This is a genomic window from Aeromicrobium sp. REDSEA-S38_B2 (assembly GCF_001628525.1).
Lineage (GTDB): Bacteria > Actinomycetota > Actinomycetes > Propionibacteriales > Nocardioidaceae > Aeromicrobium > Aeromicrobium erythreum.
In genome coordinates, this window is record NZ_LUNH01000042.1 from 1 (window position 1) to 46,254 (window position 46,254).

At 72.1% G+C, this 46,254-nt stretch carries 43 protein-coding genes, 2 pseudogenes and 1 riboswitch; of the genes and pseudogenes, 27 read left to right on the plus strand and 18 right to left on the minus strand.

All coding sequences use genetic code 11. The annotated features are described in order from the left end of the window. Positions 1 to 36: 36 nt before the first annotated feature. From A6Q81_RS10040 to lpdA, 3 genes and pseudogenes are all read right to left on the minus strand, one after another. The gene (locus A6Q81_RS10040) at positions 37 to 927 is read right to left on the minus strand and encodes a TIGR01777 family oxidoreductase (RefSeq protein WP_286690355.1); all 891 of its coding nucleotides are present in this window, start codon (positions 925 to 927) and stop codon (positions 37 to 39) included. A 7-nt stretch (positions 928 to 934) separates the two neighbouring features. Next, positions 935 to 2,473: pseudogene (gene sucB, locus A6Q81_RS10045) on the minus strand (2-oxoglutarate dehydrogenase, E2 component, dihydrolipoamide succinyltransferase); the annotation flags it as partial. Continuing rightward, the gene (gene lpdA, locus A6Q81_RS10050; protein ID WP_067858418.1) at positions 2,406 to 3,818 is read right to left on the minus strand and encodes a dihydrolipoyl dehydrogenase; all 1,413 of its coding nucleotides are present in this window, start codon (positions 3,816 to 3,818) and stop codon (positions 2,406 to 2,408) included. The gene lpdA and the pseudogene sucB, both read right to left, overlap by 68 nt. Positions 3,819 to 4,020: 202 nt before the next feature. Here lpdA and A6Q81_RS10055 point away from each other — a divergent pair, with 202 nt between their 5' ends. Then, complete coding sequence (locus A6Q81_RS10055) at positions 4,021 to 4,623, plus strand: hypothetical protein (RefSeq protein WP_193786265.1); 603 nt, start codon at positions 4,021 to 4,023, stop codon at positions 4,621 to 4,623. A 9-nt stretch (positions 4,624 to 4,632) separates the two neighbouring features. Here the strand turns inward: A6Q81_RS10055 and A6Q81_RS17375 are convergent, their stop codons facing one another. Together A6Q81_RS17375 and A6Q81_RS10065 are read right to left on the minus strand one after the other, a co-directional pair. Next, positions 4,633 to 6,273 (minus strand): serine hydrolase domain-containing protein, encoded by a 1,641-nt coding sequence (locus A6Q81_RS17375; protein ID WP_286690357.1) that lies wholly within the window; start codon positions 6,271 to 6,273, stop codon positions 4,633 to 4,635. Beyond that, complete coding sequence (locus A6Q81_RS10065) at positions 6,266 to 7,717, minus strand: leucyl aminopeptidase (protein ID WP_286690358.1); 1,452 nt, start codon at positions 7,715 to 7,717, stop codon at positions 6,266 to 6,268. The genes A6Q81_RS17375 and A6Q81_RS10065 overlap by 8 nt, the downstream gene beginning before the upstream one ends. Before the next feature lie 78 nt (positions 7,718 to 7,795). On the opposite strand from A6Q81_RS10065, the gene gcvT reads away from it, so the two are divergent. Together gcvT and A6Q81_RS10075 are read left to right on the plus strand one after the other, a co-directional pair. After that, entirely contained in the window at positions 7,796 to 8,911 is a 1,116-nt protein-coding gene (gene gcvT / locus A6Q81_RS10070; RefSeq protein WP_286690359.1) for a glycine cleavage system aminomethyltransferase GcvT, read from the plus strand. Positions 8,912 to 8,998: 87 nt separating this feature from the next. Continuing rightward, entirely contained in the window at positions 8,999 to 9,193 is a 195-nt protein-coding gene (locus tag A6Q81_RS10075; protein ID WP_067858399.1) for a hypothetical protein, read from the plus strand. A gap of 49 nt (positions 9,194 to 9,242) precedes the next feature. Here A6Q81_RS10075 and A6Q81_RS10080 read toward each other — a convergent pair whose 3' ends face one another. After that, on the minus strand, positions 9,243 to 9,809 hold the full coding sequence (locus tag A6Q81_RS10080) for a DUF3043 domain-containing protein (protein WP_286690360.1): 567 nt from the start codon (positions 9,807 to 9,809) through the stop codon (positions 9,243 to 9,245). Positions 9,810 to 9,878: 69 nt separating this feature from the next. On the opposite strand from A6Q81_RS10080, the gene A6Q81_RS10085 reads away from it, so the two are divergent. The 11 genes from A6Q81_RS10085 (at position 9,879) to A6Q81_RS10135 (ending at position 20,654) form a co-directional block, all read left to right on the plus strand. Next, positions 9,879 to 10,589, plus strand: a complete 711-nt coding sequence (locus A6Q81_RS10085; protein ID WP_286690361.1) for a PspA/IM30 family protein — start codon at positions 9,879 to 9,881, stop codon at positions 10,587 to 10,589. A 19-nt stretch (positions 10,590 to 10,608) separates the two neighbouring features. Then, on the plus strand, positions 10,609 to 11,475 hold the full coding sequence (htpX, locus tag A6Q81_RS10090; protein ID WP_286690362.1) for a zinc metalloprotease HtpX: 867 nt from the start codon (positions 10,609 to 10,611) through the stop codon (positions 11,473 to 11,475). A 13-nt stretch (positions 11,476 to 11,488) separates the two neighbouring features. Then, the gene (pspAB, locus tag A6Q81_RS10095) at positions 11,489 to 12,061 is read left to right on the plus strand and encodes a PspA-associated protein PspAB (protein WP_286690363.1); all 573 of its coding nucleotides are present in this window, start codon (positions 11,489 to 11,491) and stop codon (positions 12,059 to 12,061) included. A gap of 37 nt (positions 12,062 to 12,098) precedes the next feature. Continuing rightward, positions 12,099 to 13,367: an aspartate aminotransferase type Ic gene (locus A6Q81_RS10100; RefSeq protein ID WP_286690364.1), complete on the plus strand. Its 1,269-nt coding sequence runs from the start codon at positions 12,099 to 12,101 to the stop codon at positions 13,365 to 13,367. Between the two features lie 4 nt (positions 13,368 to 13,371). Next, complete coding sequence (locus A6Q81_RS10105) at positions 13,372 to 14,472, plus strand: glycerate kinase family protein (protein WP_067858382.1); 1,101 nt, start codon at positions 13,372 to 13,374, stop codon at positions 14,470 to 14,472. 121 nt (positions 14,473 to 14,593) lie between these two features. Then, positions 14,594 to 14,971 (plus strand): HesB/IscA family protein, encoded by a 378-nt coding sequence (locus A6Q81_RS10110; RefSeq protein WP_067858379.1) that lies wholly within the window; start codon positions 14,594 to 14,596, stop codon positions 14,969 to 14,971. 353 nt (positions 14,972 to 15,324) lie between these two features. Continuing rightward, on the plus strand, positions 15,325 to 16,299 hold the full coding sequence (locus A6Q81_RS10115) for a carbohydrate kinase family protein (protein WP_067858377.1): 975 nt from the start codon (positions 15,325 to 15,327) through the stop codon (positions 16,297 to 16,299). Positions 16,300 to 16,419: 120 nt separating this feature from the next. Further along, positions 16,420 to 17,268 (plus strand): aa3-type cytochrome oxidase subunit II, encoded by an 849-nt coding sequence (ctaC, locus tag A6Q81_RS10120; RefSeq protein ID WP_067858374.1) that lies wholly within the window; start codon positions 16,420 to 16,422, stop codon positions 17,266 to 17,268. Further along, positions 17,268 to 19,025, plus strand: a complete 1,758-nt coding sequence (ctaD, locus tag A6Q81_RS10125; RefSeq protein ID WP_502692814.1) for an aa3-type cytochrome oxidase subunit I — start codon at positions 17,268 to 17,270, stop codon at positions 19,023 to 19,025. Before ctaC ends, ctaD begins: the two co-directional genes overlap by 1 nt. Positions 19,026 to 19,028: 3 nt before the next feature. Further along, on the plus strand, positions 19,029 to 19,433 hold the full coding sequence (locus A6Q81_RS10130; protein ID WP_317698907.1) for a cytochrome c oxidase subunit 4: 405 nt from the start codon (positions 19,029 to 19,031) through the stop codon (positions 19,431 to 19,433). Positions 19,434 to 19,472: 39 nt separating this feature from the next. Further along, on the plus strand, positions 19,473 to 20,654 hold the full coding sequence (locus A6Q81_RS10135; protein ID WP_236749720.1) for a L,D-transpeptidase: 1,182 nt from the start codon (positions 19,473 to 19,475) through the stop codon (positions 20,652 to 20,654). A 554-nt stretch (positions 20,655 to 21,208) separates the two neighbouring features. On the opposite strand, the gene qcrB is transcribed toward A6Q81_RS10135, so the two are convergent. The 4 genes from qcrB to ctaE all read right to left on the minus strand — a co-directional run bounded on the left by qcrB (position 21,209) and on the right by ctaE (position 25,547). Continuing rightward, a complete protein-coding gene (gene qcrB / locus A6Q81_RS10140) occupies positions 21,209 to 22,912 on the minus strand; it encodes a cytochrome bc1 complex cytochrome b subunit (protein ID WP_067858368.1) in 1,704 nt (567 codons plus the stop codon). Continuing rightward, the gene (gene qcrA / locus A6Q81_RS10145) at positions 22,909 to 23,976 is read right to left on the minus strand and encodes a cytochrome bc1 complex Rieske iron-sulfur subunit (protein WP_253025780.1); all 1,068 of its coding nucleotides are present in this window, start codon (positions 23,974 to 23,976) and stop codon (positions 22,909 to 22,911) included. Before qcrA ends, qcrB begins: the two co-directional genes overlap by 4 nt. Positions 23,977 to 23,981: 5 nt before the next feature. Beyond that, positions 23,982 to 24,812 (minus strand): cytochrome bc1 complex diheme cytochrome c subunit, encoded by an 831-nt coding sequence (qcrC, locus tag A6Q81_RS10150; RefSeq protein WP_286690365.1) that lies wholly within the window; start codon positions 24,810 to 24,812, stop codon positions 23,982 to 23,984. Positions 24,813 to 24,908: 96 nt separating this feature from the next. Further along, positions 24,909 to 25,547 (minus strand): aa3-type cytochrome oxidase subunit III, encoded by a 639-nt coding sequence (ctaE, locus tag A6Q81_RS10155; RefSeq protein WP_470207139.1) that lies wholly within the window; start codon positions 25,545 to 25,547, stop codon positions 24,909 to 24,911. Between the two features lie 24 nt (positions 25,548 to 25,571). Between ctaE and A6Q81_RS10160 the strand changes: the two genes are divergently transcribed. Both A6Q81_RS10160 and trpD read left to right on the plus strand, forming a co-directional pair. Further along, on the plus strand, positions 25,572 to 25,982 hold the full coding sequence (locus A6Q81_RS10160; protein WP_417863350.1) for a response regulator: 411 nt from the start codon (positions 25,572 to 25,574) through the stop codon (positions 25,980 to 25,982). Then, positions 25,979 to 27,025, plus strand: a complete 1,047-nt coding sequence (gene trpD, locus A6Q81_RS10165; RefSeq protein ID WP_067858360.1) for an anthranilate phosphoribosyltransferase — start codon at positions 25,979 to 25,981, stop codon at positions 27,023 to 27,025. Before A6Q81_RS10160 ends, trpD begins: the two co-directional genes overlap by 4 nt. Positions 27,026 to 27,037: 12 nt before the next feature. Here trpD and A6Q81_RS10170 read toward each other — a convergent pair whose 3' ends face one another. Beyond that, positions 27,038 to 27,313, minus strand: a complete 276-nt coding sequence (locus A6Q81_RS10170; RefSeq protein ID WP_067858357.1) for an Lrp/AsnC family transcriptional regulator — start codon at positions 27,311 to 27,313, stop codon at positions 27,038 to 27,040. Beyond that, positions 27,310 to 29,049 (minus strand): DEDD exonuclease domain-containing protein, encoded by a 1,740-nt coding sequence (locus A6Q81_RS10175; RefSeq protein ID WP_067858354.1) that lies wholly within the window; start codon positions 29,047 to 29,049, stop codon positions 27,310 to 27,312. Before A6Q81_RS10175 ends, A6Q81_RS10170 begins: the two co-directional genes overlap by 4 nt. Positions 29,050 to 29,853: 804 nt before the next feature. Between A6Q81_RS10175 and A6Q81_RS10180 the strand changes: the two genes are divergently transcribed. From A6Q81_RS10180 to A6Q81_RS10190, 3 genes are all read left to right on the plus strand, one after another. Next, positions 29,854 to 30,075, plus strand: a complete 222-nt coding sequence (locus A6Q81_RS10180) for a hypothetical protein (protein WP_067858351.1) — start codon at positions 29,854 to 29,856, stop codon at positions 30,073 to 30,075. A gap of 95 nt (positions 30,076 to 30,170) precedes the next feature. Next, a riboswitch (cyclic di-AMP (ydaO/yuaA leader) is annotated at positions 30,171 to 30,334 on the plus strand. A 24-nt stretch (positions 30,335 to 30,358) separates the two neighbouring features. Then, complete coding sequence (locus tag A6Q81_RS10185; RefSeq protein ID WP_067858348.1) at positions 30,359 to 31,324, plus strand: C40 family peptidase; 966 nt, start codon at positions 30,359 to 30,361, stop codon at positions 31,322 to 31,324. A 27-nt stretch (positions 31,325 to 31,351) separates the two neighbouring features. Then, positions 31,352 to 32,599 (plus strand): hypothetical protein, encoded by a 1,248-nt coding sequence (locus A6Q81_RS10190; protein ID WP_286690366.1) that lies wholly within the window; start codon positions 31,352 to 31,354, stop codon positions 32,597 to 32,599. Here A6Q81_RS10190 and A6Q81_RS10195 read toward each other — a convergent pair. Then, positions 32,566 to 34,353 carry an AMP-dependent synthetase/ligase gene (locus tag A6Q81_RS10195; RefSeq protein WP_286690367.1) on the minus strand — a complete coding sequence of 596 codons (1,788 nt, stop codon included), beginning with the start codon at positions 34,351 to 34,353 and terminating at the stop codon, positions 32,566 to 32,568. The two genes, A6Q81_RS10190 and A6Q81_RS10195, sit on opposite strands and share 34 nt — an antisense overlap. Positions 34,354 to 34,454: 101 nt before the next feature. Between A6Q81_RS10195 and A6Q81_RS10200 the strand changes: the two genes are divergently transcribed. The 4 genes and pseudogenes from A6Q81_RS10200 (at position 34,455) to A6Q81_RS10215 (ending at position 37,102) form a co-directional block, all read left to right on the plus strand. Next, a complete protein-coding gene (locus tag A6Q81_RS10200) occupies positions 34,455 to 34,892 on the plus strand; it encodes an SRPBCC family protein (RefSeq protein WP_067858342.1) in 438 nt (145 codons plus the stop codon). After that, positions 34,885 to 35,208: a hypothetical protein gene (locus tag A6Q81_RS10205; RefSeq protein ID WP_286690368.1), complete on the plus strand. Its 324-nt coding sequence runs from the start codon at positions 34,885 to 34,887 to the stop codon at positions 35,206 to 35,208. Before A6Q81_RS10200 ends, A6Q81_RS10205 begins: the two co-directional genes overlap by 8 nt. Continuing rightward, positions 35,205 to 35,981 (plus strand): annotated as a pseudogene (locus tag A6Q81_RS17245) (ROK family protein); the annotation flags it as partial. The gene A6Q81_RS10205 and the pseudogene A6Q81_RS17245, both read left to right, overlap by 4 nt. Before the next feature lie 86 nt (positions 35,982 to 36,067). Then, positions 36,068 to 37,102, plus strand: coding sequence for an ROK family glucokinase (locus A6Q81_RS10215; protein ID WP_067858333.1), 1,035 nt, complete (start codon positions 36,068 to 36,070; stop codon positions 37,100 to 37,102). On the opposite strand, the gene A6Q81_RS10220 is transcribed toward A6Q81_RS10215, so the two are convergent. Beyond that, on the minus strand, positions 37,008 to 37,451 hold the full coding sequence (locus A6Q81_RS10220) for a hypothetical protein (protein ID WP_067858330.1): 444 nt from the start codon (positions 37,449 to 37,451) through the stop codon (positions 37,008 to 37,010). The genes A6Q81_RS10215 and A6Q81_RS10220 overlap by 95 nt on opposite strands. Then, entirely contained in the window at positions 37,444 to 38,229 is a 786-nt protein-coding gene (locus A6Q81_RS10225) for an alpha/beta hydrolase (RefSeq protein WP_286690370.1), read from the minus strand. The genes A6Q81_RS10220 and A6Q81_RS10225 overlap by 8 nt, the downstream gene beginning before the upstream one ends. A gap of 80 nt (positions 38,230 to 38,309) precedes the next feature. Here A6Q81_RS10225 and A6Q81_RS10230 point away from each other — a divergent pair, with 80 nt between their 5' ends. The 3 genes from A6Q81_RS10230 (at position 38,310) to A6Q81_RS10240 (ending at position 41,110) form a co-directional block, all read left to right on the plus strand. Further along, entirely contained in the window at positions 38,310 to 39,062 is a 753-nt protein-coding gene (locus A6Q81_RS10230; RefSeq protein ID WP_067858325.1) for a lysophospholipid acyltransferase family protein, read from the plus strand. 121 nt (positions 39,063 to 39,183) lie between these two features. Continuing rightward, positions 39,184 to 39,699, plus strand: coding sequence for a DUF427 domain-containing protein (locus A6Q81_RS10235; protein ID WP_067858322.1), 516 nt, complete (start codon positions 39,184 to 39,186; stop codon positions 39,697 to 39,699). A 73-nt stretch (positions 39,700 to 39,772) separates the two neighbouring features. Beyond that, entirely contained in the window at positions 39,773 to 41,110 is a 1,338-nt protein-coding gene (locus A6Q81_RS10240) for a class II 3-deoxy-7-phosphoheptulonate synthase (RefSeq protein ID WP_353681415.1), read from the plus strand. Between the two features lie 57 nt (positions 41,111 to 41,167). Here the strand turns inward: A6Q81_RS10240 and pknB are convergent, their stop codons facing one another. Next, positions 41,168 to 43,123, minus strand: a complete 1,956-nt coding sequence (gene pknB, locus A6Q81_RS10245) for a Stk1 family PASTA domain-containing Ser/Thr kinase (RefSeq protein WP_286690371.1) — start codon at positions 43,121 to 43,123, stop codon at positions 41,168 to 41,170. Positions 43,124 to 43,267: 144 nt separating this feature from the next. Then, positions 43,268 to 44,311 (minus strand): polyprenyl synthetase family protein, encoded by a 1,044-nt coding sequence (locus A6Q81_RS10250; RefSeq protein WP_286690372.1) that lies wholly within the window; start codon positions 44,309 to 44,311, stop codon positions 43,268 to 43,270. Between the two features lie 23 nt (positions 44,312 to 44,334). Here A6Q81_RS10250 and metF point away from each other — a divergent pair, with 23 nt between their 5' ends. Continuing rightward, positions 44,335 to 45,243, plus strand: coding sequence for a methylenetetrahydrofolate reductase [NAD(P)H] (gene metF, locus A6Q81_RS10255; protein WP_236749718.1), 909 nt, complete (start codon positions 44,335 to 44,337; stop codon positions 45,241 to 45,243). A gap of 13 nt (positions 45,244 to 45,256) precedes the next feature. Here the strand turns inward: metF and A6Q81_RS10260 are convergent. Beyond that, the coding region (locus A6Q81_RS10260) for a phytoene desaturase family protein (RefSeq protein ID WP_286690373.1) at positions 45,257 to 46,254 on the minus strand (998 nt) is incomplete at its 5' end.

A 46,254-nucleotide genomic window follows, 5' to 3' on the forward strand; every position in this document is an offset into this window, starting at 1 on the left:
GCCGACGGGTGGCGCATCGGCGCGACCCGGTGAGCGTCAGGCGAGGGCCGAGCGGAGGGCCGACGCGAGGTCGGCGTCCTCGAAGACGAACCCGTTGTCGAGCAGGACCCGCGGCACCATGCGCAGCGAGCCGAGCAGGTCGTCCGAGAGCGCCCCCAGCGCCACGCGCAGCACCGGCGCGGGCGCCACGAGCACGGTCGGGCGGCCCAGCACGTCGCCGAGGGTGTTCGTGAACTCGGCGTTCGTCGGCGCCTCCGGCAGCGACAGGTTGACCGGGCCGCTGATGCTGTCGCGCTCGAGCAGGAAGGCCACGGCGCGCACCCAGTCGCGGCGCGACATCACCGACATGCGCTGGCGACCGTTGCCCAGGCGCGGACCGAGCCCGAGCTTGAACGGCAGCAGCATCGGACCCAGGAGCCCGCCCTCGTCGTCGAGGGGGAGTCCGGTGCGCAGGTGCACCACGCGCTGGCCGGCCTGCTCGGCCTCGACCGTGGCACCCTCCCACGCGACGCAGAGGTCGGCGAGGAACCCGTCGCCGCGACCGGCCGACTCGGTGAGCCGGTCCTGGCCGCGGTCGGCACCGTAGATGCCCATGGCCGAGCCCGACAGCAGCACGGTCGGGGAGCTCGACGCCGCCACCGCGCGCGCGATGGTGGTGGTCGAGTCGACCCGCGACGACCACAGCTGCTTCTTGTAGCTCTTCGTCCGGGGCCACCGGGCGATCGTCGCGCCCGAGAGGTTGACGACGGCGTCGGCGCGGTCGACGAGCCCCTGGTCGATCCGGCCGGCGGCGGGATCCCACAGGGAGGCGTCAGGACCGGGCGTGCCCGAGCGGACCAGGCGCGTCACCTGGTGGCCCTGGTCCCGCAGGTGCGAGACCAGGGCCGAGCCCAGGAAGCCGGACGCGCCGCCGACGACGACGTGCATCAGGGGGTCAGAGCTCGCCCTCGAAGGAGCCGCTCTGCAGCCGCTCCTTGACCGCCGTCAGGAACCGACCGGCGTCGGCACCGTCGATGAGGCGGTGGTCGTAGGTGAGCGCCAGGTACGCCATGCTGCGCACCGCGATGCTGTCGCTGCCGTGCGCGTCGGTGATGACCACCGGGCGCTTGACGACGGCACCGACACCGAGGATCGCGACCTGCGGCTGGTTGATGATCGGCGTGTCGAACAGCGCGCCGTTGCTGCCGAGGTTCGTGATCGAGAACGTGCCACCGGACAGCTCGTCGGGCTTGATCTTGTTCGTGCGGGTGCGCTCGGCCGCGTCGGCGATCTTGCGCGCCAGCCCGGCGATCGAGAGGTCGCCGGCGTCCTTGATCGTGGGCACGAGCAGACCGCGCTCGGTGTCGACGGCGATGCCGAGGTGCTCGCCGGCCGGGTACGTGACCGTGCCGGCCTCGAGGTCGAGCGCCGCGTTGAGCGTCGGGTACTGCTTGAGCGCCTCGACGGCCGCCTTCGCGAAGAACGGCAGGAACGTCAGCTTGACGCCCTCACGCTCGAGGAACGCGTCCTTGTGCTTGGTGCGCAGTCGGGCGATCTCGGTGACGTCGACCTCGTGCACCTGCGTGAGCTGGGCCGAGATCTGCAGCGACTCGGTGAGTCGCGACGCGACGACCTTGCGCAGCCGGCTGAGCTTCTCCGTCTTGCCGCGCAGCGGCGACGGCTCCGATGACGCGGCCGGCGCGGGGGCGGAGGGCGCCGACGCGGCCGGGGCGGGCGCTGCGGCCTCCTCGGCCTTCTTGGCTGCGTCGAGGACGTCCTGCTTGCGGATGCGACCGCCGACGCCGCTGCCGGTGACGGCCGCGAGGTCGACGCCGTGCTCCTTGGCGAGCTTGCGCACGATCGGCGTCACGTAGGTGTCGCCGCCGCTCTGCGTCGAGGCGCCCGACGTCTGCGGGGCCTCCTGCTTCGGCTCGGGACGCGCCTCGTTCTCCGGGTGCGCCTGCTTCTCGGGCTGGGCGGTCGGGGCGGGGGCGGACGGGGCGGGAGCCGACTCCTCCTTCGTGACCTCCTCGGCCTTCTCGGGCTGGCTCTTCTCGGCCTCGGCGGCCTCCTCGAGCTCCTCGGCCTGCGCCGGGTCCTCGGCGGGGTCGCTGTCGAGCGACGGGGCCTCGTCGGACGAGCCGCCCGAGGAGGAGCCCGCGGCGGACGGGTCGCCGACGACGGCCAGCACGGCGCCGACCTCGACGGTCTCGTCCTCCTCGACCTTGATCTCGAGGATGGTGCCCGCGACGGGGGAGGGGATCTCGGTGTCGACCTTGTCGGTGGAGATCTCGAGCAGCGGCTCGTCGACCTCGACGGTGTCGCCGACGTTCTTGAGCCAGGTGGTGACGGTGCCCTCGGTGACGCTCTCGCCGAGCTCGGGAAGGGTGACGGTCGTTGCCATGATGTCGTCCTCGTCGTTCGGGTCAGGCGTGCGAGTGGAGGGGCTTGCCGGCCAGGGCGAGGGCAGCCTCGCCGAGAGCCTCGTTCTGGGTGGGGTGCGCGTGGATCAGCTGCGCGACGTCCTCGGGGTAGGCCTCCCAGTTGACGATCAGGGAGGCCTCGCCGACCTGCTCGCCGTAGCGGGCGCCGATCATGTGCACGCCGACGATCGGCCCGTCCTTCTCGCGGACGAGCTTGATGACACCGGCCGTGCCGAGGATCTGGCTCTTGCCGTTGCCGCCGAGGTTGTACTCGACCGTCTCGACGTTCTCGTCGCCGTACTTCTCCTTGGCCTGCGGCTCGGTGATGCCGACCGACGCGAGCTCGGGGTCGCAGTAGGTGACGCGCGGGATGCCGGGGTCGAGGACGGGCTGCGGGGACAGGCCCGCGATCTCCTCGGCCACGAAGATGCCGTGCGCGAAGCCGCGGTGCGCGAGCTGCAGGCCGGGCACGAGGTCGCCGACGGCGAACACGCCGGGGACATTGGTGCGAAGCCGCTCGTCGGTGGGGACCCAGCCGCGGTCGACCGTGACACCGGCCTCCTCGAAGCCGTTGCCGTTGCCGTTCGGGCCGCGGCCCACCGCGACGAGGACGAGGTCGGTCTCGATGGTCGAGCCGTCCTCGAGGGAGACCGTGACGCCGCTGTCGGTCTGCTCGACGCCGGAGAACTTGGTGCCGGTCTTGAAGGCGATCTTGCGCTTGCGGAACGCGCGCTCGAGGTTCTTCGACAGCGTCGGGTCCTCCAGCGGGACCAGCGACGGGAGCGCCTCGATGATGGTGACCTCGGCGCCGAAGGAGCGCCAGACCGACGCGAACTCCACGCCGATGACGCTGCCGCCGATGATGACGACCTTCTCGGGGACCTCGCTCATCGTGAGGGCCTCCTCGCTCGTCACGACGCGGCCGCCGATCTCGAGGCCCGGCAGGCTGCGGGCGTAGGAGCCGGTGGCGAGCACGACGTTGCGGCCGGTGTACTGCTGGCCGTCGACCTCGACGACGCCGCCGCCGTTCGCGTCGGTGGAGACGAGGCGACCCTCGCCCTCCACGACCGTGATGCCGCCGGACTTGATGAGGCCCTGCAGACCCTTGTAGAGACGGTCGATGACGCCGGCCTTGTAGCTGTTGACCTGCGCCATGTCGATGCCCTCGAACGTCGCCTTGACGCCGTAGGTCTCGCTGTGGCGGGTCTCGTCGGCGACCTCGGCGGCGTGCAGCAGCGCCTTGGTCGGGATGCAGCCGTTGTGCAGGCAGGTGCCGCCGAGCTTGCCCTTCTCGACGAGCGCGACGCTGAGGCCGAGCTGCACCGCACGGAGGGCGCAGGCGTAACCGCCGCTGCCGCCGCCCAGGATGACGATGTCGAAGGTGTTCGTGCTCTGGTCGCCCGGGCTGTCCGCCACAGTGTCCTCCCGCGTGGAATGGTCGTTCGCCAGCCATCTTGTCACCCTCGGCCCACGCCGCACCACGGGGGGAGCGACCGGTGAGTAGGTTCTCTGGACTCGTCCGCGGGGGTCGTCCACAGGGGTCGTCGCGGGGGTCGTCCGGGGGAGCGGTCGCCTCGTACCGGGCCCGTCGCCACCAGGGGTCGGGCAGAATGTCGCCATGGCACTGTTCGGCCGCCGACGCGGCAGCTCCGACCGCCGCGCCGTGCGTGACGACATGGCGGCGCTGCGCGACTGGGCGACCATCCGTCACGGCGTCGAGGCGTACGTCGAGCCGCGCACGTCCTTCAACGAGCCCACGGTCGTGCTGGTCGCGTCCGACGGCGAGTCGATCCGCCGACGCGTGGAGTCCTACAAGGCGGCCGCCGAGCTGGCCCGCAAGCTCGGGATCCCGGTCTACGACGCGAACCGTGTGGGCTACCCGCAGCGCATGCGCGACTACGCGGTGCGCCAGCAGGGCCGCTCCAGCGGCCACACGGCGTCGTCCAGCAGCCGCGACCCGCGACGCTCCACCGCCGGCGGCGGACCGACGCGTCCGCCAGCCGGACCCCGCTCGCTGTCGCCGAGCGAGCGCGACGCCATCGCGACGCTGCAGGTCTCGGCCGACGTCGCGGGCGGCGACGTCACCGTCCGCCCCGACGACGAGGTGCTGCGCCGCTGGTGGAAGCAGGCCCGTGCGCGCTCGCACCCCGACCGTCGCGGCGGCGACCGCACGGAGTGGGACGAGGTCGAGCAGGCCGCCCAGACCCTCAACCTCTCCTGACCCCCAGCCTCAGGACGTCAGGGGCGGGGGTCGGCGTGCTCCGGGGGCCAGACCACGGCGAAGCGCTCGAACCGGGTCTCCATCGCGTCGACGTCGACGTCGTCCGCGAGGCCCAGCACCCGGCGGGCGAAGTCGCGGTGCGCCCGCAACCACCAGGCGCGGGTGAGGTCGCCCTCGCCCTCGTCGCGCGCGAACGCGTCGTCGACGGAGTCGAGGCGCCCGACGCGCACGTCGACGGTCCGCAGCACGACCTGGGACCGTCCGGAGCCGTCGAGCACGACCCAGTGGTCGCCGACGCGGACCGGGTGGTCGTCGGGGCACACCGTCCGGCGACGGGTCGTAGGGGGTACGGGTGAACACGAAGCTCGCCAGCGTCAGCTGCACCGGTCGGCCGTCGGCGTCACGACGGACCGCCAGGCGCTCGCCCTCGTGGTAGCCCTCCAGCCCGACCCAGATGCCGTCGGCGTCGGCGCGGAAGCGGGCCCCGCGGCCCGCGCCCGGCTCGCCCAGCACCAGGTACTCGTCCTCGAGACGTGCGGGGTATCGGGCGGTGCCCCAGAACCAGTCGCCCACCAGGTCGAGCCGGTCCGCGTGGCCGGGCCGGCGTGTCCAGGCCGGACCAGCCAGGGGCTCCAGCTCGCGCAGGAGGTCGAGCAGGTCGGTGGCCAGGGGGCCGAGGCCGGAGGTGGCGTTGGCAAGGACGACGACGCCATCCCCGGTGGCCGCGTCGACCCGCAGGCCCGCGAGGAAGCCGGGCATCGATCCGCCGTGCCCCACGAAGCGGCGACCGCCGACGTTCCAGACCTGCCAGCCGAGCGCGTGGGCCCCGGTCCAGGGCTGCCGCGGGACGTCGCTCACGGCGACGGGTCGCAGCATCTCCTCGAGCGTGCCCGACGGGAGCAGGTCGTCGGTACGGCCGGCGGCGAACGCGGCCCAGCGCGCGAGGTCCTCGGCGCTCGACCAGAGCTGCCCGGCGGGAGCGAGCGCCTCGGCGTCGTGCTCGGGCTCCACGTGGGCGACGTCGGCGAAGGGGTGCACGGCCAGGCCCGGTGCCGCGTCGGGGCCGGGTCGCAGCGTCGTTGCGGTCATGCCGAGCGGCTCGAGGAGGTCGGCGACGACGCTCTCGTGCCACGACGTGCCCCGCAGGCGGGCGACCAGCTCGCCCAGCACGGCGAAGCCGGTGTTGGAGTAGTGGAACCGCGTGCCGGGGACGTGGACGAGCCGCGGTGCGGCCGACGCGAGCAGGTCCGTCCACGTCAGCCCCGGCGAGCGCTCCCACCACGAGGCGTCGGTCTCGGCCTGCAGGCCGGCGGTGTGGCTCAGCAGCTGCGCGACGGTGACGTCGAGGTCGAGCTCCGGCAGGTGCCGACCGATCCGGTCGTTGAGGGCCAGGTGGCCCTCGTCGCGCAGCCGCAGCACCTGCACGGCGACGAACGTCTTCGTGATCGAGCCGATCCGGTACGCGGTCCGGGGCGTGGCCTCAGGCGACGCATCGATGCCGTCGACGTGGCCGGCCGCGCCCGACCACACCGTCCGACCCCCGCGCACGAGAGCGGCGGTGACCGACGGGAGGCGTCGGTCCCGCTGCTCCGCGGCGACGCGGGCGTCGAGCCGGCGGCGGGTCGCCTCGAGCAGGTCCGGCTCAGTCACCGGACGCGAGGTCCGACGCGAGACGCACGAGCGTGCGGACCGAGACGCCGGTGCCGCCGGACGGCGTGTAGCCGTGCTCGCCGCCGTCGTTGAACGACGGGCCGGCGATGTCGAGGTGCGCCCAGGGGGTGTCGCCGACGAACTCGCGCAGGAACGCGGCCGCGAACAGGGTGCCACCGTAGGGCTTGGGGTTGTGCTGGCGGATGTCGGCGATCTTCGACGACGTCACCGCCGACTTCATCTCCTCGACGATCGGCAGCGGCCACATGGACTCGCCCGTGGTGCGCGCGGCGTCGAGGATCGCGTCGCTGAGGGCGTCGTCGTTGCCGAGCACGCCCGTGGTGCGCTCGCCGAGCGCGACGACGCAGGCGCCCGTGAGGGTCGCGACGTCGACGATCCGGTCGGCGCCGGCCTCGACCGCCAGGGAGAGACCGTCGGCGAGGACGAGGCGGCCCTCGGCGTCGGTGTTGTGCACCTCGACCGTGGAGCCCGAGCGCATGGTGAGGACGTCACCCGGACGCGTGGCCGAGCCGCTGGGCATGTTCTCGGCGAGGCAGGCGAAGGCGGTGACCTTGACCGGCAGGCCGAGCTCGGCGATGGCGAGCGTGGCGGCGACCACGGCTGCGGCACCCGCCATGTCGATCTTCATGGTCTGCATGCCGGAGCCGCTCTTGATCGAGAGGCCGCCGGAGTCGAACGTGATGCCCTTGCCGACGAGGGCGAGGTGCGTGACGGCCTTGCGGGGCTCGTAGGAGAGCCGCACCAGACGCGGGGGAGCCTCCGAGCCGGCACCGACGCCGAGGATGCCGCCGCACCCCTCCTTCTCGAGCCGCTTCTCGTCCCACACCGAGACCTTGACCGGCTGGCGTCCGGAGACCTCGGCGATCTGGTCGGCGAACGCCGGCGGTCGCAGGTCCCCGGGCGGGGTGTTGACCCAGTCGCGGGCGAGGGCGGTGGCGCGTGCGACGACCGCGGCGTGCTCGACGGCGTCGACGACCGTGCTCTGGCGCCCGAAGGCCGACAGCACCGTGACCGCACCCAGGCGCGCGTCGTCGTCGGACGCCTTCGTCTTGTAGGCCTCGTAGCGGTAGGCGCCGAGCAGCGCGCCCTCCGCGACCGCGACGACGTCGTCCGCACCGGCCGGCTGCAGCGCCAGGGCGGTGGTCGAGGCCTTCAGCCTGATCGCGGCGCGCACGCCCGAGGCGGCGGCGCGGCGCAGCTCCTCGGCGTCGGGCTCCTCGCTCAGGCCGACGGCGACGACGGTGCCCGCCTTCGTGGCCTCCCCGCCGGGCGCCACGACGACCTGCCCCTTCTCGCCGGTGAAGCCCAGCAGGGCCAGCGTCGGGGCGAGGTCGGCCGCGTCGTCGTCGGTCCGCACGCCGAGCACGAGGACGTCGGTCTTGACCGTCGAGGGCTTGGCGGTGCTGACGGAGACGTCAGGCAAGGAGGAGGCGGACGAGCGGGCGGGCGTCGAAGGGGCCATGTCGCCCATGTAATCACGCAGCCCGCTACGTTGGCCGACATGGACCTGCTCCGTTCGCCGCTGCACGACCACCACGTGGCCCTCGGCGCCAAGATGGCCGAGTTCGGGGGCTGGTCGATGCCCCTGGAGTACCCGTCGGAGTCCGGTGGCGGCGTCCTCGCCGAGCACGCTGCCGTGCGCGAGGCGGCGGGCCTGTTCGACGTGAGCCACCTGGGCAAGGCCAGCGTCCGCGGCGCGGGCGCCGTCGACCACGTGAACGCGCACCTGACGAACGACCTGCGTCGCATCCGTCCCGGCCAGGCCCAGTACACGCTCTGCTGCGACGAGGACGGCGGCACCGTCGACGACCTCATCGCCTACGTGCGCAGCGACTTCGACGTCTTCCTCGTGCCCAACGCCGCCAACACGGCCGCCGTCGTGGAGCGGCTGCGCGCCGATGCTCCGGCCGGCATCGAGGTGGTCGACCGTCACCGCGAGCTGGCCGTCCTGGCCGTGCAGGGGCCCGCGGCCGACGCGGTGCTCGCCGGTGTCGGCGTGCCCACCGACCACGCCTACATGTCGTTCGTCGAGGCGCCCGTCGGCGGCGCCGAGGCGATCGTGTGCCGCACCGGCTACACGGGGGAGAAGGGCTACGAGCTCGTCGTCCGGGCCGACGACGCCCCCGCCGTCTGGGAGGCGCTGCTGGCCGCAGGCGAGCCGCACGGGCTGCGGCCCTGCGGTCTCGGCGCGCGCGACACGCTGCGCACCGAGATGGGCTACCCGCTGCACGGCCACGAGCTGTCGGCCGAGATCTCCCCGGTCATGGCACGCGCCGGCTGGGCGGTCGGCTGGGACAAGTCGACGTTCACCGGCAAGGACGCGCTCGTGCGTCAGCGTGAGGAGAAGAGCGTCCCGTTGGTCCGCGGCATCGTCTCCGCCGGCCGCGGCATCCCGCGTCCGGGGATGGTGGTGCGGTCCGTCGGACCCGACGGCGGACCCGGTGACGTCGTCGGCGAGGTGACGTCCGGGACCTTCTCGCCCACGTTGCGCCAGGGGATCGGGCTGGCCCTGCTCGACCGCGCGGTCGGCGACGGCGACGACGTGCTCGTCGAGGTGCGACGTCGCGCTGAGCCGTTCACGGTGACCAAGCCCCCGTTCGTCGCCCCCTCGACCTGAGCCCCGACCTCGTCCCGGCCTGCCGCACGGTCACGTCGGGGCGAGGATGGCACGACCGACCACGCACGACCGATCAGGAGGACGTCGATGAGCTGGACCTGGCTGCTGGAGACCGCCGACGGGCAGGAGAAGGGTCGTTCCGACGCCTTCGACAGCCGCGGTGACGCCGAGACCTGGATCGGCGAGACCTTCGCCGAGCTGCTCGACCAGGGCGTCGACCAGGCGCGGCTGCTCGACGGCGACACCGAGGTCTACGGACCGATGTCGCTGCACGGCGAGTAGCCCCGTCGGGGCCCTCGCGCGACAGGTGAGGGGCGCGACAGGTGAGGGGTCAGACGCGCTCGCGCGGCTCCTCGCCGCGCGCGATCGCCGGCTTCGGCAGGCGGAAGCGGCGCAGCTGCGTGCTGCGCAGGACGGCGTACCCGGTCGCGCCGCGCGTCGACTCGCCCGGGAAGCGCAGCTTCAGCTGCTTGCGCAGGCCGCTGACCAGCAGGACCTCGTCGATGATGGTCAGCAGGATCATCACGCCCCAGGCGTAGACGACGACGAGCTGCGCGAGCGGCGCCTGGACGAAGCTGAGGACGAGCACCGCGAGCAGGATCGGCAGCAGGTACTCGGCGACGTTGCGACGACGGTCGACGTAGTCACGCACGAACGCGCGCACCGGGCCGCGGTCGCGCGGGGGGAGGGCGTCGCCCTTGCCGGCCCGCAGGGCCTCCTGCTGACGACGACGCAGGTCCGAGCGCGCCTGACGGTCGCGCTGCATCTGCTCCTTGCGCGTCATCGGCGTCTTCATCGCCTTCTTGCGCGCCGCCTCGGCCTCCTTGCGGCTCGGCGTCGCACGGCCCTTCTTGGCGGCCTGGGTGCGGTCGTCGGGGGCGGCGTTCTCCTGCGTCACGGCGTCACCCTACACAGCGCGCCCTCATGGTCCGGACGCCCACGTGCCGCAGCCCCGTAGGCTGACCTCATGGGGATCGGACGCAGGATTCGCGACATCTGGAGGTCGCGCTCGCACCGTGAGCTCGACGGCGAGGAGCTGCGCAGCTCCCTCGACGACACCTACCGCGCCCAGCTCGCACACCTGCAGAAGGTGCGCCGCGGCGTCGCCGACGTCACCACCAGCCGCAAGCGCGTCGAGGTGCGGCTGCGCCAGCTCGAGCAGCAGGCCGCGACGTTCGACGCGCAGGCCCGCGAGGCCGTCGAGCGTGGTGACGACACCGCCGCCCGCACCGCGCTCGGCCGCAAGGTCGGGCTCGAGGACTCGCTCGCCGACCTGCGGGAGCGGCACGCCGCCCTGCAGCAGGAGGAGGCGACCATCACCGACGCCGCCACCCGGCTCGAGGACAGCATCGAGGACTTCCGGCTCCGCAAGGACACGCTGACCGCTCGTGCCTCGGCCGCCGAGGCCCGCTCGCAGCTGACCAGCGCCGACACCGGCATCGCGTCGTCGCTCAGCAGCGTCAACCAGCAGATGGAGGCCGCCGAGCGGCACACCCGCGAGCTGGAGGCCCGTGCCGACGCGATCGACGAGCTCGTCGCCGACGGCATCGTCGCGCGGCCGGGGGAGAGCAGCGACGACCTCGAGGCGCGGCGCTTCGACCGCGAGCTGGGTCTCGACGTCCCGCAGGGCACCGAGGTGGAGGGAGAGGGCCGTGGCCCGCAGCAGGTTCAGGGCTGACCGGGGGCTCACGCTCCGCATGGGCGGGGTGAGCCTCGGGCTGGGCGCGCTCTACGTCGCGTTCGGTGCCGTCCTCATCTCCTTCTCCGGCAGCGCGGTGATCGGCCTGGTCATCACCGTCGCGCTCGCCTGGGGACAGTGGTACTTCTCCGACACGCTCGCGCTGAAGTCGATGGGTGCGCGCGTCGTCAGCCCCGAGCAGGCGCCCGAGCTGCACGCCATGATCGACCGGCTGTGCGTCATGGCCGACATGCCGAAGCCGACGGTCGCGGTGGCCGTCACCGACCTGCCCAACGCGTTCGCGACCGGTCGCACGCCGCGGCACTCGGCCGTGTGCGTCACGACCGGCATCATGCAGCGCCTCGACGCCGACGAGCTCGAGGGCGTACTGGCGCACGAGCTGTCGCACGTGGCCAACCGCGACGTCTCCGTCATGACCGTCGCGTCGTCGCTCGGCCTGCTCGCCGGCTTCATCACCCGCTGGGGGTTCTACCTCGGTGCGGGCAGCAACGACCGCGACAACCGCAACGGCAACGGCAACGGCGTGCCGTTCATCGTCGTGTTCCTCGTGAGCATGCTCGTCTACTTCGTCAGCTTCCTGCTCACCCGCGCCCTGTCGCGCTACCGCGAGCTCAGCGCCGACCGCAGCGGTGCGTACCTGACGGGTCGTCCGTCGAAGCTCGCGTCGGCGCTGGTCAAGATCTCCGGCGACATGAGCCGCATCCCCAACGAAGACCTGCGCGGCGCCCAGGCGCTCAGCGCCTTCTTCTTCGCGCCGGCGATCAACCGCGCGTCCGTGAACGCGGTCATGGCCACCCACCCGTCCCTGGAGCAGCGCCTCGCGCAGCTGGCCAAGGTCGGCGCCGAGCTGTCGGACCCGATCTGATGGGGTCGATCTGATGGGCTGGCTCGACGGCATCCTCGGCCGCTCCAAGCCGCCGGAGGCCGACCTCGACGTCCTCTTCGGGGTGCCCCAGGCCGCCCTGACGCTCGAGGCGGCGGGCTTCGCTGCCACCGGGGCGGGAGCCGTGTGCTTCCGCGACGTCGACGGCGTCAGCGACGACCGCGTGATGGCCGAGGTGCAGCAGGTCATCGGCACCGACGCCTCCGCGACGGTGGCCGTCACCGACGACGGCCAGGGCTTCCGCTGGCTGCAGGTCACGCGGGCGCCGGGCGACCTGCAAGGCCTCGTCAGCGACCTGCACGCCGCGAACTCCTCGATGGCCGATGCGGGCTTCGGCCCCCAGCTGCTGTGCTCCACGGTGCTGTTCTCGACGCCGTCGGGCGGCCCGCTCGGGCTGGTCTACCTGTTCAAGCAGGGCACCTTCTACCCGTTCGCGCCGCAGGCCGGTCGACGTCGCGACAACGCCGTCGAGCTGCAGGTGCGGGCGCTCGTCGAGGGCGACGTGCCGGTGGAGAAGGCGCTGGAGCGCTGGCTGGCGCTCTGGGACGCCCCCGGTCTGTCCGTCTGACGACGTCGGCTCGCACGACCTTCGGTAGGTTGGGCCCGTGAGCCTCGACACCCTCTCTCCCGACGAGATCCGCGCCCTCCACGACGAGCAGCAGGCCGCCTACGAGCAGCTGAAGCAGGCCGGTCTTGCGCTCGACATCACGCGTGGCAAGCCGTCGTCGGCGCAGCTCGACCTCTCCAACGCGCTCCTCGACCTGCCCGGCCAGGACTACAAGGACGCGGCCGGCACCGACACGCGCAACTACGGCGGCGTCGTCGGCAACGTGCAGCTGCGCGAGATCTTCGCCGAGCTCCTGCACGTCCCCGTGGAGCAGCTGGTGACGGGCGACAACGCCAGCCTGGCGATCATGCACGACCTCATCGTCTTCGCGATGCTCAAGGGCACGGTCGGGTCGCAGCAGCCGTGGGCGCAGGAGGAGGAGGTCGTCTTCCTCTGCCCGTCGCCCGGCTACGACCGGCACTTCGCGATCTGCGAGCAGTACGGCATCACCATGCGCACGATCGACATGCTCGACGACGGTCCCGACATGGCCGCCGTGCGCGAGGCGGTCACCGACCCCGCGGTGAAGGGCATCTGGATCGTCCCGACCTACGCGAACCCGACGGGCGCCGTCGTCAGCGAGGCGGTCGCCGCCGAGCTGGCTGCGCTCGAGACCGCCGCGCCCGACTTCCGGATCTTCTGGGACAACGCGTACGCCGTGCACCACCTCACCGAGGAGCGCACCAAGACCGCCGACATCGTCGGTCTGTGCGCCGCATCGGGACACCCGGACCGTCCCTTCGTGCTCGCGTCGACGTCGAAGATCACCTTCGCGGGAGCCGGCGTGAGCTTCTTCGCTTCCTCGCCCGAGAACATCGCCTGGTACACCGGGCTCGTCGGCAAGCGGACCATCGGGCCCGACAAGGTCAACCAGCTGCGTCACGTCCGGCTGCTCGGCGACGTCGACGGCGTGCACGCGCTCATGGACCAGCACCGCGAGATCCTCGCGCCCAAGTTCGCCGTCGTGCAGGAGGTGCTGTCGGCGCGGCTCGGCGGTCTCGACGTCGCCACCTGGACCGACCCCCGCGGCGGCTACTTCGTGAGCCTCGACGTCCCCGACGGCTGCGCCACCCGCGTGGTGCGCCTGGCCAAGGAGGCGGGCATCGCGCTCACCCCGGCGGGTGCGTCCTTCCCGTACGGCAAGGACCCGCGCGACCGCAACATCCGCATCGCGCCGTCGTTCCCGCCGATCGAGGAGCTGCGCACCGCGATGGAGGGCCTGGCCACGTGCGTGCTGCTCGCGGCCACCGAGCAGCGGCTGAGCTGAGCCCGTGCGCGTGCTCGTGGCGCCGGACAAGTTCGCCGGCACGCTGAGCGCGCCCGAGGCGGCCCGGGCGATCGCCCGCGGCTGGGCCCGGACGTCGCCGGACGACGAGGTGGTCCGGCTGCCGATGGCCGACGGCGGGCCGGGCTTCGTCGACGCCCTGCACGACGCGCTCGGCGGCCGGCTGCACGTCGTCCCCGTGCGCGGGTCGACGGGCGCCGAGGTGCCCGTGACGCTGCTCGTCGTCGACGACGTCGCCTACCTGGAGTCGGCGCAGGCCTGTGGGCTGCAGCTCGGTCCGCCGGCCGCCCGGACCGCGTCCACGTGGGGCGTGGGCGAGGCGGTGCGGGCCGCCGTCGAGCTGGGGGTGTCGAGCGTCGTCGTGGGGCTCGGCGGCAGCGCCACGAACGACGGGGGAGCCGGGCTGCTCGGCGCGCTGGGCGCGACCGCCGACCGACCCCTCGACGCCGGTCCGGACGGTCTGCGCGGCGTCACGTCCGTCGACCTCGCCGCCGCGCGACAGGTCGTGGAGGGCGTCGACCTGGTCGCCGCGAGCGACGTCGACGTCCCGCTGCTGGGCCTGTTCGGCGCCACCAAGACGTTCGGGCCGCAGAAGGGGCTCGACGAGGCGGACCTGCTGGAGGTCGACGGCCTGCTCGACGCCTGGGTCGACGCGGTGTGCGGTCCGACCCCGGCGCAGCGGCGCGTGGCGGACGCGCCCGGGGCCGGCGCGGCGGGCGGTCTGGGCCTGGGGCTGCTGCTCCTGGGAGCGGACCGACGTCCCGGCGTCGCGGTGGTGGCGGAGGCGGTCGGGTTGGACGTCGCGTGTGCGGACGCCGACCTGGTGGTCTCCGGCGAGGGCTCCTACGACCACACCTCGCGCAGCGGCAAGGTCGTGCACGGGGTCGCCCAGGTGGCCGGACGACACGCTCGACCGTGCGTGGCGATCGCCGGACGGGTGACGGTGGGTGCGCGGGAGATGCGGGCCATGGGCGTCGAGTCGGCGTACGCGATGCTCGACCTGGTGGGGGAGGAGCGCTCGTTCGCGGACCCGTCGGGCGCTCTGGCCGACGTCGCCGAGCGGGTGGCGCGCACCTGGTCGCGCTGATCGGCGCCCCGCGAGTCCGCGCCCGGCGAGGGATCTCCTGAGGATCGGCGCGTACGATGGAATGGAACCGGCTTCCTCCTGGTTGTCCACCAGGAGAGCACCCGAGACCGACGGAGATGACATGAGCGTCGACAGCAGCACCACCCCCGAGACCACCGAGACCGCCGCCCCGGCCGACGGTGTGAACCTGTCCGCGAACGCCGCGGAGAAGGTGCGGAGCCTGCTTGCCCAGGAGGGTCGCGACGACCTCGCCCTGCGCATCGCGGTGCAGCCCGGCGGCTGCTCGGGCCTGCGCTACCAGCTGTTCTTCGACGAGCGCACGCTCGATGGCGACGAGGTCCGCGACTTCGACGGCGTGAACGTGGTCGTCGACCGCATGAGCCTGCCGTACCTGCACGGCGCGTCGATCGACTTCGTCGACACGATCGAGAAGCAGGGCTTCACCATCGACAACCCGATGGCGACGGGCTCCTGCGCCTGCGGCGACAGCTTCCACTGATGGAGTGACCTCGGGAGCTTCGCGATCGAGCCACCTCGCGAGCCCTGCGAGCGACGGTGGCGAGAGGTCGAGTGGTGCACGCCGAAGGCGTCGGACTGTATCGAGACCTCCAAGCGGTCCAAACCCCACCACGAGGTGAGCGACGAGCATGACCGCCCAGGGTGATCTCGATACACCTCCCCTCGCTAGCGCTCGTGGAGGCACTCGACCAGCGGGAGCGGGGCACTCGACCAACGAGAGCGGAGCCTCGACCAGCGGTCACCCGGCACGAGCGGCGTGACGCGAGGTCACGCCCGACTTCCTCACACGACGGCCCCCTGCGGACGCAGGGGGCCGTCGTCTAGTCTCATCTGGTGCATCTCGCGATCGCCGGCTCTGTGGCCACCGACCATCTGCAGGTCTTCTCGGGGAAGTTCTCGGACTCCCTGGTCCCGGACCAGCTCGACAAGCTGTCCGTCTCGTTCCTGGTGGAGGACCTCGACGTCCGCCGCGGCGGGTGCGCCGCGAACATCGCGTTCGGCCTGGCCGCGCTGGGCCTGCGGCCGACGCTGGTGGCGTCGGTGGGGCGTGACTTCGCCGACCAGGGCTACCAGCAGTGGCTGGAGGACGCGGGCGTCGACTGCTCGCGCGTGCACGTGTCGCCCGACAAGCACACGGCGCTGTGCACGATCACGACCGACGACGCGCACGCGCAGATCGTCACCTTCTACGCCGGCGCGATGGCCGATGCCCGCACGATCGACGTGCTGGAGCTCGGCGACTTCGACCTCGTCCTCATCGGTCCGGACGACCCGGAGGCGATGAACCGGCACACGGCGGCCTGCCGCAAGGCGGGGGTGCCGTTCGCGGCGGACCCGTCGCAGCAGCTGGCGTGGGCCGACGGCGACCTGATCCGCGAGCTCGTCGACGGTGCGGCGTACCTCTTCAGCAACGACTACGAGTCGGCGCTCATCCAGACGAAGACCGGCTGGAGCGAGGAGGAGGTGCAGGCGCACGTCGGCACGCGGGTCGTGACCCGCGGCAAGGACGGCGTGACGGTGTACCCGTCCGACGGCGCGCCGATCGAGGTCGCGGCGATCCCCGACGTCGACGCGGTCGACCCGACGGGCGTCGGCGACTCGTTCCGCGGCGGGTTCCTCGCTGGCGTGGCCGCAGGCCTGGACCTGGAGCGGTCGGCGCAGATCGGCTGCACGATCGCGGCGAGCGTCGTGGAGACGACGGGCACGCAGGAGTACACGCTGACGCGTGAGGCGTTCCTGGACCGTCTGGGCTCGGCCTACGGCGACGACGCGCGGGCCGAGGTGTCCGCCGCGCTGGACCTCGCGTGAGCGTCCCCGACACGGGTCGGGGCAAGGGTGCCCTTACCTGCTCGACGAGGGACGAGTGAGGGTACTGTGAACAGGTCATCGCATGAGTGGTGTGGACAAGAAAGGCGCCTCGTGGGTCGGATGAAGCTGGCGGCTGCTGTCGTCGTCGCAGTTCTCCTGAGTGGTTGCTCGCCCGTCGCGGACCACGACATCAAGCGCCTCGCGCTTCCTGTCGCCGCCAGTGACCGGTCGCAGCCCGTGTGGGACCTGTGGCTCGGCGCCTGGATCGCCGTGCTGGTCGTGTTCGTGCTCGTCTTCGGGCTCATCGTCTACGCCTCCGTGCGCTACCGCCGTCGCAGCGACGACGAGGTGCCCACGCAGGTGCGCTACAACCTGCCGCTCGAGGCGCTGTACACGATCGCCCCGGTGATCGTCGTCGCGGTGTTCTTCTTCCACACCGTCACGAGCCAGAACGAGGTGCTCAAGGAGGTCGAGAACCCCGACCACACGATCGAGGTCGTGGGCTCGAAGTGGCAGTGGGCCTTCAACTACCTCGACGAGGACGCCACGCAGGGCGAGGACGTGTACGACTTCGGCACGCCCGACCAGCCCGCCGAGCTGTGGCTGCCGAAGGGCGAGTCGGTGCGCTTCAACCTGCGCAGCCCCGACGTGATCCACTCCTTCTGGATCCCGGAGTTCTACTTCAAGATGGACGTCGTCCCCGGGCGTGACAACACGTTCGACATGACGCCGACGCGCGAGGGCACGTTCACCGGACGTTGCGCCGAGCTGTGCGGGCTGTACCACTCGCGGATGATCTTCAAGGTCAACGTGGTCTCGCCCGAGGAGTACGAGGCCCACCTCCAGGACCTCGTGAGGATCGGTCAGATCGGTGCCCCCGCGGGCCAGAAGGAGGCCGACGCCGTCGCCGGTCTGCGCGGTGCCGACACGGAGGACGACCAGGACGTCCAGGACGGAGCGGGTAACTGATGGCCACCACTGCGGCATTCGACGACGGTCGGGAGACCACCACCGTCCGTCGTGAGACGACGCTCGGCCAGAAGGTCGTCACGATCATGACGACCACCGATCACAAGGTGATCGGCAACATGTACCTGGCCACGTCGTTCATCTTCTTCCTGATCGGCGGCGTGCTCGCGCTGGCGATCCGCGCGAACCTCATGCAGCCCGGCTCGAACCTGCTGTCGGACGAGGCCTACAACCAGGCCTTCACGATGCACGGCACGATCATGCTGCTCATGTTCGCGACGCCGCTGTTCTTCGGCTTCGGCAACGCGATCATGCCGCTGCAGATCGGCGCGCCCGACGTCGCGTTCCCGCGTCTGAACATGTTCAGCTACTGGCTGTACCTGTTCGGCTCCACCATCGTCGTCTCGGGCCTGTTCGTGCCCGGCGGCGCGGCGAGCTTCGGCTGGTTCGCGTACGCCCCGCTCTCGGACGGCGTCAACTCGCCCGGCATCGGCGGTGACCTGTGGGTCATGGGTCTGTGGATGTCGGGTCTGGGCACGATCCTCGGTGCCGTCAACTTCATCACGACGATCTTCTGCATGCGCGTGCCCGGCATGACGATGTTCCGCATGCCGATCTTCGTGTGGAACACGCTGGTGACCAGCCTGCTGGTGCTCATCGCGTTCCCGATCTTCGCCGCCGCGCTCCTGACGCTGGCCGCGGACCGCATGCTCGGGGCCCACGTGTTCGACGCCGCGAACGGCGGCCCGATCCTGTGGCAGCACCTGTTCTGGTTCTTCGGGCACCCCGAGGTGTACATCATCGCGCTGCCGTTCTTCGGCATCGTCTCGGAGATCTTCCCGGTCTTCAGCCGTAAGCCGATCTTCGGGTACACCGGATTGGTCTATGCGACACTGGCGATTTCAGCTCTGTCGATCGCGGTGTGGGCTCACCACATGTTTGTCACAGGGGCGGTCGACCTGCCGTTCTTCTCCGGCATGACGTTCCTGATCGCGGTGCCCACGGGCGTGAAGTTCTTCAACTGGATCGGCACGATCTGGGGCGGGAGCATCTCCTTCGACACCCCCATGGTGTTCTCGCTGGGCTTCCTCGTGACCTTCCTCTTCGGTGGTCTGACGGGCGTCATCCTGGCGTCGCCGACGCTGGACTTCCCGCTCTCGGACTCCTACTTCGTCGTGGCGCACTTCCACTACGTCGTCTTCGGCACCGTGGTGTTCGCGATGTTCGCCGGCTTCTACTACTGGTGGCCGAAGCTCACCGGGCGGATGCTCGACGAGAAGCTCGGCAAGATCCACTTCTGGCTGCTGTTCATCGGCTTCCACATGACCTTCCTCGTCCAGCACTGGCTGGGTGTCGAGGGCATGCCGCGCCGCTACGCCGACTACGGCCCGAACGACGGCTTCACGACGCTGAACGAGATCTCCTCGATCGGTGCCTTCCTGCTCGGTGCCTCGACCCTGCCGTTCCTGTGGAACGTGTGGAAGTCGCGCAAGAGCCCGCTGGTCAAGCTCGACGACCCGTGGGGCTGGGGCCGCTCGCTGGAGTGGGCCACGAGCTCGCCCCCGCCGCGGCACAACTTCCACTCCCTGCCTCGGGTCCGCAGCGAGAGCCCTGCGTTCGACCTGCACCACCCGGAGATCGCGGAGCTGGAGCTGCTGCACAACCCGGACGAGGGCGGCCTCTTCGCCGACGCGCCGAACACGAACGGCAAGGGTGCGGCCATCAAGGACGCCAAGCAGCAGAAGGACGGTGAGTGAGCGATGAAGGGCATGAAGGCCGAGTACTGGGTCATCATCTCCTGCGGGATCTTCTTCGTCTTCATCGCGCCCGTGTACTGGGTGCTGACGGAGGACCCGACGGGCACCACGGCGCTCGTCATGACGTTCCTGCTGTGCGCGCTGCTGGGCTTCTATCTGTACGTCGTCGCCAAGCAGATCCCGGCACGTCCGGAGGACCTCGACGACGCCGAGATCGCCGACGGCGCCGGTGAGCTGGGCTTCTTCCCGCCGTACAGCTGGTGGCCGCTCTACTGCGCCCTGGCGCTCGCGACGATCGTCCTGGGCGTCGTCGTCGGCTGGTGGCTGTTCATCATCGGCGCCACCATCGGCGCGGTGACGGTCTGCGGCTGGGTCTACGAGTACTACCGGGGCGTGCACGCCCACTGACTGGTCGGTGCGTTCGTGCTCACCGCGTAGGATGACGCGGTGAGCACGACGAACCGTTCCCTGCGCCTGCTGATGGGTGCTGTCCTCCTGGTGACCCTGGGCGCCTGCACGGCCGCCCGGTCCGAGCAGCCGTCGGCTTCGCCGACGCAGCAGCCGGCCACGGTGAGTGCGAACGTCGAGGACCAGGCGTCCGACGTCCCCGTCGACACGGTCGTCTCGGTCGAGGTGCAGCACGGCACCGTCACCGAGGCGTCGTTGACGTCGTCGGACGGCAAGCAGGTCGTCAAGGGCGAGGGCGGCGACGGTCGCTGGGCAGCCACGTCGCGGCTCGAGCCCGGCACCGCGTACACGCTGACCGCGCAGGCGGAGGGCACCGACGGGAAGCCGGCGAAGCTGGTGCGCACCTTCACGACGCGGGCCTTGACGCTGGACCAGCAGACGTACCCCGCGGTCGCTCCGCTGGCGAACGAGACGGTGGGCGTGGGCATGCCGGTCATCGTCACGTTCGACGTGCCCGTGGAGAACAAGAAGCTGTTCGAGCAGCACATGCACGTCACGTCCACCCCGAAGGTCGAGGGTGCCTGGCACTGGATGAGCGACACGGTCGTGCACTACCGGCCGAAGGAGTTCTGGCCTGCGGGCACCAAGGTGTCGGTCGACCTCGACCTGAACAGCCTGCCCGCCGGCAACGGCGTGTACGGCCAGCAGGACCAGCACGTGCCGTTCACGGTCGGACGTCGCATCGTGTCGACAGTCGACGTCGCCCGGCACACGCTGACGATGAACATCGACGGCCGCGACGTGCGCACCATCCCGGTCTCGACCGGCAAGCCGGGTCACGAGACCCGCGGCGGCACGAAGGTCATCATGGAGAAGTTCGCGTCGGTCGACATGGACGCCGCGTCGACCGGCGTCTCGGAGTCCGACCCCGACTACTACGACATCAGCGACGTCCGGTGGGCGATGCGAGTGACGAACTCCGGCGAGTTTCTCCACGCCGCGCCGTGGTCGGTCGGCTCCCAGGGCCGGGAGAACGTGAGCCACGGCTGCGTCGGCATGAGCACCGCCGACGCCCAGTGGATCTACGACCAGTCGCGCCGCGGCGACGTCGTGAAGTTCGTCAACAGCGGCCGCTCCCTCGAGCAGAACAACGGCTGGACCGACTGGAACACCCGCTGGAGCGACTGGGTCCAGGGCTCCGCCCTCAAGCGCGCCTCCTGAGGCTTCTGCCCCGCCGGGCGGGGGAGGAGTGGCGGGCTTTTGGTGCGCCGGCGCGTCCTACGGGCCCGTGGGGCGGCTGAGGACTCGTCCTGCGGCTGCGTCGGCGCGGGTCGTCGTGGGTGTGGTCTCCGCAAAGGCCTCGACCGGGCAGCTGGGCGGCGCGCTGGTCCGGGGTCTTGGGCTGCGGGTCGCGCTCGGGGTGGACGCAAGAATCTGCGTTCTCGCCCGCTTAGCGGTAGGTCTGCCGCCGAATCACCCGTCGGGGGTAGGTCTGCCGCCTTTCCGAGCGCTGTAGAGGCGGTGGATCTACCGCTGAGGTGGGCTGTCGTGGCAGGGACGCAGAATCCTGCGTCCCACGAGAGCCACAGCCCGAGAATCAGAGCCACCTCGCCGCCCAGCCGCCCGGTCGAGGCCCTTGCGGAGACCAGACCCAGCACGAGCTGAAGCAGCGCACCAGCAGAGGTCGGACCCCCCTCGCAGCAGCGCACCAGCAGGGGAGGGGACGAAGAAGGGCCCCGGAATACTCCGGGGCCCTTCGTCGTGCGTGCGGTCGGTCAGTGCGACTTCGGGATGCCGGTCTCCGACACGCCCTGGAAGTCCTCACCGAGGTGCACGGGGTGGCCCTCGATCTCGGCCAGGTGCTCGTCGGCGTGCTCGACCTCGGCCAGCGTCGGCTTGTCGATCGCACCCTTGTAGTAGAACGAGCGCACCCGGTGGCGGACCTTCGCGACCCGGCCGTGCGGCAGCGCGACACCGTTCTCGTCCGTCTCGGCCGGAGCCTCGAGGGCCGGGAGACGGTCGTGCGCGGTGAGGCGGTACTGCTCCGTGACCGGGAGCGGGGCGTGACGCTCCGCGTAGCTGCCGTCGGGCGAACGCTCGATGACACCGGTCTCGTAGCCGTGCAGGATCTTGTTCTGGTCGGCGCGCTGCAGACCGATGCAGATCCGTCGCGTGATGATGAACGCGATCACCGGGAACAGGAAGATGCCGATCCGGAAGATGTGCGTCAGCGCGTTGATGCTCAGGTGGAACTGCGTGGCGATGATGTCGTTGCCGCCGGCAGCCCAGCCGACACCGTAGAACGTCATGCCGGCCACGCCGAGACCCGTGCGGGTCGGGGCGTTGCGCGGACGCTCCAGCAGGTGGTGCTCACGCTGGTCGCCGGTCACCCAGCGCTCCACGAACGGCCACAGGGCGAGGACCGTGAACAGCAGGCCCAGTCCACCGACACCCGGGATGAAGACGTTCCAGCTCCAGGTGTGGCCGAGGAAGGTGCTCTCCCAGTTCGGCATGATGCGCACGAGACCCTCGGAGAAGCCCATGTACCAGTCGGGCTGCGAGCCGGCCGTGACCTCCGACGGGTTGTACGGACCGTACGCCCACACCGGGTTGATCTGCACCAGCGCGCCCATGAGGGCGGTGAAGCCGAAGACGACGAAGAAGAAGCCGCCGGCCTTCGCCGCGTACACGGGGAGCATCGGGTAGCCGACGACGTTGTCGTTCGTGCGTCCGGCGCCCGGCCACTGCGTGTGCTTGTGGTAGACGAGCAGCAGCATGTGCGCGGCGATCAGGCCGAGCAGCAGGGCCGGGATCAGCAGGATGTGCGCCATGTACAGGCGGGGGATGATCTCCTCGCCCGGGAACTCGCCGCCGAAGATGAAGAACTCCAGGTAGGAGCCGACGAGCGGGATCGAGCGGATCAGGCCGTCGACGAAGCGCAGGCCCGTGCCCGAGAGCAGGTCGTCGGGAAGCGAGTAGCCGGCGAAGCCCTCGACCATGCCGAGCGCCAGCAGGCCGACACCGATGAGCCAGTTGATCTCACGCGGCTTGCGGTACGCACCCGTGAAGAAGATGCGCAGCATGTGGGCGAGCATCGCGCCCACGAACAGCGCCGCCGCCCAGTGGTGGATCTGCCGCATGAGCAGACCGCCGCGGATGTCGAAGGAGATGTGCAACGTCGAGGCGTAGGCCTGCGACATCTCCAGCCCACGGAACGGGGCGTAGGAGCCGTCGTAGACGACCTCGGACATGCTCGGCTGGAACCAGAACGTCAGGAAGACGCCGGTGAGCAGCAGCACGACGAAGCTCCACAGGGCGATCTCGCCGAGCATGAACGACCAGTGCTCCGGGAAGACCTTGCGCAGGTTCTTCTTCGCCACCCCGGCCAGTCCGAGGCGGTCGTCGAGCCAGCCGACGGGACCAGCGGCCTTCTTGCCGAAGCCCGTGTCCTCGACCGGCGTGTAGGTGTCAGTGCTCATGACTCACCATCCAGTCTCTTCTGGTCGCGCGCAAGCTCGGGATAGCTCGGCGCCACGATCTCGGGGAAGTCGCTCATCGCGATGATGTAGCCCTCGGAGTCCACGCCGAGCGGCAGCTGCGGCAGTGGACGGTGGGCGGGGCCGAAGATGACCTTGCCGTTGTCGGCGAGATCGAACGTCGACTGGTGGCAGGGGCACAGCAGGTGGTGCGTCTGCTGCTCCCACAGCGAGATCGGGCAGCCGACGTGCGTGCAGATCTTGGAGTAGCAGAGGATGCCGTCGATGCCCCAGTTCTCGCGACCCTCGGAGGGCGTGATGTCCTCCGGGCGCATGCGCACGACGATGATGGCGGCCTTCGACTTGGCTGCGAGGAGCTCGTGGCCGTGGACCTCGGCCTCCTCCTCGCCCTCGGCGGGGAAGAAGACGGCCGGCTCGGCGTTGATGAGCTGACCGACCTCGATCTCCTCGGGGCGGATGGGCAGGCCCGAGACGTCGTTGACGACGCGCATGCCCTTCTTCCAGACCGTCTCGTCCTGGCCGTGGGGGAGCGGGCCGAGGTCGCGCAGCAGCACGACCGACGGGACCGCCAGCGCGCCCACGGAGAGGAAGAGGCTGTTGCGGATGAGCGGTCGACGACCGACACCCGACTCCTGCAGACCGGCGTTGATGTCGGCCATGACGGCCTCGCGGTCCTCGGCGGAGGAGCGGGCCGGGTGACGCATCTCGACCATCTCGTGGTCGCCCATGAGCTTCTTGGCCCACTGGATGATCCCGACGCCGATCAGCAGCAGACCGCCTCCGAGCGTCGCGCCGAGGGCGAAGTTCGACGCGGACCAGTTGAGGAACGTCTGGTCGGAGTCGATCGCGAAGTAGGAGACGGCGAACAGCACGAACAGCAGCGCCGCCACGGTGAACATGCCGGAGATCTGACGCTCGGCGCGGCGCTCCTGCGCCGGGTCGACGTCGGTGGGACGCCACTGGTGCGGCTGCAGGCCCGGGTCCTGCACCGGCTCGGTGCGGACGGGGGTGCTGCTGCTGTCGTGGGACTGGATCTCGTCACTCATCTCGTTCAGGCCTTCTTCTTCTTCGATCGCGCTCCGTGGGCACCGATCCAGATCGCGAAGCCGATCAGACCGCCGATGCCGAGGACCCAGACGAACACGCCGTCGACGACCGGGCCGAGGCCGCCGCCGCCGAGGCCGCCGTAGTTCGGCTGCTCCTGGACGCGCTTGATGTAGGCGATGACGTTGCGCTTGTCCTCAGGGGTGATGAGGTCGTCGTTGAAGACCGGCATCTGCTGCGGACCGGTGACCATGGCCTCGTAGATGTGCTTGGCGCTGACGCCCTTGAGCGTCGGGGCGTAGCGGCCGTTGGGCAGCGCGCCGCCGGCGCCGACGGAGTTGTGGCAGGCGGTGCAGTTGGTGCGGAAGAACTCGCCGCCCTCACGCAGGCCCTCGACGTCGACGTCCTTGTAGTTCAGGTACTCCTCGGCCGGGATGGCCGGGCCGGGCGCCAGCGACGCGATGTACGCGGACAGCTGGCGGGTCTCCTCGGCGTCGTACTCGGGTGCCTTGCGCGGTGCCTGCGGAGCGCTCTGCGCCATCGGCATGCGGCCGGTGCCGACCTGGAAGTCGACGGCAGCGGCGCCGACGCCGATCAGCGACGGACCGTAGTTGCCGCCGTCCTTCGTCGTGATGCCCTCGGCGTTCTGCCCGTGGCAGCTGGCGCAGCCGATGAGGAAGAGCTCGCGCCCCGCCTCGACGTCGCGTGCCGTGTACTGCTCCGCCTGGGCGGGCTTCGGGGCGAGCGCGGACCAGAGCCCGGCAGCGGCCACGAGACCGAGCACCAGGACGACGAGTCCGGCGAGGGGGTGACTGCGTCGTGTCGACAGGGTGCGCACCGAGAACCTCATTCCTGTCAGGGGTAACCAGCGTACCTAGCGTTCTGCCAGGTCCGCAGGCTTAGGTTGGCCTAACGCCGAGCCGTGCGGCAGGCGTCAGCGGATCAGGTAGATGGTCGCGAACAGGGCGACCCAGACGATGTCGACGAAGTGCCAGTAGTACGACACGACGATCGCGGAGATGGCCTGCTCGTGCGTGAAGCGGCGGGCGACGAACGTGCGGCCGATCACCAGCAGGAAGGCCAGCAGACCACCGACGACGTGGATGCCGTGGAAGCCGGTGGCGAGGTAGAAGAGGGAGCCGTAGGCCGAGGACGGGATGGTCACGCCCTCGTGGACGAGCTCGGCGTACTCGAAGGCCTGGCCGCCGATGAAGATCGCGCCCATGACGTAGGTGAGCACGAACCACTCGCGCATGCCCCACTTGCGGAACTGCAGCAGCGTCCCGGTGCGTCCGGGACGGCCGCGCTCGGCCGCGAAGACGCCGAACTGGCAGGTCAGCGACGACAGCACGAGGATCGAGGTGTTGACGGCCGCGAACGGCACGTTCAGCAGCTGCGTCTCCTGGTCCCAGAGCGCCGGCGTGACGTTCTTGACGGTGAAGTACGCGGCGAAGAGGCCGGCGAAGAACATCAGCTCGCTGGAGAGCCAGACGATCGTGCCCACCGTCACCATGGAGGGACGCCCCTCGGTGCCGTGGAGTCGGGACGCGGGGATCACGGAAGTAGTGGCCACGCGCTCATTATGTACGATTCCCACGTGACCGAGCGCAGCAGGTTCCGAGTCCTGGTCTACAGCGACGACCGAGACGTGCGGAACGCCGTCATGGCAGCGCTGGGCACGCGCCCGCACCCCGACCTCCCCGAGGTCGAGTTCGTCGAGTGCGCGACGGAGCCGGTCGTCTGGCAGTACCTCGACGACGCCCGTCGTCGTCCGGACCTCGTCGTCCTCGACGGCGAGTCGACGCCCGTCGGCGGACTCGGCGTGGCGCGGCAGATGAAGGACGAGATCTTCCAGGCGCCGCCGGTGCTCGTGCTGACCGGCCGCCCGCAGGACGCCTGGCTCGCGACCTGGTCGCGCGCCGACGCCGCCGTGTCCCACCCGATCGACCCGCTGCGGCTCGCCGAGGTCTTCGTCGACCTCGCGCGCTCCGTGCTGCAGCCGGGGTGAGCGCGCGCACCTGGCCCGACGTGCTCGACGAGCTCGTCGGAGGCCGCGACCTGGACTCCGGGTCGACCGCGTGGGCGATGGCGGCGATCCTCGAGGGCGAGAGCACGCCGGCGCAGATCGCCGCGTTCGCGGTGGCGCTGCGCGCGAAGGGCATCTCCCAGGCCGAGCTGCAGGGACTCGTCGACGCGCTGCTGTCGCACGCCGTCCTCGTCGACGTCCCCGGCCGGGTGGTCGACATCGTCGGCACGGGTGGCGACCGGGCCAAGACGGTCAACATCTCGTCCATGTCGGCCGTCACGGCGGCCGGTGCGGGCGCCCCCGTCGTCAAGCACGGCAACCGCGCCGCGTCGAGCCAGAGCGGCACCGCCGACGTGTTCCAGGTGCTGGGCGTGCGGCTCGACGTGCGGGCCGCGTCGGTGCCGGCGGTGCTCGAGCGCGCCGGCATCACCTTCTGCTTCGCCCCGCTGTTCCACCCGGGGCTGCGCTTCACCGGCCCGCCGCGGCGCGAGATCGGCATCGCCACCCCGTTCAACGTCCTCGGCCCGCTGGTCAACCCCGCGCGTCCGCAGGCGTCGGCGGTCGGGTGCTCCGACCTGCGCACGGCACCGCTCATGGCGCAGGTCTTCGCCGACCGCGGCGACGACGCGTTCGTCTTCCGTGGCGACGACGGTCTCGACGAGATCACCACGACGACCACCACCCGCGTGTGGACGGTCGTGGGCGCCGGCGTCGTGGAGGAGGTGCTCGACCCGCGCGAGCTCGGGTTCTCGCTGTCGTCCCCCGAGGCGCTGCGCGGCGGCGACCCCGTGCACAACGCCGACGTGTTCCGCCGGATCCTCGACGGCGAGGTCTCGCCCGTCCGCGACGCCGTGCTGCTGAACGCGGGTGCTGCCCTCGCGGCCTACGACGGCGGCAGCGGACCGCTGCTGGAACGCCTGGCTGCAGGTGTCGAGCGGGCGCGGGCGTCGATCGACTCCGGGGCCGCGCGCGACGTGCTGGCCCGCTGGTCCGCTGTCACGCAGGAGCTGGCACCGACCGACTGAGCAGCCGTCGGCTCAGAGCCCGATGCTGAACGCGTCCTCGAGGTCGTGCCGGCTGAAGGTCTGGAACGCGATCTGCGTCTGCGTCGACAGCACGCCGTCGACCTTGTTGAGCCGGTCGGCGACGACCGCGGAGACGTCGTCGATCCGCGGCACCCGCACCATCGCGACGAGGTCGAGGTCGCCCGTGACGGAGTACACCTCGCTCACCCCGTCGAGGTCGGCGATCTGCGCGGCGGTCTCGGACAGCCGGGACACCTCGGCCTGGATGAAGACGATGGCGGTGATCACGCCGACAGCCTAGACCGCGTGGCGCGCTGGTCGTCGGACTCCGTCGGGAGGGCGGCGACGTGCCGGGCCGCGCCGGCCGTCGGGACCTGCCACGACCCGCGCACCATGCGCACGCCCGGGGACTCGAGCCAGCGCAGGAGCGTCTCGGTCTCCTCGACCGACGCCGCCGGCGCCGGATGGGTGCCGTTGCCGGGCGTGGGCACGTCCTCGGCGGTGGCGAGCAGCGTGTCGACCCAGGCGGCGGGGTGCACGTGCCGGGGGAGCAGGCCGGCGGCGGCGAGCCGGCCGTGACGCACGACGTGCACCTCCCAGCCCTTCTCCGCCGGTGCGGCCGCCACGAGCTCGGCGACGTCGGTGAGCTGCCGCAGCCGCTGGGTGCGGTCGACGGCCCGCAGCGACGCGGCCAACCGGTCGCGCACCTGCGCCGCCTCCTCGTAGCGCTGCTGCGCCCCGAGCTCGCCCATGCGGGCGCGCAGCCGCTCGACGACCTCGGCGGGGTCGCCCGTGAGCGCGGCGTCGAGGCGGGCGACCTCGGTGGCGTAGACGTCGGGGTCGAGGTCGCCGGTGCAGGGCGCGAGGCAGCGTCCGAGGTCGGCCAGGGCGCACGTGCTGCCCCGCGGTCGACGGCCCATGCGGGTGGTGCACTGACGCACCTGGAACGTCTCGTGCAGCGCGGCCAGGGCCAGCTCGCCCTGGCTGCGGTGGCCGAAGGGACCCACGTACACGGCGTCGTCGTCGAGCACGCGACGCACCATCGACAGCCGCGGCCAGGGCTCGCGGGTCAGCTTGATCCACGACTGGCGCTCGGGGAAGCGCGACCGTCGGTTGTACGGGGGGCGGTGCGCGGCGATGAGCCGCAGCTCGCGCACCCGCGCCTCGAGCGCGGTGGCGCAGACGACGGCGTCGACGCGCTCGGCGAGCTTGACCATCTCGCCCATCCGGGTGCGCGTCTCCGCGGCGGTGAAGTAGCTGCCGACCCGCTTGCGCAGGTCGCGCGACGTGCCGACGTAGAGCACGTCGTCGCGCGCGTCGCGGAAGAGGTAGACCCCCGGCTCGTGCGGCAGGTGCTGCGCGAGGTGACGCTTGCGTCGCTGCTCGGGCGTCACCTTCGAGGTGAACGTGACCGCGTCCTCGAGGGTGTGCACGCCGAGCGAGCCGAGCCGCTCGAACAGCCCGTGCAGCACGTCGACGGTGGCGCGGGCGTCGTGCAGGGCCCGGTGGTCGGGGGTCGTGCCGGCACCGAAGTGCGCGGCGAGCGTCGAGAGCTTCACGTTGCGCACCTCCTCGCGCAGCAGTGCCCGCCGCGCGAGCACGGCGGTGTCGAGCACCTCGAACCGCGGCCACGGGATGCCCAGCTCGCGGGCGTTGTGCTTGAGGAAGCCGACGTCGAAGGGCGCGTTGTGCGCCACCAGCACGCTGCCCGCCGCGAGCTCGAGGAAGCTGGGCAGCGCCTCGGCGATCCGCGGGGCCTGCACCACCATCGCGTCGGTGATGCCCGTGAGCACCGTGATGAACGCAGGGATGCTCTCCTCGGGGTTCACGAGCGTCTGCAGCTCGCCCAACACCTCGCCACCGCGCACCTTGACCGCGCCGATCTCCGTGATGCGCGCCCCCGCCTTCGGCGACCCGCCCGTCGTCTCGAGGTCGACCACGCAGAACGTGACGTCGCTCAACGGCCGCCCCAGCTCCTCGAAGCTGGCCTGGTGGTGCACGGGTCGCGTGGGCTGGCTGGTCACGGAGGTGACCGTAGGCGTGGGGTCGGACAGAGTCGGGGCTCCTGGGGGACGGGGGGCGTCCTGCGGCTGCGTCGGTGCGGCTTCTCTCTCGACCTGCGGCTGCGTCGGTGCGGGTTCTCTCTCGGGTGGGGCTGCGCCGGTGCGGCTTCTCGTCGACCTGCGCTCCGAAAGGGCCTCGACCGGGCGGCTGGGTGCGACGGCGGCTCGGGTTCTCGGGCTGTGGCTCCCGTTGGGGGCGCAAGATTCTGCGTTTGCGCGGGCCATCGGTGGACCTGCAACCTTCTGAGCGCTCTATAGGTGGCAGATCCACCACTGAGGGGGCCAGACGTCGCAGAGGTTCTCCCTTCTCGTGGACCGTGCCACGAGAAGGGAGAAGCGCTGCCCACCCCACCCCCGAGGGCACCCAAGATTCTTCGTTCGCGCGTGGAAGTCGAACGCTTCTACGTTGGTGACGGGATCCCGTAGCAAACGCAGAAGCCTTGGAGTCCCAACGCACGAACGCAGATTCTTGTGTCCAATGGAGGCCACAGCCCGAGAACCAGAGCCGCCGCCCGCCCAGCCGCCCGGTCGAGGCCTTTCGGAGACCATACCCAGCGCCAACCGAGGCAGCGCACCAGCAGGACGAGACCCCCGCGGCAGCGCACCAGCAGGACGAGACCCCCGCGGCAGCGCACCAGCACGACGAGACCCACCGCGGCAGCGCGCCAGCAGGTCGAGACCCGCCGCAGACAGCGCCGCAGCCCGGCGCACGGCGCACGAAGCACGCAGGGGTTTCTGTCGGGACCGCTGTCTAGCGTCGTGGGCATGAACAGTGAATCCGTCGTCATCGACTGCGACAGCTGCCTGGTGCGCAGTGCCAGCGCGTGCGGCGACTGCGTGGTGAGCGTCCTGCTCGGGGGGCCGCCGCAGGGGGTGGAGGTGGCGCCGGAGGAGATGGCGGCGCTCACGGCCCTCGCCGACGAGGGGCTCGTCCCGCCGCTGCGGCTCGTGACCCCGCTGTCGGGCCCCGACGTGCAGGCAGGGTGACGCGGCTCGCCGTGGGAACCCCTCCTCGACGCGACCCCCCGTCGGCTAGACTCGGCCTCTGTGCGACCGGAGCATGCTGCTCACCCTGAGCGGCATCGGACGCACCGCCGAACTGGCCCGGACGTGGGGAAGACGTCCAGGCCGGACCGGGGAACCATGTTCCTGGGGTGAATCGTGGCGCCGTCCCGCACGGCGTCGCGTAGGGCAGACCTTGGCCCGAACCCGTCAGCTCACCCGGTAGGCGACGAGGACACTGGAGAGAGCACACGTGCACCGACGAGGCATGCCCCGGACGACCCGCACCCATCGCACCGCCGCCGCGGTCGCCGTCCTGACGGTCGGAGCGACGCTCGGCGTCGTCGGCCCCGCGCAGGCCGACCGCGTCACCCCCGCCGACGTCGAGAAGGCGTTCCACGAGGCCGAGGTCGCGAACGAGCAGGCCAACCAGCTCGAGGAGGACGTCAAGGAGGCGCGCGCCGAGATCGCCGACCTCGACGCCGACATCGCCGACCAGCTCGCCGTGTACGAGCGTCAGCGCAAGGCGCTCGGCGCGTCCGTCGTGCAGCAGCAGCTCGACAACCCGCTCGGCCCGACCGCGAGCCTCTTCGGCAGCAAGGACCCGCAGCAGTTCCTCGAGGGCCTCGGCGCCGTCCAGGCCCTCAACAGCACCCGCGCCGACGCCGTCGAGGCGTTCGCCGCCACCGCGCAGGAGCTCAAGAACCGGCGCACGCTGCTCAAGGAGCGCAAGGCCGAGCTCGACCGCGACCGCGATCGTGCCGACGCGAAGCGCGACGAGATCGAGAGCCGCTATCAAGAGGCGAAGACGGCCCTGTCGCGGCTGTCCGCCCCGCAGCAGAAGACGCTCACGAAGAGCGACACGACTGTCGACTTCACGGTCGAGGCCAGCGGCCGCGGCGCTGCCGCCATCCAGTTCGCGATGGCCCAGCTCGGCAAGCCGTACATCTACGGTGGCGTCGGCCCCGACGGCTACGACTGCTCGGGCCTGGTCATGAAGTCCTTCGAGGCCGCTGGCGCGTCGCTGCCACGCGTCGTCGGGCCGCAGTACCAGGCCTCGCAGCCCGTGCCGATCAGCCAGGTCCAGCCCGGCGACATCGTCTTCTTCCCCGACATGTCGCACGACGGCATCTACCTCGGCGACGGCAAGGTCATCCACGCACCGCGTCCGGGCAAGACGGTCGAGATCACGACGCTCTCCATCGGCTTCACCATGGCCGGCCGCGTCGGCTGACCCTGCGATGACCCACCCGCGTCGGCCATGAGGAGGCCGTCGGCCAACGTCGTGGCCGTCGCCGTCCTCGTGGCCGTCGCCGCGGCGGTGCTGCTGTGGCAGCGACCCTGGGCCGGGCAGCCGGCCGCCGCTCCCGCGCCCGTCGCGGTGCCCGCCGACGCACGCGCCGTGCTGGCCGACCAGCTGCAGGCCCTGTCCGACGCCGACACCGAGCAGGGGTTCGTCGCCGCAGCGGGGTCGACCGCTCGGGCCCGCACGTTCGCTCAGGAGGCGTGGGACGCCCGCCGCGACCTCGGCGTGGAGTCGGTGACGCTGCGCTACCTCTCCGGCGGCGACGTCGCCGACCGCGCCGACGGCTCGACGCTGGCCACCGTCGAGGTGTCCTGGCGGGCCGGGGCCGACTCGCCCGTGGCAGGGACGGCCGTGCGGTCGAGCCGGGTCGGTCTGCGGCTCGACCCCCAGCGCGACGGGACGTTCGCCGTCCGCAGCGCCACCAACGTCGGGCAGGACCGTCTGCCGCTGTGGCTGGCAGGTGAGGTGCGGGTGGGCGAGGGTCCCGACGACGTGCGCGTCGTCAGCGTCGACGGCGGCGTGCCCGACCTCGACGCGCTCGCCGCCGCCACGCGCGCCGACCGTGCCGTGCGCGCGACGGTCGCCGACGCCGACGGACGCCTCACGGTGGTCGCGCCGCGCTCACGGGCGACCACTGCGGCGCTGGTGGGGGAGACCCAGGACGAGGTGGCGGCGATCGCCGGCGTGACGACGACCGTCGACGGCACGACCGGGACCGCCCGCGTCATCGTGCTGAACCCCGACCTCTTCGCCGACATGGACGCACGGGCCCGGCAGGTCGTCATCACCCACGAGGCGGCCCACCTGCTCACCGGCGCGGTGGGGACGTCGATGGTCACGTGGGTGGCGGAGGGCTTCGCCGACTACGTGGCGCTGCGCCGCGACGACGCGCCGCTCGCCGTCAGCGCGGGGCAGGCGCTCGCTCAGGTCCGGGCCGACGGTCCGCCGCGCACCCTGCCCGACGCCGACACGTTCGCCGCAGCGGGCGGGCACGGGCTGGGTGCCGTGTACGAGTCGGCCTGGCTCGTGTTCCGCATGCTCGCGCAGGAGCGCTCGAACGAGAGCATCGTCGCCTTCTACGAGTCGGTGCGCGACGGCGCCGACGTTGACGACGCCGCACGGCGTCACCTGGGGCTCAGTGTCGCGCAGATCACCACGCAGTGGCGGGCCTACCTGGAGAAGAGCGCCTCGACGGTGTCGTGAAGGTCGCGCAGCACCGCGGTGCGCTTCACCTTGAACGACGGCGTGAGGTAGCCGTTCTCCTCGGTCCAGTCCTCCTCGAGGATCACGAACTTGCGGATCGACTCGGCCTGGGAGACCAGCGAGTTCGCGTCGTCGACCGCCGACTGGACGGCGGCCTCGAGCTCGGGGGAGTCCAGGGGGCCGTCCCATGCCTCGCGGTCGATGGTGACGAGCGCGGCGATGAACGGCTTGCCGTCGCCCACGACGAGGCACTGGCTCACGACGGGGTGCGCCCGGACCCGGTCCTCCAGCACCGCCGGGGCGACGTTCTTCCCGCCGGCGGTGACGATGATCTCCTTCTTGCGGCCGGTGACGCGCACGTAGCCGTCGTCGTCGACGTCGCCGAGGTCGCCGGTGGCGAACCAGCCGTCGGCGTCGAGAGCGGCGGCGGTGGCCTCGTCGTTCTCCCAGTAGCCGTGGAAGACCTGCGGGCCGCGGAACAGCAGCTCGCCGTCGTCGGCGATCCGCACCTCGGTGTCGGGGAACGGGCGGCCGACGGTCCCGACGCGCTGGGCGGTCGGCGTGTTGACGCACAGGGCCGCGGTGGTCTCGGTGAGGCCGTAGCCCTCCAGGACGGTCACCCCGATGCCGCGGTAGAAGTGCGCGAGCCGGTCGCCGAGGGGCGCGCCGCCGGAGATGGCCCACTCGGCGTGGCCGCCGAGCGCCGCCCGGAGCTTGCCGTAGACGAGCCGGTCGAAGAGGGCGTGCCGCGCGGCGAGCACCGGCCCGACGCGCTTCGGTGCGCCGCGACGTGTCGTCGCGTCCTGCGCCTTGCTGTAGGCGATGGCCGTCGCCACCGCGCGGTCGAAGATGCGGCCCTTGCCGTCGGCGTAGGCCTTCGTGCTGGCGGAGTTGAAGACCTTCTCGAAGACGCGCGGCACGGCGAGCACGAAGGTGGGCTGGTACTCGCCGAGGTCGGCCACGAGGTCCTTGACGTCGGCGGTGTGCCCGAGCCGCGCGCCGGAGCGGATGGCGCCGACCTGGATGATCCGCGCGAAGACGTGCGCCAGCGGGAGGAACAGCAGGGTGGAGGCACCCTCGCGGCCGAACAGCTCCGGCAGCCGCTCGAGGGCGCCGCCCAGCTCGGCGCGGAAGTTGCCGTGCGTGAGTCGGCAGCCCTTCGGCCGCCCGGTCGTGCCCGACGTGTAGATGAGGGTGGCGAGCGAGTCGGACGTGAGCGTCGAGCGCGCCTGCTCGAGCTGCGCGTCGTCGACCTGCGACCCCTGCGCGCGGACGGTGTCGAGGCCACCGTCGTCCAGGGACCAGACGTGCTGAAGGGCGGCCGTCGTCTGGCGCACGGAGTCGACGCGCTCGCGGTGGTGCGGGCTCTCGACCACGGCGGCGACGGCGCCGGAGTCGGAGAGGATCCACGAGATCTGCTCGGCCGAGGACGTCTCGTAGATCGGCACCGTGACGGCACCGACCCACCAGATCGCGTAGTCGACCAGCGTCCACTCGTAGCGGGTGCGCGACAGCAGCGCCACGCGGTCGCCCGGTCGCACGCCCGCGGCGAGCAGACCCTTGGCGACCTCGACGACGTCGGCGTGGAACGCGCCGATGCTCACGTCGGACCATCCGTCGGGCCCGCGGCGCGCCAGGGCGACCGCGTCGGGGTCGCGTGCGAGCCGGTCGAGGACGTCGTCGGTCAGGTTGCCCTGGTCGGTCGACGCCGGCGAGGCGGCGGGGACTCGGGTGGCATCGTCCGCAGCAGTCACGTAGCGCAGGCTACTCGCCGTCGACGCCGCACCGGAGGCGTGGGGCGGCGGCGACGCGCCGTCCCACTACGATGAGGATCCGACCGACCGAGGAGGGCTGCATGGCGCGCACGACCAGCGACATCGTCATCGATGCCGCGCCCTCCGCCGTCATGGCGGTCATCGCCGACTTCGACGCCTACCCGGCGTGGGCCACGGGCGTGCGCCAGGCCGACGTGCTGGCCACCGGCGCCGACGGACGCGCCGACCACGTGCGCTTCACGCTCGACGCCGCACCGATCCGCGACACCTACGAGCTGCTCTACACGTGGGACGGCGACCGGTCGGTGTCGTGGCGTCTCGCCGAGAAGGCCACGGTCCTGACCGCGCTCGACGGCACCTACGCGCTCGCGGTGGTCGACGGCGGGACGCGGGTCACCTACCAGCTGGCCGTCGACGTGGCCGTGCCGTTGCTCGGCACGCTCAAGCGCAAGGCGGAGAAGGTCATCATCGACGCGGCGCTGAGCGGGTTGAAGCAGCGGGTCGAGAGCCTTGCCTGAGGACGAGGTCGGGTCCCTCGGGCAGGAGACCCTGAAGCTGCTCCGCGCGCTTGCCGTCGACACCGAGTCGGTCGCCGACGCCGTGCGCGACGCACCGGACCCCGACGCCCCGGAGACCGAGGCCGGGTCGCAGCACGTCTGCACCACGAGCTGGTGCCCCGTGTGCCAGGTGGTCGGCTTCGTGAAGGACAACCCCGAGGTGGTCGAGGAGGTCGCGCTGGCGGCCCTCCACCTCGCCCGGACGGTGCGCGACGCCTTCGAGGCCGCCACCCGCACGGCCGCACCGGCCGACGACGAGGAGGAGACGCGCCCATGACGGGTCAGCGCAGCACGGACCGCCCGCCGACCCTCGGCGTGGGCGTCGACATCGGTGGCACCAAGGTCGCCGCCGGGCTCGTCGACGCCGACGGCACGATCCTCGACAGCGTCTCCGAGCCCACCCCGGCCGGCGGCAAGATCGCGGCGCTCGTGGCCGACCTCGTCGACCGCCTGCGCGAACGTGCCACGGCGCCGGTCGCCGGCATCGGCGTGGGTGCGGCGGGCTTCGTCTCCGCCGACCGCTCGACGGTCACGTTCGCGCCGAACATCGACTGGCGCGACGAGCCCCTCGGTGCGGACATCGCGCGGCTGCTCGACCTGCCGGTCGTCGTCGAGAACGACGCGAACGCCGCGGCGTGGGGCGAGTACCGCTTCGGTGCCGGCGCCGACTCCGACGACCTGCTGCTCGTGACGATCGGCACCGGCGTCGGTGGCGGCGTGATCCAGGACGGTGACCTCGTGCGGGGCGGCTTCGGCGCCGCCGCCGAGGTCGGCCACCTGCGGCTGGTGCGCGACGGCCGGCTGTGCGGGTGCGGCCAGCACGGCTGCTTCGAGCAGTACGCGAGCGGCAGCGCCCTCGTGCACGACGCGCGGGAGCGCGCGGCGTCCGACGACCCGACGGCGGCGGCCCTGCTCGCCCGCGCGGGCGGCGTCGACGCGATCACGGGCCCGATGGTCACCGACCTCGCCCAGCAGGGCGACCCCCTGTGCGTCGACCTGCTGCACGACCTCGGCACCTGGATCGGCGAGGGCTGCGCCTCGCTCGCCGCCGTCCTCGACCCCACCGTCATCGTCATCGGCGGGGGCGTGGGCGCGGCGGGCGACCTCGTGCCCCGCCGACCGGACAGGAGACTGACGTGGCGGACAGGCTCGCCGTCGGCATCGACATCGGCGGTACCAAGATCGCGGCCGGCGTGGTCGACGAGGACGGCCGGGTCATCGCCCGCACGCGGCGCGAGACGCCGACGACGGAGCCCGAGGCCGTGCTCGACGCGATCGTCGAGATCACCGCCGAGTTCCGCGCCGAGCTGCCGGTCAAGGCCGTCGGCATCGGCGCCGCCGGCTTCGTCGACGCGTCGCAGTCGACCGTGCTCTTCGCACCCCACCTCGCGTGGCGGCACGAGCCGCTGCGCGACCGGGTGGCGCGTCGCACGATGCTGCCCGTCATGGTCGACAACGACGCCAACACCAGCGGGTGGGCGGAGTGGCGCTTCGGCGCGGCGCAGAACGAGCCCGACCTGGTCCTCATCACGCTGGGCACCGGCATCGGCGGGGCGCTCGTCATCGACGGCCTGCCCTACCGCGGACACTTCGGCATCGCCGGCGAGTTCGGCCATATGCAGGTCGTGCCGGGCGGCAACGCCTGCGAGTGCGGCAACCTGGGCTGCTGGGAGCAGTACGCGAGCGGCCGCGTGCTCGGGCGACGCGCTGCGGCCGCCGTGGCGGAGGGCTCGCCCATCGGCCGACGTCTGGCCGAGGCGGCCGGCGGACCCGAGCGGGTCGAGGGTGCGCACGTGACGCCCCTGGCGGAGTCCGGCGACGAGGAGGCGATCGCCTGGATCGCCGAGGTCGGCGACTGGCTCGGCGTCGGGATGGCGAACCTCGCCGCCGCGCTCGACCCCGGCCTCTTCGTGGTCGGCGGCGGCGTGAGCGACGCCCGCGAGATGCTCCTCGGCCCCGCGCGGGAGGCCTACTCGCGGACCCTGACGGGGCGCGGCTACCGCTCGGAGGCGCGGATCGTCCGCGCGCACCTCGGGCCCGAGGCGGGTCTCATCGGCGCGGCCGACATGGCCCGCCTCACAGCGCGGCGCCGTCGTCCGGCCAATCCTGCTGCCCGGGTCCGTGTTCGGGCAGCTGCGCGATCAGGTAGATCGCCGAAGCGACGAAGGTGAGCGCCGCGCCCAGCAGCACGGGGCGCGACAACCAGCTGCCGCCGACCGTCGCGAGCACGAGCAGGAGGGGCGAGCCCACCAGGCCCGCCCAGGCGGTCGCGCGACCCCGGTGCAGCGGCCGTGCCGGCCCCGGCCGGACGTGGCGGTAGAACTGCTCGTCGACCGGGTCGGGCTGGTCGTCGAGCTCGACCGGCTCGGGCTCGGGCTCCGGCTCTGCGGGCTGCGCGACCCCGAGGGGGAACGGCAGGTCGAGGTCGAGCCGCTCGACGATCGCGTCGAAGGCGTCGCGGTCGCTGCTGCGTCGCGCCTCGCCGTCGTCGTCGGGCGTGCGGTCGTCGCGGTCAGCCACGGTCGACCCCGTCCGTGATCCCACCCGTGATCTCCGCGACGAACGCGGCGGACCGCTCCCGGATCAGCGGGGCGTCGTGGTCGACGGTCGCGACGTGGTAGCTGTCGGTCAGCTCGACCACGGTCAGCAGGTCGGGTCGCACGCCCTCGCGCACGAGCGCCAGGGTGCTGTCGTCGACGACGTGGTCCTCGACGGAGCGGAAGAACAGCACGGGGGACTGCACGCGGTCGAGACCGTCGCGGACGTCGTCCCACAGCTGCATCATCGAGTGCAGCGCGCGCAGCGGTGTGCGGTCGTAGGCGCCCTCGCTGACCCCGGGCTTCTTGATGTCGCCGCCGATCGCGGCCATGGACGGCAGCACGTGCTTGAGCACGGGCACCGCCTTGAGCCGCGGGTCGCGCGACGCGACCGCCGGGTTCACGAGCACCACGCCCGCGACGTCGGCGGGCCGCTGCTCGGCCAGGCGCAGCGCGAGGCAGCCGCCCATCGACAGCCCGGCCACGACGACGGCGTCGCACCGCTCCCGCAGGACGTCGAGCTCGTGGTCGAGGGCGCCGTACCAGTCGCGCCAGGTGGTGCGGTTCATCTCCTGCCACGTGGTGCCGTGCCCGGGCAACCGCGGCACCCGGACGGTGTACCCGCGGTCGGCGAGGTCGCGGCCCCAGTCGACCATCGACGCGGGGGACCCGGTGAAGCCGTGGCTGAGCAGGACACCGACGCGGCCGGCGTCGTGGGCGAAGGGCTCGGCTCCGGGCACGACGGTGGGGGACGGGCTCATGGAACCATCCTCTCCCACGGTGTCGCCGCCGCACACCCCCCGGATCGCGGTAGTGTCCGGGTGACGCTGAGGAGGCGACGTTGTTCTACTGGTTCCTGAAGTTCCTGGCCCTGGGTCCGCTGCTGAAGCTGATCTTCAGGCCGTGGGCCGAGGGCACCGAGAACGTGCCCAAGGAGGGCGCGGTCATCCTCGCGAGCAACCACCTGTCCTACAGCGACTGGTTGTTCATGCCGCTGGTGATCCCGCGGCGCGTGACGTTCGTGGCGAAGGCCGAGTACTTCGAGACCCCCGGCATCAAGGGCTGGTTCCAGAAGAAGTTCTTCTCCGGCGCCGGCCAGGTGCCGATCGACCGGTCGAGCGGGTCCGCCGCCGCCGGCGCGATCGCCACGCAGCTGCGCCTGCTGTCGGAGGGCGAGGTCTGCGGGATCTACCCCGAGGGCACCCGCTCCCACGACGGCAAGCTCTACCGCGGACGCACGGGCGTGGCGCGCATCGCGCTCGAGTCCGGCGTGCCGGTGATCCCGCTCGCGGTCATCAACACCGACGTCGTGGCTCCTCCCGGCAAGGTCTTCGGGCGGATGGCCCGGCCCGGTGTCCGCTTCGGCGAGCCGCTCGACTTCAGCCGCTACGAGGGGCTGGAGGGCGACCGGTTCATCCTGCGGGCCGTCACCGACGAGATCATGTACGAGATCATGCGGCTCTCCGGCCAGGAGTACGTCGACCTGTACGCGCAGGACGCCAAGAAGCGCGACCGCGAGGCCGAGCGCGAGGCGGCGCGGACGGCCGAGCGCGCGGAGTCCGACGAGGTCTGGGACCAGATCAAGCCCGAGTGACGCCGCGTCGTCGCGCCCACCTGCCCGGTCCGGCACTCGTCGTGCGCGGCGGAGGTAGGGCGACGACGATGGGAGCAGGGCCCACAGGCGTCGGGCCCGCGACCAGCGGAGGACGGCGGGCATGAGCGCGTACGAGGGTCACGACCACGACCAGCACGGGACCCGGCGGCCCGACGTGGAGGACGTCTGGTCCTACCCGCGCCCGCCCGCCGTGGTCCCCAGCTCCGAGACGGTCGTCGTCGAGCTCGGCGGCCTCGAGGTCGTGCGGACCACGTCGGCCTTGCGCGTCCTGGAGACGAGCCACCCGCCGACCTACTACCTGCCGATCGCCGACGTCCGTGACGGCGTGCTGCGGCCCGTCGCCCGTCGGACGTGGTGCGAGTACAAGGGGGAGGCGGCCTACTTCGACCTCGTGGCGGGCGACCGCGTGGTGCCCGCGGGCGCGTGGACCTATCCCACGCCGACCCGGGGCTACGAGGTGCTCCTGGACCACGTGGCGCTGTACCCCGCGCAGATGGACCGCTGCACCGTCGACGGCGAGGTCGTGCAGGCCCAGGACGGCGACTTCTACGGCGGCTGGATCACCTCGCGCGTCGGCGGACCGTTCAAGGGTGCGCCCGGCACGCTGCACTGGTGAGCCGGGCGTCCTGCGCCGGGCGTCCCTCGGACGGACGGGTTTCGAGCCGGTGGGGGAGCCGCACTAGACTCTCCTGGTGAGCATTCCGAGCCTCGACGACCTCCACGCGATGGGAGCTGCCCAGCAGCCCACCTACGCCGACCCCGCTGCCCGCGAGCGCGCGCTCGAGCAGCTGCGCCGGATGCCGCCCCTGGTCTTTGCCGGCGAGTGCGACGACCTCCGCGACCGCATGGCCGCCGTGGCCCGCGGCGAGGCGTTCCTGCTGCAGGGCGGCGACTGCGCCGAGACCTTCGAGGGCGTCACCGCCGAGAACGTGCGCAACAAGCTGCGGGTGCTGCTGTCGATGGCCGTCGTCCTGACGTACGCCGCCAGCGTGCCCGTGGTCAAGGTCGGCCGGCTCGCGGGGCAGTACGCCAAGCCGCGATCCCGCGACACCGAGACCCGCGACGGCGTGACGCTGCCGGCCTACCGCGGCGACGCCGTCAATGGCTTCGACTTCACGCCCGAGTCGCGCGTGCACGACCCGCAGCGTCTCGTCGACGTGTACCACGCGTCCAGCGCCACGCTGAACCTCGCGCGCGCCTTCACCACGGGCGGCTACGCCGACCTGCGCCAGATGCACGAGTGGAACAAGGACTTCGTCAAGAACAGCCCGGTCGGCGTCAGCTACGAGCAGGTGGGCGGCGAGATCGACCGCGCCCTCGCGTTCATGGACGCCATCGGCGTCGAGCCCGACGCGTTCCGCTCCGTCGACTTCTACTCCTCCCACGAGGCGCTCATCCTCGAGTACGAGCACGCCCTCACCCGGGTCGACTCCCGCACCCAGCGCTCGTACGACGTCTCCAGCCACTTCGTCTGGATCGGCGAGCGCACGCGCCAGCTCGACGGCGCCCACGTGGAGCTGCTGAGCCACATCGCCAACCCGATCGGCGTCAAGCTCGGCCCGACCACGTCGGCCGACGACGCGATCGCGCTGTACGAGAAGCTCAACCCCGAGCGCGAGCCGGGCCGGATCACGTTCATCACCCGCTTCGGCGCCGACAAGATCCGCGACCTCCTGCCGCCCCTCGTGGAGAAGGTGACTGCCGCCGGCCTCGAGGTCGCGTGGGTGTGCGACCCCATGCACGGCAACACCTTCGAGGCCTCCACGGGCTACAAGACCCGCGAGTTCGACGACGTCATCGACGAGACCCGCGGCTTCTTCGAGGTGCACCGCGCGCTCGGCACGTGGCCCGGCGGCATCCACGTGGAGCTGACCGGCGACGACGTCACCGAGTGCGTCGGCGGCGGTCGACGCGTCTCCGCCGAGGACCTCGCCACGCGCTACGAGACGCTGTGCGACCCGCGGCTCAACCGCGAGCAGTCGCTCGAGCTGGCCTTCCTCGTGGCCGACATGCTGCACCAGCGCTGATCCTGCGGCACCCGCCGACACCGGCGCCCCCGGACGAGGTCCGGGGGCGCCGGTCGTTCAGACGTAGATGACGACGGTCGAGCCGACCTTGGCCTTGCCCGAGCCCGGGTCCTGGAAGACGACGCGGTCGGAGCCGGGGATGCGGTTGCGCACGTCGACCTCGAAGCCGGCCTCCTCGAGCGCCTTCACGGCCTCGTCGCGCGGGCGACCGAGCACGTCGGGCACGTCGACGGACTCCGGGCCCTTCGACACCTCGATCGTGACGGTGTCGCCGCGGAACAGCGTGCCGTCCCTCGGTGTCTGGCTGATGACCCGGTCCTTCGGGACGTCGTCGGAGAAGGACTCGCGCACGGTGACGGCGAACGACGCCTCCTCGAGCGCCGCGCGCGCCTCCTGGCGGGTGCGGCCGGTCTGGTCGGGCACCTGGATCGGCTCGCGGCCCCGGCTCACGACGAGGTCGACCACGGTGCCGCGCCGGACCTGCTGGCCGACCTTGACGCCGGAGACGGCGACGACCTGCCCCTGGGGCACGGTCTCGTCGTAGCGCTCGGTGACGTCACCGGCCTGCAGGTTGCGCCTCTCGAGCGCCGCGCGGGCGTCGTCGAGGGTCCGGCCCGACAGGTCGGGCACGGCGTAGCGCTCCTTGCCCTTGGAGACGACCGCCGTGATCTTCTGGCCCGGCAGCAGCCGGTCGCCGACGGCGGGGTCGGTGGAGATGACGGTGCCGAGGGGCGCGGTCTCGGAGAACGCGCGACGGGTGACGTCGAGCTCGAACCCCGCGTCCTTGGCCTCCTCGGCCGCCTGCGCCTCGGCCTGGCCGACCAGCTGCGGGACCGCCTCGTAGCGGCCGAAGCCCAGCCAGTAGCCGGCACCGGCTGCGACGAGCGCCGCGAGGAGCGTGGCCACCAGCAGCAGCCGGCCGCGTCGTCGTGCACGGTCGTCGCGGGTGCGGGTGGGCGGCTCCTGCGGCGGGGGAGCCGCTGCGGCGGCGGGGGTGCGCGACCACGTGTCGCTGCTCCAGCGCATGGTCGGCTCCGCGCGGGCGACGACCTCGCCGGTCTCGCGGTCGACGAGGACGGTCTCGCCGCCGTCGTCGTCCAGGGCCGAGGCCGCGGACGGTGACATCGGGCCCGAGAGGGCGCCGTCGGGGTACTCGTGCTCGAGCACGACCGGGCGGGTCGGCTCGTCGTCGGGGGCCGTCGTGCGCGGCAGGAGGTCGGCGGTGAGGTCGGGGTCGTCGGCCAGCCCCTCCACGAGGGCCCGCTCGACCAGCCGGACCTGCCGCAGCAGCACGCCGGCGTCCTGCGAGCGCTGCGTGCGGTCGCGGACCGTGGCCCTGGCGACGAGCGCGTCGACGTAGGGCGGCAGCTCAGGACGCAGCAGCGACGGCGGCGCGACGTCCTCGTGGACGTGCTTGTAGGCCACCTGAATCGGTGACTCGCCCGTGTGCGGCTTGACGCCCGTGAGCATCTCATAGAGCAGCGCCCCGCACGCGTACACGTCGGAGCGTGCGTCGGCGCCCTCGTTGACGACGATCTCGGGCGCGAGGTAGGAGACGGTGCCGATGAGCGTGCCGCCCGTGGCGGTGGTCGCGGCGCTGACGGCGCGGGCCAGGCCGAAGTCGGCGACCTTGACCTCGCCGTCGGGCGTGATGAGCACGTTCTCGGGCTTCACGTCGCGGTGGACCAGGTGCGCGCGGTGCGCCGCGGACAGCGCCGTCAGGACGTCGGCGAGGAGACGCAGCGCCCGCAGCGGACGCATGGGCGCCTCCTCGCGCATCACGTCGCGCAGGGTGCGCCCCGGTACGTACTCCATGACGAGGTAGGTGATGTCGCCGTCGCGGCCCTGGTCGAAGACGGCCACGACACCGCGGTGGTTGAGCTTGGCGGCGGCGCGCGCCTCCCGCTCGAAGCGCTGCGAGAACTCCTCGTCGTCGCCGAGCCCGGCGTGCATGACCTTGACGGCGACCGGACGGTCCAAGAGGAGGTCGCGGGCTAGGAAGACGTCGGCCATACCGCCACGGGCACGCCGGACCTCCTCACGTCGGCTCCACAGGCCGGCTGACCCTGGGACGAGTGTAGAGAACAGCCTCGCGCGGACGGTGCTGCGCGGCCGTGTCCTCGTCGGGAGTTGCCCGCGCAGCCCGCTCCGCGGTGCTCAGGAGGAGCGTCGGGTCGCGCTGAGCGCCAGCGGTGCCAGGACGTCGCGCGCTGCCGGACCGAGCGCGTCGATCGCCTCGTCGACCTCGTCCTCGAGCCGGGCGATGTCGCGCTCGACGGCCGCGAGTGCGCCGGTGCGGGTCATGAGGTCGGTGAGCGGGGCGACGCCCTCGCGCGTGCCCAGCAGCCGGGTGAGCAGCTCACGGTCGTCGTCGGAGCCCAGCTCGAGGGCACGGGCCACCAGCACCGTGCGCTTGCCCTCGCGCAGGTCGTCGCCCGCCGGCTTGCCCGTCGCGGCCGGGTCGCCGAAGACGCCCAGCACGTCGTCGCGCAGCTGGAACGCCTGGCCGAGCGGCACGGCGATGGCGCTCAGCCCCGCCACCAGCGCGTCGTCGGCTCCTGCCAGCGCCGCGCCGATGTGCAGCGGTCGCTCCACCGTGTAGGAGGCGGCCTTGAACCGCACGATCGTCATGGCCTCCTCGACGGTGACGGTGGCGCGGGTCTGCGCCAGCACGTCGAGGTACTGGCCCGCGACGACCTCCGAGCGGCAGAGGTCGAGGTAGCGCAGCGCCTCGGGCACCCGAGGCAGGCCGGAGGAGCGCAGCTGCTCGTCGGCCCACGAGAGCATGAGGTCGCCCAGCAGCACCGCGGTGGCCTGGCCGAAGCGTGCGGCGTCGCCCACGGACCCCTCGACCGCGCGGTGCCGTGCCTCGAAGTCGCGGTGCACGCTCGGGTGCCCACGCCGGGTGTCGGAGCCGTCCATCAGGTCGTCGTGGACGAGGGCGCTGGCCTGCAGCCACTCGAGCGACGCCGCGGCGGTGACGAGGGCGGGATCGTCGGGGTCGCCGCCGGCCACGAGCCACCCGGCGCGGCAGAACAGCGGCCGCAGCCGCTTGCCGCCGGCGACGAAGGCCACGGCGCTGTCGAGGAACGGGGCGAGGTCGGTGCCGACGTCGGCGAGCTCGGCGCGGCGTCGAGCCGCGAAGCGCTCGAGCTCGTCGGCCACGGCGTCTCGGAACTCGACAAGATCGGCGGCTACCACGTCGCGGACGATACCGTTGGCCCGTGACCGACGCCCCCGCGCCCGTGCCCTCCCACTCGATCGTGGAGGACCTCCGCGACCAGCGTCCCTGCGTCTCCTTCGAGTTCTTCCCGCCCAAGGACGACGCGGGGGAGGAGGTCCTGTGGCGCACCATCGCCGACCTCGAGCCGCTGCGTCCGTCGTTCGTCTCCGTGACCTACGGCGCCGGCGGGACGAGCCAGGACCGCACGGTCCGGGTGACGTCGCGCATCGCGGAGGAGTCGCGGATCCGCGCCGTCGGGCACCTGACCCTGGTCGGGCAGAGCCGCTCGGAGATCGAGGCGGTCCTCAAGCAGTACGCGGCGTCCGGCATCCGCCACGTCCTGGCCCTGCGCGGCGACCCCAAGGGCGGGCCCCGGGCGCCGTGGGAGACCCACCCGGAGGGCATGGACCACGCGGTCGAGCTCGTCGAGCTGGCCCGTGACCTGGGCGACTTCACGGTCGGCGTCGCGGCGTTCCCCGAGGGCCACCCCGACGCCGGCGGACTCGAGCCCGACGCGGACGTGCTCGTCGCGAAGCACCGGGCGGGCGCGGAGTTCGCGATCACCCAGCTGTTCTTCCGCGCGCAGGACTATGTCGATCTCGTCGAGCGGGTCCGGTCCCGCGGGAGCGACCTGCCGATCGTCCCCGGCATCATGCCGATCCTGAACTTCTCGCAGGTCGCCCGCATGGCCGAGCTGTCGGGGGCAGAGATCCCGCGTGAGGTCCTCGACGTCGTCGAGCCGGTGCAGGACGATCCTGCGGCGGTGCGTGCGCGTGGCATCGAGCTGGCCACCCAGCTGTGTCGCGACCTGCTCGCCCAGGGCGCGCCCGGCCTGCACTTCATCACGCTGAACCGCTCCAAGGCCACGCGCGAGATCTTCGAGACGCTACGGGGCGAGGGCCTGGTCTGACCCGCACTCCCGCTCAGGCGGGGGTGGCCGGACGACGCGGCACGGCGCCGAGCCGTTCGGCGATCGCCTCGGTGGCGAGACCGATCGCCTCCAGCGAGGGTCCCGGGTGCGCGTGCGCGCCGGCCATCACGACGCCGGGGGGCAGCGTCGGGCCCGGGCGCTGCAGCACCGTGCGCCAGCCTCGCCACTGCCAGCCCCAGTGACCCAGGCGCACGAGGTCGGCCGGGGCGAGGTCGTGGCGCTCCACCACCCGGTCGCGCAGGTCGATGCCGACGCGCACGAGCGCGATCAGCGGGTCCTCGGCCTTGTGGTGCGCGATCGTCCAGCAGCCGGGAGAGCCCTCCCAGAGATGCAGCGGCGGGTCGGCGTGCACCGCGACGTCGCGGGCGAGGTCGGGCGTCGGGGCGTCCGGCGACAGCCGGACGAGTGCCCGGTGGGCCGGGATGCGCGGCAGCAGCGCCGGCTCGGGGAGTCCGTCGGGCCAGGTCGGCGCGCACCACGCCACGACGTCGGCCGCCACCACCCCGTCGTCGGTGCGGACGCCGGTGACGCCGGACGTGTCGCGCTCGACGCCCCACGCAGAGCACCCGAGGCGCACGTCGACGCGACGTTCCTCGAGCCGCCGGGCGAGGGCGTCGGCGAGCGCCGGCATGCCGCCCTCGACCTCCCATCGCCCGAAGTTCCGCTCGACCTGGTGGCGTACCGCCGTGGCAGCGGGCACGGCGCGCGGGTCGTCGCCGGCGAGCACGACGTCGTCGAGCACCATGCGACGCACCCGGTCGTCGTCGAAGGTCCGCGCGACCTCGCGGCTCAGGGGACGGCGCGCGTGGAGGGCGCGACGGGTCGCCCGGTCGAGCGAGTCGGCGCTGGGCACCTGGTTGAGCAGCCGTCGTCGGACGAGGTCCCAGGGCTCGGTCATCGGGTCGAGCCACGGGCTCCAGGGATCCTCGCCGAAGGTCCCGAGGAAGGCGTCGACCTGTCCCGAGCGCCGGCCCATCGGCAGGTCCATCA

What these genes read in the sequence shown, in the direction of transcription:
- A6Q81_RS10040 (WP_286690355.1), bottom strand. Translation starts at nt 927, where the DNA reads ATGCACGTCGTCGTCGGCGGCGCGTCCGGCTTCCTGGGCTCGGCCCTG.
- A6Q81_RS10055 (WP_193786265.1), top strand. Translation starts at nt 4,021, where the DNA reads ATGGCACTGTTCGGCCGCCGACGCGGCAGCTCCGACCGCCGCGCCGTG.
- gcvT (WP_286690359.1), top strand. Translation starts at nt 7,796, where the DNA reads ATGGACCTGCTCCGTTCGCCGCTGCACGACCACCACGTGGCCCTCGGC.
- A6Q81_RS10075 (WP_067858399.1), top strand. Translation starts at nt 8,999, where the DNA reads ATGAGCTGGACCTGGCTGCTGGAGACCGCCGACGGGCAGGAGAAGGGT.
- A6Q81_RS10085 (WP_286690361.1), top strand. Translation starts at nt 9,879, where the DNA reads ATGGGGATCGGACGCAGGATTCGCGACATCTGGAGGTCGCGCTCGCAC.
- htpX (WP_286690362.1), top strand. Translation starts at nt 10,609, where the DNA reads ATGGGCGGGGTGAGCCTCGGGCTGGGCGCGCTCTACGTCGCGTTCGGT.
- pspAB (WP_286690363.1), top strand. Translation starts at nt 11,489, where the DNA reads ATGGGCTGGCTCGACGGCATCCTCGGCCGCTCCAAGCCGCCGGAGGCC.
- A6Q81_RS10110 (WP_067858379.1), top strand. Translation starts at nt 14,594, where the DNA reads ATGAGCGTCGACAGCAGCACCACCCCCGAGACCACCGAGACCGCCGCC.
- ctaC (WP_067858374.1), top strand. Translation starts at nt 16,420, where the DNA reads ATGAAGCTGGCGGCTGCTGTCGTCGTCGCAGTTCTCCTGAGTGGTTGC.
- ctaD (WP_502692814.1), top strand. Translation starts at nt 17,268, where the DNA reads ATGGCCACCACTGCGGCATTCGACGACGGTCGGGAGACCACCACCGTC.
- A6Q81_RS10130 (WP_317698907.1), top strand. Translation starts at nt 19,029, where the DNA reads ATGAAGGGCATGAAGGCCGAGTACTGGGTCATCATCTCCTGCGGGATC.
- qcrB (WP_067858368.1), bottom strand. Translation starts at nt 22,912, where the DNA reads ATGAGCACTGACACCTACACGCCGGTCGAGGACACGGGCTTCGGCAAG.
- qcrA (WP_253025780.1), bottom strand. Translation starts at nt 23,976, where the DNA reads ATGAGTGACGAGATCCAGTCCCACGACAGCAGCAGCACCCCCGTCCGC.
- A6Q81_RS10180 (WP_067858351.1), top strand. Translation starts at nt 29,854, where the DNA reads ATGAACAGTGAATCCGTCGTCATCGACTGCGACAGCTGCCTGGTGCGC.
- A6Q81_RS10185 (WP_067858348.1), top strand. Translation starts at nt 30,359, where the DNA reads ATGCCCCGGACGACCCGCACCCATCGCACCGCCGCCGCGGTCGCCGTC.
- A6Q81_RS10190 (WP_286690366.1), top strand. Translation starts at nt 31,352, where the DNA reads ATGAGGAGGCCGTCGGCCAACGTCGTGGCCGTCGCCGTCCTCGTGGCC.
- A6Q81_RS10200 (WP_067858342.1), top strand. Translation starts at nt 34,455, where the DNA reads ATGGCGCGCACGACCAGCGACATCGTCATCGATGCCGCGCCCTCCGCC.
- A6Q81_RS10225 (WP_286690370.1), bottom strand. Translation starts at nt 38,229, where the DNA reads ATGAGCCCGTCCCCCACCGTCGTGCCCGGAGCCGAGCCCTTCGCCCAC.
- A6Q81_RS10235 (WP_067858322.1), top strand. Translation starts at nt 39,184, where the DNA reads ATGAGCGCGTACGAGGGTCACGACCACGACCAGCACGGGACCCGGCGG.
- pknB (WP_286690371.1), bottom strand. Translation starts at nt 43,123, where the DNA reads ATGGCCGACGTCTTCCTAGCCCGCGACCTCCTCTTGGACCGTCCGGTC.